The 56,790-nt window shown below is 72.3% G+C and carries 49 protein-coding genes and 1 riboswitch (1 of these 50 only partly in view); of the genes, 20 read left to right on the top strand and 29 right to left on the bottom strand.

Features of this window, described 5'->3' with window-relative positions; translation table 11 throughout:
- From ACFWW8_RS12085 to ACFWW8_RS12120, 8 genes are all read right to left on the bottom strand, one after another.
- Positions 1–187: flavodoxin-dependent (E)-4-hydroxy-3-methylbut-2-enyl-diphosphate synthase (locus tag ACFWW8_RS12085; protein ID WP_386527072.1), on the bottom strand; the 187-nt coding region annotated here is incomplete at its 3' end.
- A 175-nt stretch (positions 188–362) separates the two neighbouring features.
- Positions 363–1,664 carry a M50 family metallopeptidase gene (locus tag ACFWW8_RS12090; RefSeq protein WP_386527074.1) on the bottom strand — a complete coding sequence of 434 codons (1,302 nt, stop codon included), beginning with the start codon at positions 1,662–1,664 and terminating at the stop codon, positions 363–365.
- Positions 1,661–2,914 carry a 1-deoxy-D-xylulose-5-phosphate reductoisomerase gene (gene dxr, locus ACFWW8_RS12095; protein ID WP_386527077.1) on the bottom strand — a complete coding sequence of 418 codons (1,254 nt, stop codon included), beginning with the start codon at positions 2,912–2,914 and terminating at the stop codon, positions 1,661–1,663. The genes ACFWW8_RS12090 and dxr overlap by 4 nt, the downstream gene beginning before the upstream one ends.
- Positions 2,915–2,935: 21 nt before the next feature.
- Positions 2,936–4,249 (bottom strand): hypothetical protein, encoded by a 1,314-nt coding sequence (locus ACFWW8_RS12100; protein WP_386527080.1) that lies wholly within the window; start codon positions 4,247–4,249, stop codon positions 2,936–2,938.
- A gap of 58 nt (positions 4,250–4,307) precedes the next feature.
- Entirely contained in the window at positions 4,308–6,326 is a 2,019-nt protein-coding gene (locus ACFWW8_RS12105; protein WP_386527083.1) for an acyl-CoA dehydrogenase family protein, read from the bottom strand.
- 154 nt (positions 6,327–6,480) lie between these two features.
- The gene (locus tag ACFWW8_RS12110) at positions 6,481–7,926 is read right to left on the bottom strand and encodes an aldehyde dehydrogenase family protein (RefSeq protein WP_386527085.1); all 1,446 of its coding nucleotides are present in this window, start codon (positions 7,924–7,926) and stop codon (positions 6,481–6,483) included.
- 187 nt (positions 7,927–8,113) lie between these two features.
- On the bottom strand, positions 8,114–9,694 hold the full coding sequence (locus tag ACFWW8_RS12115) for a PucR family transcriptional regulator (protein WP_386527087.1): 1,581 nt from the start codon (positions 9,692–9,694) through the stop codon (positions 8,114–8,116).
- A 204-nt stretch (positions 9,695–9,898) separates the two neighbouring features.
- Positions 9,899–11,998, bottom strand: a complete 2,100-nt coding sequence (locus ACFWW8_RS12120) for an ATP-binding protein (protein WP_386527090.1) — start codon at positions 11,996–11,998, stop codon at positions 9,899–9,901.
- A 242-nt stretch (positions 11,999–12,240) separates the two neighbouring features.
- Between ACFWW8_RS12120 and gabT the strand changes: the two genes are divergently transcribed.
- The 3 genes from gabT (at position 12,241) to ACFWW8_RS12135 (ending at position 15,117) form a co-directional block, all read left to right on the top strand.
- Entirely contained in the window at positions 12,241–13,575 is a 1,335-nt protein-coding gene (gene gabT, locus ACFWW8_RS12125; RefSeq protein WP_267717535.1) for a 4-aminobutyrate--2-oxoglutarate transaminase, read from the top strand.
- 133 nt (positions 13,576–13,708) lie between these two features.
- Entirely contained in the window at positions 13,709–14,494 is a 786-nt protein-coding gene (locus tag ACFWW8_RS12130) for a phosphatase PAP2 family protein (RefSeq protein WP_386527094.1), read from the top strand.
- A gap of 71 nt (positions 14,495–14,565) precedes the next feature.
- Positions 14,566–15,117, top strand: a complete 552-nt coding sequence (locus ACFWW8_RS12135) for a hypothetical protein (RefSeq protein ID WP_386527095.1) — start codon at positions 14,566–14,568, stop codon at positions 15,115–15,117.
- Here the strand turns inward: ACFWW8_RS12135 and ACFWW8_RS12140 are convergent.
- The 8 genes from ACFWW8_RS12140 to ACFWW8_RS12175 all read right to left on the bottom strand — a co-directional run bounded on the left by ACFWW8_RS12140 (position 15,114) and on the right by ACFWW8_RS12175 (position 25,163).
- Positions 15,114–16,910 (bottom strand): chitinase, encoded by a 1,797-nt coding sequence (locus ACFWW8_RS12140; protein WP_386527556.1) that lies wholly within the window; start codon positions 16,908–16,910, stop codon positions 15,114–15,116. The two genes, ACFWW8_RS12135 and ACFWW8_RS12140, sit on opposite strands and share 4 nt — an antisense overlap.
- Positions 16,911–17,010: 100 nt before the next feature.
- A complete protein-coding gene (locus ACFWW8_RS12145; RefSeq protein ID WP_386527097.1) occupies positions 17,011–17,661 on the bottom strand; it encodes a hypothetical protein in 651 nt (216 codons plus the stop codon).
- 204 nt (positions 17,662–17,865) lie between these two features.
- The gene (locus ACFWW8_RS12150) at positions 17,866–19,284 is read right to left on the bottom strand and encodes an NAD(P)/FAD-dependent oxidoreductase (protein ID WP_386527100.1); all 1,419 of its coding nucleotides are present in this window, start codon (positions 19,282–19,284) and stop codon (positions 17,866–17,868) included.
- Between the two features lie 24 nt (positions 19,285–19,308).
- The gene (locus ACFWW8_RS12155; RefSeq protein WP_267717541.1) at positions 19,309–20,115 is read right to left on the bottom strand and encodes an ABC transporter permease; all 807 of its coding nucleotides are present in this window, start codon (positions 20,113–20,115) and stop codon (positions 19,309–19,311) included.
- Entirely contained in the window at positions 20,115–21,044 is a 930-nt protein-coding gene (locus ACFWW8_RS12160; protein ID WP_386527103.1) for an ABC transporter permease, read from the bottom strand. The genes ACFWW8_RS12155 and ACFWW8_RS12160 overlap by 1 nt, the downstream gene beginning before the upstream one ends.
- Positions 21,041–22,189, bottom strand: coding sequence for an ABC transporter ATP-binding protein (locus ACFWW8_RS12165; RefSeq protein WP_386527105.1), 1,149 nt, complete (start codon positions 22,187–22,189; stop codon positions 21,041–21,043). Before ACFWW8_RS12165 ends, ACFWW8_RS12160 begins: the two co-directional genes overlap by 4 nt.
- Before the next feature lie 156 nt (positions 22,190–22,345).
- Positions 22,346–23,596 (bottom strand): spermidine/putrescine ABC transporter substrate-binding protein, encoded by a 1,251-nt coding sequence (locus ACFWW8_RS12170; RefSeq protein ID WP_386527107.1) that lies wholly within the window; start codon positions 23,594–23,596, stop codon positions 22,346–22,348.
- Between the two features lie 52 nt (positions 23,597–23,648).
- The gene (locus ACFWW8_RS12175) at positions 23,649–25,163 is read right to left on the bottom strand and encodes a gamma-aminobutyraldehyde dehydrogenase (protein ID WP_386527558.1); all 1,515 of its coding nucleotides are present in this window, start codon (positions 25,161–25,163) and stop codon (positions 23,649–23,651) included.
- 194 nt (positions 25,164–25,357) lie between these two features.
- Between ACFWW8_RS12175 and ACFWW8_RS12180 the strand changes: the two genes are divergently transcribed.
- Together ACFWW8_RS12180 and ACFWW8_RS12185 are read left to right on the top strand one after the other, a co-directional pair.
- The gene (locus tag ACFWW8_RS12180) at positions 25,358–25,912 is read left to right on the top strand and encodes an NADAR family protein (RefSeq protein WP_386527109.1); all 555 of its coding nucleotides are present in this window, start codon (positions 25,358–25,360) and stop codon (positions 25,910–25,912) included.
- A gap of 551 nt (positions 25,913–26,463) precedes the next feature.
- Positions 26,464–28,065: a TROVE domain-containing protein gene (locus ACFWW8_RS12185; protein WP_386527111.1), complete on the top strand. Its 1,602-nt coding sequence runs from the start codon at positions 26,464–26,466 to the stop codon at positions 28,063–28,065.
- A 108-nt stretch (positions 28,066–28,173) separates the two neighbouring features.
- Here ACFWW8_RS12185 and ACFWW8_RS12190 read toward each other — a convergent pair whose 3' ends face one another.
- Positions 28,174–28,887: a DUF4190 domain-containing protein gene (locus tag ACFWW8_RS12190; RefSeq protein ID WP_386527114.1), complete on the bottom strand. Its 714-nt coding sequence runs from the start codon at positions 28,885–28,887 to the stop codon at positions 28,174–28,176.
- Positions 28,888–28,997: 110 nt separating this feature from the next.
- Here ACFWW8_RS12190 and ACFWW8_RS12195 point away from each other — a divergent pair, with 110 nt between their 5' ends.
- The 5 genes from ACFWW8_RS12195 (at position 28,998) to ACFWW8_RS12215 (ending at position 33,977) form a co-directional block, all read left to right on the top strand.
- Complete coding sequence (locus tag ACFWW8_RS12195; RefSeq protein ID WP_386527117.1) at positions 28,998–30,023, top strand: adenosine deaminase; 1,026 nt, start codon at positions 28,998–29,000, stop codon at positions 30,021–30,023.
- A gap of 21 nt (positions 30,024–30,044) precedes the next feature.
- Complete coding sequence (locus tag ACFWW8_RS12200; RefSeq protein WP_386527120.1) at positions 30,045–30,734, top strand: glycerophosphodiester phosphodiesterase; 690 nt, start codon at positions 30,045–30,047, stop codon at positions 30,732–30,734.
- An 86-nt stretch (positions 30,735–30,820) separates the two neighbouring features.
- Entirely contained in the window at positions 30,821–31,900 is a 1,080-nt protein-coding gene (locus ACFWW8_RS12205) for a sensor histidine kinase (protein ID WP_386527561.1), read from the top strand.
- Positions 31,897–32,628 (top strand): response regulator, encoded by a 732-nt coding sequence (locus tag ACFWW8_RS12210; RefSeq protein ID WP_386527122.1) that lies wholly within the window; start codon positions 31,897–31,899, stop codon positions 32,626–32,628. Before ACFWW8_RS12205 ends, ACFWW8_RS12210 begins: the two co-directional genes overlap by 4 nt.
- A gap of 146 nt (positions 32,629–32,774) precedes the next feature.
- Positions 32,775–33,977, top strand: coding sequence for a serine hydrolase domain-containing protein (locus tag ACFWW8_RS12215; protein ID WP_386527124.1), 1,203 nt, complete (start codon positions 32,775–32,777; stop codon positions 33,975–33,977).
- A 22-nt stretch (positions 33,978–33,999) separates the two neighbouring features.
- Here the strand turns inward: ACFWW8_RS12215 and ACFWW8_RS12220 are convergent, their stop codons facing one another.
- From ACFWW8_RS12220 to ACFWW8_RS12230, 3 genes are all read right to left on the bottom strand, one after another.
- Positions 34,000–34,515, bottom strand: coding sequence for a hypothetical protein (locus ACFWW8_RS12220; RefSeq protein ID WP_386527127.1), 516 nt, complete (start codon positions 34,513–34,515; stop codon positions 34,000–34,002).
- 76 nt (positions 34,516–34,591) lie between these two features.
- Positions 34,592–35,770, bottom strand: a complete 1,179-nt coding sequence (locus tag ACFWW8_RS12225; RefSeq protein WP_386527129.1) for a PotD/PotF family extracellular solute-binding protein — start codon at positions 35,768–35,770, stop codon at positions 34,592–34,594.
- Between the two features lie 92 nt (positions 35,771–35,862).
- Complete coding sequence (locus tag ACFWW8_RS12230) at positions 35,863–37,302, bottom strand: gamma-aminobutyraldehyde dehydrogenase (RefSeq protein ID WP_386527131.1); 1,440 nt, start codon at positions 37,300–37,302, stop codon at positions 35,863–35,865.
- 169 nt (positions 37,303–37,471) lie between these two features.
- Here ACFWW8_RS12230 and ACFWW8_RS12235 point away from each other — a divergent pair, with 169 nt between their 5' ends.
- The 10 genes from ACFWW8_RS12235 to ACFWW8_RS12280 all read left to right on the top strand — a co-directional run bounded on the left by ACFWW8_RS12235 (position 37,472) and on the right by ACFWW8_RS12280 (position 47,190).
- Positions 37,472–37,975, top strand: coding sequence for an Lrp/AsnC family transcriptional regulator (locus ACFWW8_RS12235; RefSeq protein ID WP_267717555.1), 504 nt, complete (start codon positions 37,472–37,474; stop codon positions 37,973–37,975).
- On the top strand, positions 37,960–39,339 hold the full coding sequence (locus ACFWW8_RS12240; protein WP_267717557.1) for an aspartate aminotransferase family protein: 1,380 nt from the start codon (positions 37,960–37,962) through the stop codon (positions 39,337–39,339). The genes ACFWW8_RS12235 and ACFWW8_RS12240 overlap by 16 nt, the downstream gene beginning before the upstream one ends.
- 203 nt (positions 39,340–39,542) lie before the next feature.
- Positions 39,543–40,328 (top strand): ABC transporter ATP-binding protein, encoded by a 786-nt coding sequence (locus ACFWW8_RS12245; RefSeq protein ID WP_386527134.1) that lies wholly within the window; start codon positions 39,543–39,545, stop codon positions 40,326–40,328.
- Positions 40,310–41,383 carry a hypothetical protein gene (locus ACFWW8_RS12250; RefSeq protein ID WP_386527136.1) on the top strand — a complete coding sequence of 358 codons (1,074 nt, stop codon included), beginning with the start codon at positions 40,310–40,312 and terminating at the stop codon, positions 41,381–41,383. Before ACFWW8_RS12245 ends, ACFWW8_RS12250 begins: the two co-directional genes overlap by 19 nt.
- A 26-nt stretch (positions 41,384–41,409) precedes the next feature.
- Positions 41,410–42,501: an LOG family protein gene (locus ACFWW8_RS12255; protein ID WP_386527138.1), complete on the top strand. Its 1,092-nt coding sequence runs from the start codon at positions 41,410–41,412 to the stop codon at positions 42,499–42,501.
- A gap of 81 nt (positions 42,502–42,582) precedes the next feature.
- Complete coding sequence (locus tag ACFWW8_RS12260) at positions 42,583–43,488, top strand: hypothetical protein (protein ID WP_386527140.1); 906 nt, start codon at positions 42,583–42,585, stop codon at positions 43,486–43,488.
- A 99-nt stretch (positions 43,489–43,587) separates the two neighbouring features.
- Entirely contained in the window at positions 43,588–44,193 is a 606-nt protein-coding gene (locus tag ACFWW8_RS12265; protein WP_386527143.1) for a hypothetical protein, read from the top strand.
- A gap of 81 nt (positions 44,194–44,274) precedes the next feature.
- Positions 44,275–44,514, top strand: a complete 240-nt coding sequence (locus tag ACFWW8_RS12270) for a ferredoxin (RefSeq protein WP_386527145.1) — start codon at positions 44,275–44,277, stop codon at positions 44,512–44,514.
- The gene (locus ACFWW8_RS12275) at positions 44,511–45,905 is read left to right on the top strand and encodes an NAD(P)/FAD-dependent oxidoreductase (RefSeq protein ID WP_386527147.1); all 1,395 of its coding nucleotides are present in this window, start codon (positions 44,511–44,513) and stop codon (positions 45,903–45,905) included. Before ACFWW8_RS12270 ends, ACFWW8_RS12275 begins: the two co-directional genes overlap by 4 nt.
- A gap of 40 nt (positions 45,906–45,945) precedes the next feature.
- Positions 45,946–47,190, top strand: a complete 1,245-nt coding sequence (locus tag ACFWW8_RS12280; protein ID WP_386527149.1) for a cytochrome P450 — start codon at positions 45,946–45,948, stop codon at positions 47,188–47,190.
- Between the two features lie 22 nt (positions 47,191–47,212).
- Here the strand turns inward: ACFWW8_RS12280 and ACFWW8_RS12285 are convergent, their stop codons facing one another.
- The 9 genes from ACFWW8_RS12285 to rpsB form a co-directional block, all read right to left on the bottom strand.
- A complete protein-coding gene (locus ACFWW8_RS12285) occupies positions 47,213–48,235 on the bottom strand; it encodes an ABC transporter ATP-binding protein (protein WP_386527151.1) in 1,023 nt (340 codons plus the stop codon).
- Positions 48,235–49,851 (bottom strand): ABC transporter permease, encoded by a 1,617-nt coding sequence (locus ACFWW8_RS12290; RefSeq protein WP_386527154.1) that lies wholly within the window; start codon positions 49,849–49,851, stop codon positions 48,235–48,237. Before ACFWW8_RS12290 ends, ACFWW8_RS12285 begins: the two co-directional genes overlap by 1 nt.
- A 95-nt stretch (positions 49,852–49,946) precedes the next feature.
- Complete coding sequence (locus ACFWW8_RS12295) at positions 49,947–51,044, bottom strand: thiamine ABC transporter substrate binding subunit (RefSeq protein ID WP_386527157.1); 1,098 nt, start codon at positions 51,042–51,044, stop codon at positions 49,947–49,949.
- 84 nt (positions 51,045–51,128) lie between these two features.
- Positions 51,129–51,237: riboswitch (TPP riboswitch) on the bottom strand.
- Between the two features lie 57 nt (positions 51,238–51,294).
- Complete coding sequence (gene rlmN / locus ACFWW8_RS12300) at positions 51,295–52,407, bottom strand: 23S rRNA (adenine(2503)-C(2))-methyltransferase RlmN (protein WP_386527160.1); 1,113 nt, start codon at positions 52,405–52,407, stop codon at positions 51,295–51,297.
- A gap of 75 nt (positions 52,408–52,482) precedes the next feature.
- On the bottom strand, positions 52,483–53,553 hold the full coding sequence (locus ACFWW8_RS12305; RefSeq protein ID WP_386527163.1) for a phosphatidate cytidylyltransferase: 1,071 nt from the start codon (positions 53,551–53,553) through the stop codon (positions 52,483–52,485).
- A complete protein-coding gene (gene frr, locus ACFWW8_RS12310; protein WP_383800871.1) occupies positions 53,553–54,110 on the bottom strand; it encodes a ribosome recycling factor in 558 nt (185 codons plus the stop codon). Before frr ends, ACFWW8_RS12305 begins: the two co-directional genes overlap by 1 nt.
- A gap of 80 nt (positions 54,111–54,190) precedes the next feature.
- A complete protein-coding gene (pyrH, locus tag ACFWW8_RS12315; RefSeq protein ID WP_386527166.1) occupies positions 54,191–54,970 on the bottom strand; it encodes a UMP kinase in 780 nt (259 codons plus the stop codon).
- A 162-nt stretch (positions 54,971–55,132) separates the two neighbouring features.
- A complete protein-coding gene (gene tsf, locus ACFWW8_RS12320; RefSeq protein ID WP_383931594.1) occupies positions 55,133–55,969 on the bottom strand; it encodes a translation elongation factor Ts in 837 nt (278 codons plus the stop codon).
- A 135-nt stretch (positions 55,970–56,104) separates the two neighbouring features.
- Positions 56,105–56,790 carry the 3' portion of a 30S ribosomal protein S2 gene (rpsB, locus tag ACFWW8_RS12325; RefSeq protein WP_386527169.1) on the bottom strand. Its footprint extends 229 nt past the window's final position, so only the last 686 of its 915 coding nucleotides appear in the window; the start codon falls outside the window, past its right edge; the stop codon is at positions 56,105–56,107.

Raw genomic sequence — 56,790 nt, forward strand, 5'->3', positions numbered from 1 at the left:
CGGCGGTGAGCTCGGCGATCTGCTGGAGCGTGGCGCCGATGTCGGACGTGCGGGTGGTGGTCATCGACTGCACCGAGATCTGTGCGTCGCCTCCGACGGCCACGGAACCGACCTGGATCTTGCGGCTGACCCTGCGGTCGGCAAGCTTCGTCGGCACGGCCGGCATTCCGAGAGAGATGGCAGTCATCTGCTGTGCAACCCCAAGGTGTGGATCAAGGTCCCGAGATCGGCGGGCTCCAGGCTTCGAGATTACGCCAATCAGCGCGCCGCCCCCGCATCCGAGGGGGTGTGCCACCCGAACGTAGGGAGCCGGGCACGATGTGTGCCCGGCTCCGCACGGCGTGGTGTAGACCGCAGCGCCGTCAGGTGATCTTGATCGGGTTGACCACGTCGGCGACCATCACCAGCAGGGTGAAGCAGATGAAGACGCCGGCGACGACGTACGCGACCGGCATCAGCTTGGCCACGTCGAACGGGCCCGGGTCGGGGCGCTTGAACAGCCGGGCCAGACCGCGCCGCAGCGACTCCCACAGGGCTCCGGCGATGTGCCCGCCGTCGAGCGGGAGCAGCGGCAGCATGTTGAAGAGGAACAGCGACAGGTTGAAGCCGGCCAGCAGGTTGAGGAAGATCACCAGGATGTGCGTGGCGGGCAGGTCGAGGTTGAAGATCTCCCCGCTGACCCGTGCGGCTCCGACGACGCCCATCGGGCTGTCCTGCGCACGGTCGGCGCCGTTGAAGGCCGCGTTCCACAGGTCCGGGACCTTGGCGGGCAGCTGGACCAGCGAGGCGACGCCGGCCTGCATCATCTCGCCCATGCGGTCGGCGGACTGGCCGAGGGTCTGGGGGACGTAGCCGGAGGCGGGGGCGAAGCCGAGGAAGCCCGCGGTGACGTACTCGTCCTTGACGTACTTGCCGCTGCCGTCGGTCTTGGCGACCTTGTTCTCGATCAGGTCCGCCTTCAGGTCGATCCGCTGCCCGGCCCGCACGACGGTGATCGTGGCGGGTCCGACGGTGGCGCGGATGTCCTTCTGGAGGGCGGCCCAGTCGTCGGCCCGGCGGCCGTTGAAGGCGACGATCTTGTCACCGGCCTGGAGTCCGGCGGCCTTGGCGGGGGCGGCCGGGTCGCCGGCGGCGCACTTGTCGCGCTTCTCGCTCTGCTGGATGACGCAGTCGGAGACCGAGGCGACCGAGGTGGTCTGGGTGTTCACCCCGAAGGTCATGAGCGTGGTGAGGAAGATCGCCACGGCCAGGATCAGGTTCATGAACGGGCCGGCGAACATCACGATGACGCGCTTCCACGGCTTGCGCGTGTAGAAGAGCCGCTTCTCGTCGCCGGGCTGGAGCTCCTCGTAGGCCGCCGAGCGGGCGTCCTCGATCATCGACCGGAACGGCGAGGTCGAGCGGGCGGTGACCTTGCCGTCCTCGCCGGGCGGGAACATCCCGATCATGCGGATGTAGCCGCCCATCGGGATGGCCTTGATCCCGTACTCGGTCTCGCCCCGGTGGCGCGACCACACGGTCGGGCCGAAGCCGACCATGTACTGCGGCACCCGGATGCCGAAGATCTTGGCCGTGGACAGGTGCCCCAGCTCGTGCCACGCGATGGAGACCAGCAGCCCGACCGCGAAGATCACGATCCCGAGCACCGTCATCAGAACCGTCATGCGCTCGCCTCCACGGCGGCCCGCGCCGCCATCTCCCGTGCCCGGGCCCTGGCCCAGGTCTCCGCCTCGAGGACGTCCTGGACCGTCAGGGAGGTTCCCGACTCCGGCGTCCCGTGCTCATCGACCACGGCAGAGACGGTATCCATGATTGCTGTGAACGGCAGCCGACCGGCCAGGAACGCCTCGACGCACTCCTCGTTGGCCGCGTTGAACACGGCCGGGGCCGTCCCGCCGAGCGCGCCCACGTGCCGGGCCAGGCCGACCGAGGGGAAGGCCTCGGTGTCCAGGGGGAAGAACTCCCAGGTGGACGCCTTGGTCCAGTCGAAGGCGGGGGCGGCGTCCGGCACGCGCTGGGGCCAGCCGAGGCCGATCGCGATGGGTCCGCGCATGTCCGGCGGGGTGGCCTGGGCGAGCGTGGAGCCGTCCGTGAACTCCACCATCGAGTGGACGTAGGACTGCGGATGGACCACGACCTCGATCCGCTCGAAGGGGATGTCGTAGAGCAGGTGGGCCTCGATGACCTCCAGCCCCTTGTTCACCAGCGTCGCCGAGTTGATGGTGATCACCGGGCCCATGGCCCAGGTCGGGTGGGCGAGGGCGTCCTGGACCGTGACCCCCGCGAGCTCCTCGCGCGTACGGCCGCGGAAGGGCCCGCCGGAGGCGGTGACCACGAGCTTGCGCACGTCGGCCCGGGTGCCGGCGGCGAGCGCCTGGAACAGCGCCGCGTGCTCGGAGTCGACCGGGATGATCTGGCCGGGCTTCGCGAGGGCCTTGACCAGCGGGCCGCCGACGATCAGCGACTCCTTGTTGGCGAGGGCCAGGGTCCGCCCCGCCCGGAGCGCGGCGAGCGTGGGCGCGAGGCCGATGGAACCGGTGATGCCGTTGAGGACGGTGTGGCACGCGGAGGCGGCGAGTCCGGTCGCGGCGTCGGGGCCGGCCAGGATCTCGGGCAGCGGCTCGGACGGGCCGTACTGGGCGCTCAGCGCCTCTTTCAGCGCCGGGACGGCGTCCTCGCGCGCGACGGCCACCGCCTCGACCCGCAGCAGCCGGGCCTGCTCGGCCAGCAGCCCCACCCGTCCGCCGGCGGCGGAGAGGGCGGTGACCCGGAACCGGTCCGGGTTGCGCAGGGCCAGGTCGATGGCCTGGGTGCCGATCGACCCGGTGGAGCCGAGGATGACGATGTCCCGGCGGCCGGCCGCGGGGTCGAAGAGGAGGTGCGGATCGGCGAGGGGGGCTGGACGGTCGCTCATGCCCCCCATTGTTGCCGCAACTCAGGGGCGCGTGGACACGGAGCCCCCGTCCGTGACGCGCAACAGGAGGTGCGGGAGCGTTCCGGCGAACTCGGGGAGCGCCCGGGCCACCGACCACCAGGCGCCGGGGTCCTCGCCGAGGGCGAGGGCGAACAGCCGGTCGGCTTCCGCCCGCGCGGTCAGCACCGGTCCGGGCGGGTCGTGCCGGTCGGGGGTGTCCGTCTCCCCCAGCCAGTGGTCCTCGTCCAGGGCCCAGCAGGCGGGGAGCTTGTGCCGGACGACGTCCGCGCCGTCGAGCAGCCCGCGCGCCAGGCAGTCCCGTACCCAGCGGATGTCCTCCGCGACGGTCTCCATCGGCACGGCGAGGCTCGCCAGGGCCAGTTCGCGCTCCACGCCGCCCCGCGGAACGGGCTCGGCCCTCGGGGCCAGCGAGCGGACCGCCGCTTCGAGCCCGGCGGGCCCCGGGCCGTCCGCCGGTTCGGGCAGCGCTCCGTCGGCCAGGCCCGCGACGAGTTCCGGCAGGGACAGCGGGGCGGTCCGGGCGTGCCGGAGCAGTTCGGCCCAGAGCCGGGGATCGGCGCCGAGGGGGCGCAGGGCCCGGGCGACGGCGGTGCGCAAGCCGGTCCGCTCGGGGAGGTTCCAGCGCAGGCCCCGGAGCCCGGGTCCGGCCGGGTCCGCGAGGAGCAGGGTGCGGTGCGCGGGGGCGACGTGGGCGACGAGCTCCTCGAAGGTCAGCAGCCCCATCCGGACGGCCCGCACGGCCGGGCGGTGCCAGGAGGGCCCGTACGCCTCCTGCGCGCCGGTGCCGATCAGCGCCCCGGCGGTCTGCGGCGGCAGTCCGCCGACCAGCAGCAGGGCCTCGACGGCGCCGGGCGGCAACGGCGTGCGGGCGTGCTCGCGCAGGAGGGTTCCGGGGTCGAGCGGGGCGTGGGGCATCCGCAGCAGGGTCAGCGGCACCCGGGGCCGGCGGCCGTGGCGGCGCAGCAGTCCGAGCAGCTCGTCGGCGCCGAACGGGCCCGGGCCGACCTCCGCCAGCAGCTCGGGCGACGGCCCGGGGCGGGCCGCGTACCGCGCGGGGCCGGGCAGGCCGGGCAGCGGCCTGCCGACGACGCGGGGATTGCGGGCGATGTAGTGCCGGTCCTGGTCGGTGCCGTGGCGCAGCAGCAGCGTCACGGCCGCGGCGGGCAGCCATTCGTCGCGGGTGAGGTACTTGCGGGCCGGCCCGTCGAGCCGGTCCAGGAGACCGGCGGCGACGTGGTCCGGTGCGTGGCGCAGGACGAGCGCCACGCACCGGGCCAGGCGCCGGCCGGCGCGGTCTTCCATGGCCGTCGACATCGCCGCCGCCTCGTGCTCGTACCCGTACGTCCATCCGACTGGCTTCGATGATCGCAGGTCAGCGCAGGGGACGGTGCACGTTCTCCTTCTGCGAGGGGCCGGGGGTGGCGTCGGCGATCCAGGGGCCGTCGCCGGACGGGTCCAGGACGCCCTCCTCCAGCCAGGTGTACGTGCCGGAGAGGACGCCCGCGACGACCTTGCGATCGAGGTCGTCGGTGTTGGCCCAGAGGCGGCCGAAGATCTCCTCGACGCGCAGCCGGGACTGGTGGCAGAAGGCGTCGGCGAGCTGGTAGGCCTCACGGCCGTGTTCTCCGGTGGCGCGCAGGTGCTCGGCGCGGACGCAGGCCGCGCTCATCGCGAAGAGTTCGGCGCCGATGTCGACGATGCGGCCGAGGAACCCCTGCTTGGTCTCCATCCGGCCCTGCCAGCGGGACATGGCGTAGAAGGTGGAGCGGGCGAGTTTGCGCGCGCTGCGCTCGACGTAACGCAGGTGGGTGGCGAGGTCGGGGTGGCCGGCGGGGTGGAAGGCGCGGTAGGTGCCGGGGACCTGGCCGGCGCCGGTCGCGAGCTTCGGCAGCCAGCGGGCGTAGAACCCGGCGGCGCGGGCGCCCGCCTTCGCCTTGTCGCCGAGGTCCTTCTCGGGGTCGATGAGGTCGCCGGCGACCGACAGGTGGGCGTCGACGGCCTCGCGGGCGATCAGCAGGTGCATGATCTCCGTCGAGCCCTCGAAGATCCGGTTGATGCGCAGGTCGCGGAGCATCTGCTCGGCGGGGACGGCGCGTTCGCCGCGCGCGGCGAGGGAGTCGGCGGTCTCGAAGCCGCGGCCGCCGCGGATCTGGACCAGCTCGTCCGCCATCAGGCAGGCCATCTCGGAGCCGTACAGCTTGGCGAGGGCCGCCTCGATGCGGATGTCGTTGCGGTTCTCGTCGGCCATCTGGGAGGCGAGGTCGACGACGGCTTCGAGGGCGAAGGTGGTGGCGGCGATGAAGGAGATCTTGGCGCCGACGGCCTCGTGCCGCGCGACGGGCCGCCCCCACTGCTCGCGGACGCCGGACCACTCCCGGGCGATCTTCAGGCACCACTTCCCGGCGCCGACGCACAGGGCGGGCAAGGAGAGCCGGCCGGTGTTCAGGGTGGTCAGCGCGATCTTCAGGCCGGCGCCCTCGGCGCCGATGCGCTGGTCGGCGGGGACCCGGACCCGGTGGAGGCGGGTGACGCCGTTCTCCAGGCCGCGCAGGCCCATGAAGGCGTTGCGGTGCTCGACGGTGACGCCCGGGGAGTCGGCCTCGACCACGAAGGCGGTGATGCCGCCGCGGTGGCCCTCGGACACCGGGACGCGGGCCATCACGACGAGGAGGTCCGCGACGACGCCGTTGGTGGTCCACAGCTTCACGCCGTCGAGGACGTACGCGTCGTCCCCGTCCGGCACCGCCGTGGTGGCCAGACGCGCCGGGTCGGATCCGACGTCGGGCTCGGTGAGGAGGAAGGCGCTGATGGCGGTGGTGGCGCAGCGCGGCAGATAGCGGTCCTTCTGCTCCTGCGTGCCGAACATCTTCAGCGGCTGGGGCACGCCGATGGACTGGTGCGCGGAGAGCAGGGCCCCGATGGCCGGGCTGACCGAGCCGACGAGCGCGAGCGCCTTGTTGTAGTAGACCTGGGTGAGACCGAGGCCGCCGTACTCGGTGCCGATCTTCATGCCGAGGGCGCCGAGCTCCTTGAGGCCGCGCACGGTCTCGTCGGGGATCTTCGCCTCGCGTTCGATGCGGGCGGCGAGTCCGTCGGCGAGCGCCGTCTCGCAGAACTCCCGCAGCCGCGCCAGGAAGGCCTCGCCGCGCCGGACGTCCTCGTCGGCGGGGAGCGGGTGGGGGTGGATCAGGTCGAGCCGGAAGCGTCCGAGGAAGAGCTCCTTGGCGAAGCTGGGCTTGCGCCAGTGCTGTTCGCGGGCCGCTTCCGCGACCCGCCGTGCCTCGTGCTCGGTGACCTTGGGCCGCCCGCCGGGGGGCGTGCCCGGGGCCGGGCCCGGACCTGCGCCCGGTTCTGCGCCCGGTTGTGTGCTGCTGGGTGGTGTTGCGGACATGAGGGGACTCACCTCGCCGCCGGAGTCGGGGTGGCCGGGTCGTGCCGGCCGGTGCTGTCAGTGAGTCGTACCCCGTGTGGGCGCGGGGGAAAAGGGAGACGGCCGGAGCCCCCGCACAGTGGGCTCCGGCCGTCGGCTCTTTGGCCGTACGGGATCAGATGTCGAGGCCGGTCAGGACCAGGACTCGCTCGTACGTGTAGTCGTCCATCGCGTAGCGCACGCCCTCGCGGCCCACACCGGACTGCTTGACGCCGCCGTACGGCATCTGGTCGGCGCGGTAGGACGGCGCGTCGCCGATGATCACGCCGCCGACCTCCAGCTCGCGGTGGGCGCGGAAGGCGACCTGGACGTCGCGGGTGAAGACGCCGGCCTGCAGGCCGAACTTCGAGTCGTTGACGGCGGCGAAGGCCTCGTCGGTGTTCTCGACCTTCCGCAGGGTCAGGACCGGTCCGAAGACCTCCTCGGTGGCCAGCTTGACGCCGGCCGGGACGTCCGCGAGGACGGTCGGCTCGTACGAGGCGCCGTCGCGCTTGCCGCCGGCGAGCAGCTTCGCCCCGGCGGACACGGCCTCGTCGACCCAGGCCTCGACGCGCTTGGCGGCGTCCTCGGAGACGAGGGGGCCGACGTCGGTGGCCGAGTCGGACGGGTCACCGGTGACCTGCGCCCGGACCGCGGCGACGACCTTGTCGACGAGGCGGTCGTAGACGGAGGCGTCGGCGATCACGCGCTGTACGGAAATGCAGGACTGGCCGGCCTGGTAGTTCGAGAAGGTCGCGATGCGGGTCGCGGCCCAGTCGAGGTCGGCCTCGGAGGCCCAGTCGGCGAGGACCACGGCCGCGGCGTTGCCGCCGAGCTCCAGGGTGCAGTGCTTGTGGGGCACCGACTGCTGGATGGCGTAGCCGACGGTGTCGGAGCCGGTGAAGGAGATGACGGGCAGGCGCTCGTCCTTCACCAGGGCCGGCATCTTGTCGTTGGCGACCGGCAGGACCGACCAGGAACCGGCCGGGAGGTCGGTCTCGGCGAGCAGCTCGCCCAGGATCAGCCCGGAGAGCGGGGTGGCCGGGGCGGGCTTGAGGATGATCGGCGCGCCGACGGCGATGGCCGGGGCCACCTTGTGGGCGCACAGGTTCAGCGGGAAGTTGAACGGCGCGATGCCGAGGACCGGACCCTTGACGAAGCGGCGGGTCAGGGCGAGGCGGCCGACGCCGCCGGCGTCGGTGTCGAGGCGCTGGGCGTCTCCGCCATTGAAACGGCGGGCCTCTTCGGCGGCGAAGCGGAACACGGACACCGCACGGCCGACCTCACCGCGGGCCCACTTGACGGGCTTGCCGTTCTCGGCGGAGATCAGCTGGGCGATCTCCTCGGTCCGCTCGGTGAGCCGCCGGGACACGTGGTCCAGGGCGGCGGCCCGTACGTGGGCGGGCGTCGCGGAGAACTCCGCCGTCACGGCGTACGCCGCGGCCACGGCCTCTTCGACCTGCGCGTCGGTGGGCACGCTGACGGTACCGACGAGGCGGCCGTCCCACGGGGAGTGGACGTCGAAGCTGTCCTCGCCGGAGGCCAGGCGGCCGGCGAGCCAGAAGGCGTGGGTGGAAGTCATGCGAATCCCGGCCCTTCGGAGTGTGCGGTGGGGTCCTGTCCCCACCACCGTAGGACGCCGCCGGGGATTCGGCGTTTAGCCGGGGTGGAGCGCCGTGGCGTCCGGGTACGCCGCTTTGTCACTGTCCGGGCGGCGGCCGGGCCTCTACCGGGGCGGGGAACGGTTCGGCCGGAGGGGCCGGGCCCCGTCAGGCCGGGGCGGACGAGGCCTTGAGGGCCAGCCACAGCTCCATGCGCACGTCCGGGTCGTCGAGCGACCGGCCGAGGATCTCCTCCACCCGCTTCATCCGGTACCGCAGGGTGTGCCGGTGCACGCCGAGGTCGGCGGCGGCCGCGTCCCACTGGCCGTGCCGGGACAGCCAGGCCCGGAGCGAGGCCACCAGGTCGCCGCGACCCGTGGCGTCGTGCTCCCGCAGCGCGCGCAGGGTGCCGTCCGCGAAGGCCCGTACGGCGTCGTCCGCGAGCAGGGGCAGCACCGAACCGGCCGCCATCTCCTCGTGCTCCACCAGTGGCCGGCCGCGCCGCCGGGCCACGGCGAGGGCCTGGTCGGCCTGGGTGAGAGCGGCCGCGACGCCCCCGGGTCCGGCCGGCGCGGACAGGCCCACCACCAGCTCGTCCGGCTCCGGTCCGGTGGCGTCGCGGCCGCGCCGCGCCTCCAGGTTCTCCGCGTGGCCGAGGCACGCCTGTACGGCGGACCCCCCGTCGGCGGCCAGGACCACCAGCCGGCCCGGCTCCGGCACCACCAGCAGCGCCTCTCCCGTACGGGCGGCCGCCGACTCCACCGCGTCGGCCAGCAGCGCGAGCCCCTCCGGCTGGGCGGTGCCGGGCAGCGCCGGTTCGGCCGCGATCAGCCGGAACGGCGCGTCCAGCAGGGCCCCGTACAGGTCCCCGGCCACGGACCGGGCGTGCTCGGCCTCGCCGGCCAGCAGCATCCGCAGGACGGCGGCGCCGAGCCGGGACTCGGCGTCGTGCAGGGAGCGCGACCGCTCGGTGGTGAGGGTGAGCAGCGCGACGGCGGAGTGGACGGCGTACCGCTCGGCGGTGCCGAGCGGGGCCCCGGTGCCGACGGCGAGGGCGCCCCGGGCCCGCCGGCCCGTGCCGAGCGACTGGAGCTCGACCCGGTCCTCGGAGCCGCCGACGACGGCGCTGGCCGGCGCGGGGCGCTCGCGCAGCCGTTCCACGTCGGGGGTGAGCCGGGCGGCGCGGCGGGCCGCCCAGTCGGGTGCGGCGGCGACCACCGCACCCGAGGTGTCGTACAGCGCGGCCCAGCCGTGCACGTGCGCGGCCAGCCGCGCCAGCAGCTCGGCGGGCCCGTCGGCGGAGAGCGCGGCGCGGGTGAGCTCCCGCTGGGCCTCGAAGCCGGCGGTCACCGCCCGGTACTGGTCGGCGGCGAGGGCGGCGGAGACAGCCTTGCTGATGGCGAGGAACGGGGTCCGCCGGGGCACCTCCAGCAGCGGCATGTCCTCGGCCGACGCAGCCTCGACCAGGGCTTCGGGGACGGCGTCGTAGTTGACGCCGACGGCGAAGCCGATGCCGACGACCCCGGCCGCGCAGAGGCGGCGTACGTAGCGGCCCATCTCCTGCGGGTCCTCCGCGTCCAGCTTCATCGCGGTGGTCAGGAGCAGTTCCCCGCCCTCCATGTAGGGGACGGGGTCGGCGAGCTCGCTGACGTGGGCCCAGCGCACCGGGGTGTCGAGGCGGCCCTCCCCCGCCCGGACGCTGAGCTTGAGCGCCGAGTGCTGGACGAGCGAGGCGAGGGTGAGCGGCATCGGTTACCAGGGTCCTTGGCGGAGGGGGGCGGACGGCTGCGGCGGGGACCGGCGGGAGCGGGCGGCCGATGCCGATTTCGCCGAGTCGTACGAACGGCTCCCCTCGATTCTGCCACCTCGTACGGTTCCGGCCGCACGGGCCGCGTCCGGCGCCGCCCGGCATCATCCGGCGCCGCCCAACATCGTCCGGCGCCGCCCGGCGCCTCAGGTCGTGTCCGCCAGCCGGACCAGCAGCGGGGCCGCCCGCTCGCCGCGCACGGAGGTCAGCGACAGCACCGCGTGCCCCGGCGGTACGGCGTGCGCCAGGTCGGAGGCGGACCAGCGCTCCCGCTCCACCTGGCGCACGGTCACGGCGTCCGTGGTGACGGCCTTGCCGGTGACGAGCTTGCGGAAGGCGTGGAGGGCGCGCGTGAGGGGCTGGTCGGCGAAGACCGTGCGGTGGGTGACGTCGCGCGCCTCCACCCATTCGGTGCCCCAGGCCTCGGCGAAGCACTTGCCGTCCCAGGTGGTGACCCCGGAGAAGGCCATCCGGCAGCCGACCGCGCCGAGCAGCGGCGTGCGCAGCCCTTCCGGTACGTCGTCCAGCGTCCGCAGGGTCAGCAGCACCCCGGCGTGGGCCGAGCGCAGCCGCTGTACGCCGCGCACGGTCTCCGGGGTCAGGGTGTGCGAGGCGTCGTCGAAGGCGAGGAACGCGAAGAGGGAGCGGTCGGTACGGGCGGCCACGGCCGCGTTGAACTGGGCGAGCAGCAGCCGGGCCAGCATCCGCGAGGCGTCGGCGTGGGCGCGCTCGGGCAGGTCGACGCGGACCCGGATGGGGTGCTCCAGGGCGCGCAGCGAGAACGGCCGTCCGGCGCCGGTGGTGTCGAAGAAGCCGGCGAAGGCGGGCCGGTCCAGCAGGGCGACCCGGTCGGCGAGCACCGGACCGGGGTCGCCGGGCGCCCCGTGCTGGCGGCGGCGGGCGTCGAGTTCGCGGAGCATCGACGTCCGTCCGGTCTCCTCCAGGCCGCGCCGCAGCACGTCGACGCTCTCCGGCACCTGGTCGAGCAGTTCCCGCAGCTCCGGCACGGCGGGGAAGCGGCCGTGCAGGGCGCGGAACGGCCCGAGGAGCTGGGCCAGCGCGGTGGCGGCGCGGCGGACCTCCAGCCCGGGGACGTCGCCGACGAAGGCTTCGGCCAGCAGGGTGGCCGCCTCGTCGGGGTCGCCGGTGCCGCCGTAGAGGTCGAGGTCGTAGACGGAGGCGGGGTCGCCGACGCGGACGACGACGTCGTACGCCGCGTCGGGCCCGAGCTGCGCCCCGGTCGCGCCGACGGCGACGACGGCGGCCTGGCCGGCGAGCGCCTGGAGCGCGAGGGACTCGACGACGGGCCGCACCAGGCGGCCCGTCTTCCCGCTGCCGGAGGGCCCGACGGCGAGGACGGAGGTGCCGAGGACGTCGGGGTCGAGGGCGAGGGCGGTGCCGCGGCGCGCGTACGGGTTGCGCACGCCGTCCTCGACCGTCCCGAGCAGCACCTGACGGGCGAGCAGGTCGTGCCGGGCGGCCCGTACGGGCAGGTCCCGCGCCCCGGAAGGGTGCACGCAGGCCCCGGCGCCCTTGTCGCGCACGGCGTCGGCGAAGGCCCGCAGCCGGGAGGGGTCGACGCGCACGGAGTCCCAGGCCCGGCGGATGCGCGCGTAGTCCACGTCGTTCATCCGCCCGGCCCCCACCTCCCCCTCCAGCCGATCGGCCACATCCCCGAGCCCGGCCTCCCGCACCCCCGACCACCGAACGGGATCGTCGTCCGCTCCCGCCTCGATGCGGGGCGGCAGCGCCGGTCGGGCGGCCCGCGCGGCGCGGCTCCCGAACACCCGGCGGCCCAGTTCGGGCCAGCGGCCGAGGCGGCCGAAGCCGAAGAGCAGGGCTCCGGCGACGAGGGCGTACCAGACGTACGAGGCGACGACGGAGGCGTTGCCTCCGGCCCAGGAGTCCGGGGTGAACATGTACAGCGGCCACAGCCAGAACCCGCCGAGGTAGCCGTTCCACAGCAGCGACCACAGCAGCAGTCCCGCAAGGAGGGCGATCAGCGCTCCGCTGACCAGCTGCCGGGTCGGGGTCACCTCCGGCTCCTCGGCGGCGCGCGGCACGTGGCCGTACGCCCACACGCCGGGCCCGTCGGAGCTCCGCGGGGTGCGGAGCCAGGTCGTCAGGGTGGGGTCGGCGGCGGGGGACGGGGCGTGGCGGGGTTTCGGGGGGGCCGGGGGTGTGGCGGGTCTGGGGAGGCGGCCCGTGTGGGTGGTGCGTGCGTCGTGCGTGCCGTCGGTGTCCATGAACCCCTGCCCCCTGCCAGTGCCCTGCGCTGCGCTGCGGCGCTCAATCTAGTGCCCCGCCCGCCCCCGGGGCTCGTACCGCGCAATGATCCGGACGGCCCGGCCCCGACCACTCCTATGGCCGTCACGGACAACGACTCGCACCCACCACTCCCGATCGGCGCATGCCTTCACCCCTCCGCCGGGCCTAGCCTGCGGACAAAGACACACGTGCGTCCGAAAACACCCCCAGGAGCCCCCCTATGACCGCTGTCCCGCAGGAGCGCCGCATCGTCACCGCGATCCCCGGCCCCAAGTCGCAGGAGCTGCAGGCCCGCCGTCTGTCGACGGTCGCCGGCGGCGTGGGCTCCGTGCTCCCCGTCTTCACGGCCCGCGCGGGCGGCGGCATCATCGAGGACGTCGACGGCAACCGCCTGATCGACTTCGGCTCCGGCATCGCCGTGACCTCGGTCGGCGCCTCCGCCGAGGCCGTCGTGCGCCGCGCCTCCGCGCAGCTCGCCGACTTCACCCACACCTGCTTCATGGTCACCCCGTACGAGGGCTACGTGGAGGTCTGCGAGGCCCTCGCCGAGCTCACCCCGGGTGACCACGCCAAGAAGTCGGCCCTGTTCAACTCCGGCGCCGAGGCCGTCGAGAACGCCGTCAAGATCGCCCGTTCGTACACCAAGCGCCAGGCCGTCGTCGTCTTCGACCACGGCTACCACGGCCGCACGAACCTCACGATGGCCCTGACGTCGAAGAACATGCCGTACAAGCAGGGCTTCGGCCCGTTCGCCCCCGAGGTCTACCGCGTCCCGGTCGCCTACGGCTACCGCTGGCCCACCGGCGCCGAGAACTGCGGCCCCGAGGCCGCCGCCCAGGCGATCGACCAGATCTCCAAGCAGATCGGCGCCGACAACGTCGCCGCGATCATCATCGAGCCGGTCCTCGGTGAGGGCGGCTTCATCGAGCCGGCCAAGGGCTTCCTGCCGGCGCTGGTGAAGTTCGCCAACGACAACGGCATCGTCTTCGTCGCCGACGAGATCCAGTCCGGCTTCTGCCGCACCGGCCAGTGGTTCGCGTGCGAGGACGAGGGCATCGTCCCCGACCTGATCACCACCGCCAAGGGCATCGCGGGCGGCCTGCCGCTCGCCGCCGTGACCGGCCGCGCCGAGATGATGGACTCCGTCCACGGCGGCGGCCTGGGCGGTACGTACGGCGGCAACCCGGTGGCGTGCGCCGGTGCGCTCGGTTCCATCGAGACCATGAAGGAGCTCGACCTCAACGCCGCGGCGAAGAAGATCGAGTCCCTCATGAAGACCCGCCTGACGGCCATGCAGGAGAAGTACGACATCATCGGCGACATCCGCGGCCGCGGCGCCATGATCGCGATCGAGCTCGTCAAGGACCCGGTCTCCAAGACCCCGTTCCCGGAGGCGGCCGGCGCGCTCGCCAAGGCGTGCCACGCCGAGGGCGTGCTCGTCCTCACCTGCGGCACGTACGGCAACGTGCTCCGCTTCCTGCCGCCGATCGTCATCGGCGAGGACCTGCTGAACGAGGGCCTGGACATCATCGAGGCCGCGTTCGCGGGCATCTGATCGAACGGTCGAACGCTCCGATCGAGCGCTACCGGCGGTAACGGGCGGACGCTGTGAAGAAGGTGTGGGGGGCCGATGGCGGGAGCGCGTTCCTGCTGTCGGGCCCCCTTCCTCTGCCGTACGGTTTCTGCAGATGAGTGAGACACCCCGCTCCCGGGAAACCGGGGGCGAGACCGGTACCGGGCTTCCCCAGCGCCGTACTGGGCCTGCGTTCGCGCACACTCCTCACCGATCGGACAGCCGCTCGCCCCAAACCCCCCGGGGCGTGCGGCAACCCGGTCCGGGCGGCCGTCCCGGAACCATCCCCCCTGTTCCGGGACGGCCGGCCACCCTCCTCCCCGCCGCGCTCTGCGGTCTCCTCTTCGCCCTCGCCACCTGGCAGGTACTGGTCGCGGGCCCGCTGCTGGGGCCGGACCACGCGCTGAGCCGCGCCCTGGTGCGCACGGTCCCGGACTCCGTCACCGAACGCCTCTCGGACCTCGGCAACGTCCCCGTCGCCGTTCCCGTCCTCGCCCTGGCCATGGCGTACGCCGCCTGGCGCGGGCGGCGCCGCGCCGCCCTCACGGCCGGCCTGGCGATGGCCCTCGTACCGGCGCTGGTCGTGCCGCTCAAGCTGTGGACCGCCCGGCCGGGCCCCCTGGAGCCCTGGGCCGCCGGGTACTACCCCTCGGGGCACACCGCGACCGCGTTCGTCGCGTACGCCGGGGCCGCCCTGCTCGTACGCCCGTACACCCGCCGCCCGTGGCCGGCTGCCGCGGCCCTGCTGCTCACGGGCGCGACCGCCGCCGGGCTGGTCCTGCGCGGCTGGCACTGGCCGCTGGACGTCGTGGCGAGCCTCCTGCTGTGCACACCGCTGCTCCTGACGGTCCGCCGGGCCGTCGCGCCCGGACCGGCCCGCGGCCGGGCCCGGGAGGACTAGGGCGTGCGCGGCGCGGATTCCGTGCCGCGAACCCGGAGTTGCGCGGCGCGGGATCTGGTTGCATGGGCCCCGTGAACGCCATACTCACGAGCGTCATCGCGGTCCTCGGCACCCTGCTGGGCTCCACGGTGACGCACGTCTTCCAGCAGCGGTCCGCGCGGCGCACGGAGCGCACCGCCCTCGACGCGCAGCTGCGCCGGGAGCGGCTCGACGCCTACGGCACGTACGCGGGGCTGCTCGTCGACTTCCGCCAGGCTTCGCTGCACCACTGGTTCTGCGTGCACGAGGGCCGCGACGCCGAGGACGAGGCCGCCCTGCGCAAGCGGTCGTTCGAGCTGCGTTCCGGTGCGCAGCACGCCCTGTTCCAGCTCCAGCTGATCGCCGACGAGCCCGAACTGACGACCGCCGCCGTCGAGGCCTTCGCCGCCGTCGGCGCGGTCAACCGGGCGCGGGACCGCGCCGACCTCGACGCCCGCCGGGACGTGACCCGGGAGCTGATCGACGGCTTCGTCGACACGGCCCGCCGCTGCGTCAGGGCGGCTCCCGGTGCGGGCGGGAACGCGGTCGGCCGCGTCCCCGCACGGTCCGTACCGGAGGCACGCCCTGCGGCGGAGACGCCCTAGCCGCCGAAGTACGCGTCGAAGTTCCGGCTGAACTCCCAGCCGCCGAAGCGGTCCCAGTTGATCGACCAGGTCATCAGGCCGCGCAGGGCGGGCCAGGTGCCGTGGGTCTGGTAGCCGCCGCAGTTCACTTTCCGCGTCAGGCAGTCCAGCGCCTTGTTCACCTCGGCGGGCGAGGTGTGGCCGTTGCCCGCGTTCGTCGTCGCGGGGAGGCCGATGGCCACCTGCTCCGGGCGCAGCGCGGGGAAGACGCGGGCGGTGTTGCCCGCGACCGGGAAGCCGGTGAGGAGCATGTCGGTCATGGCGATGTGGAAGTCCGCGCCGCCCATGGAGTGGTACTGGTTGTCGAGGCCCATGATCGAGCCGGAGTTGTAGTCCTGGACGTGGAGCAGGGTCAGGTCGTCGCGCAGGGCGTGGATGACCGGGAGGTAGGCGCCGGCGCGCGGGTCCTGTCCGCCCCAGGGGCCGGAGCCGTAGTACTGGTAGCCGAGCTGGACGAAGAAGGTCTCGGGCGCCATGGTCAGGACGAAGTCCGGGCCGTACCGGGCCTTGAGGGTCTTGACGGCGGAGATCAGGTTGACGATGACGGGGGTGGTCGGGGCGCGGAAGTCGCTGTCCCCCGTCGCCAGGGAGAGGGAGTGGCCCTCGAAGTCGATGTCGAGGCCGTTCAGCCCGTACTCGTCGATGATCTTGCCGACGGAGGTGACGAAGGCGTCGCGGGCGGCGGTGGTGGCGAGCTGGACCTGGCCGTTCTGGCCGCCGATGGAGATCAGGACCTTCTTGCCGGCGGCCTGCTTGGCCTTGATGGCCGCCTTGAACTCGGCCGGCGACTCGACGTTCGGGCATTCGGCGACCGGGCAGAGCTGGAAGCGGATGTCCCCGGAGGTCACGGACGTCGGCTCGCCGAAGGCGAGGTTGATGACGTCCCAGGAGGCGGGGACGTCGGCCATGCGGACGTAGCCGGAGCCGTTGGCGAAGCTGGAGTGCAGATAGCCGACCAGGGCGTGCGCGGGCAGCCCGGGGTTGCCCGGGTTGCCGCCGCCGCCCGTCGTGGTCGCCGAGACGGGGGCGCTCTTCGCGGACTCGCCCGCCGCGTTCACGGCGCCGATCCGGAAGGTGTAGGTGGTGGACGCGGCGAGGCCGGTCACCACGGCCGAGGCGGCGGTGACGGTCAGGGGGGCGGCGCCGTCCCGGTACACCTTGTACGAGGTGGCTCCGGCGGCCGCCGCCCAGGAGAGGGACACGGCGTCGGAGGAGGTCGCGGACGCCGTGAGGCCGGTGGGGGCGGCCGGGGGGCGGGGCTCTTCGGGGCCGGGGCCGCCGGGGTCGGGGCCGACCACCGTGACGTCGTCGGTGAGGTGGGCCGGCTGGCCGTACCAGCCGTGGGTGTAGACCGTCACGGAGGTCGTCGACGGGCCGGTGCGGAAGGTCGTCGCCAGCTGCTTCCACGCCCCCGCGCTCTGGGTCCAGGTGGACACGTCGGTGGTACCGGTCCCGGTCGCGCCGAGGTAGACGTACGCGCCCTGCACCCAGGCGCCGAGCGTGTACGTGGAGTCCGGCTTGACGGTGACGGTCTGGGCGCAGCGGGCGTGGTCCTGGCCCGCCGGAGTGGCCTTGAGGGCGGAACTCCCTCCGTGCACGGGGGTGGTGACGGCGGTTCCGCTGCCGCCGGAGCAGCTCCAGCCGTCGAGGCCGGACTCGAAGCCGCCGTTGCGGACGAGGTCGGCGTCCGCCGCCGCGGCCGGCGGGCCCGCGGCGAGGAAGCCGGCCACCGCCAGGGCGGCGGCCGTAAAGATGGACGTGGTTCTGCGCACAACTGCCTCCGGGGCATGGGGGGATGGAGGGGGTCAGCGGCGCCCAAGATGGTCCAGACCAATGCCCTTGTCAATGCCCCCGTCACCTTTTGGGCCCGGCCTTCTCCTCGGCGGCGGCCCGGGCGACGGCCGAGGCGGCCGCCCGGTCGGGCCTCCCGGACCCGGCGAAGCCTGTCCCGGCGGACCTGACGGGCCCCGCCGCGGCCGGCCCGGCGGCTCCCGCCGCCCCCGCGCCGCCCGCCCCCACCGCGCCCGTTCCGGCGCCGTGCGCGACGGTCGCGGCGGCCTCGTGCATCGCCAGCTCCAGCACGGCCGGGTCGGTGAGGGTCCCCCGCCCGTCCGGGAGCACCAGCCAGTGCACCCGGCCCGCAGCCCGGCCCGGGTACGGGACCACGATCCAGGTCCCGCGGCCGGCGCCCCGTACGCCGGTGCCGATCCAGCGGGACGCGGTACCCGGAGGCACGAAAAAGCCCAGCCGCGGCATCGGCGTACCGCTCCGCCGCGCGGCGCCGAAGTCGGCGAGCACCGGGCCGGGCCGCTCCACCAGGAGTCCGAGTACGTCGAGGGTGGACCGCCCGAGCTCCGCGGGCACGATCAGCACGTCCCAGCGCCGGCCGGCCGGCAGGAGGGCCGCCCCGAGGGGGTCGCGCTCCCACTCCCACCGGCAGGCCTCGGGATCCGGCGCCGCCGATACCAGCCATTCCACTGCCGTCTTGGCTCCCGGGATCGTCATCGCCCGGCCTCCGTTCCGTCCGGTGAAGGGTTCTCACCGGGAGAGAGCGGGGCCGGGCGCGGGTATGACGCGGGTTTCGTCACCCCGTGGTGGTGAAACGGGTCACACGGCGGGCGGCCGTGCGGGGCGGGACGCGCCGGGGCGCGCACGCCGCGATCAGCGGATCAACGGATCGGGTGACCGGCCGGTCGGCGGATCAGCGGATCAGCTGTCGAATCCGAGGCCGACCCGGTCCAGCGCCTTGAGCCACAGGTTCCGGTGGCCGCCGTTGCCGTCGGCGCGGGCCAGGGACCACTTCGTGAGGCTGATGCCGGTCCACGCGAAGGGCTCGGGCGGGAACGGCATCGGCTTGGAACGGACCATTTCCAGCTCCGTGCGCTCGGTCCGCTCCCCCGCCAGCAGGTCGAGCATCACGTCGGCGCCGAAGCGGGTGGCCCCGACGCCGAGCCCGGTGAATCCGGCGGCGTACGCGACCTTCCCCGCGTGCGCGGTGCCGAAGAAGGCGGAGAAGCGCGAGCAGGTGTCGATCGCCCCGCCCCACGCATGGCTGAATGTGACCCCCTCAAGCTGGGGGAAGCAGGTGAAGAAGTGCTCCGCGAGCGTGAGGTAGGTCTCCGGGCGGTGGTCGCGTTCCGCGTCGAGCCGGCCGCCGTAGGGGTAGATCGCGTCGTAGCCGCCCCACAGGATGCGGCGCTCGGGGGTGATCCGGAAGTAGTGGAACTGGTTGGCGCTGTCCCCCAGCCCCTGGCGGTTCTTCCAGCCGACCGAGTCGAGCTGGGCCTCGGTCAGCGGCTCGGTCATCAGGGCGTAGTCGTACACCGGGACGGTGAGCGGCCGGATGCGCTTGACCAGCGAGGGGAAGATGTTGGTGCCCAGCGCGACCCGGCGCGCGAAGACCCGCCCGTACGGGGTGCGCACGGCCATCCCGGCCCCGGACGCAGCCAGGTCCAGGCCGCGGGTGTGCTCGTGGATCCGCACCCCGAGATCGAGGCAGGCCTGCTTGAGGCCCCAGGCCAGCTTCGCCGGGTTCAGCATGGCGACGCCGTCACGGTCCCAGACGCCGCCGAGGAAGGTCGGCGAGTCGACCTCGGCGCGCAGGGCATCACGATCCAGCCACACGGAGTTCCCGGCGAGGCCGAGACGCTCCGCCTCCCCGTGCAGCTCGCGCAGTTCCTCGACCTGGTGCGGCTCGGTGGCCACGTCGATCTCGCCGCTGCGCTCGAAGTCGCAGTCGATGCCGTAACGGGCGACGGCCGCCTCGATCGCGTCGAGGTTGCGGGCGCCCAGCTCCTCCAGCTTCGCCAGCTCGGCGGGCCAGCGGGCCAGGCCGTTGGCCAGTCCGTGGGTGAGGGAGGCGGCGCAGAAGCCGCCGTTGCGGCCCGAGGCGGCCCAGCCCACCTCGTTGCCCTCGATCAGGACGACGTCCCGGGCGGGGTCGCGCTCCTTGGCGAGGAGCGCGGTCCACAGGCCGCTGTAGCCGCCGCCGACGACGAGCAGATCGCAGTGCTCGTCGCCGGTGAGGGCGGGCCGGGGGGCGGGCTTGCCGGGGTCGTCCAGCCAGTACGAGACCGGCCGTGCTTCGGAAAGGGATCGTGCAGCGGTGCGCATGGCGTCTGGGGCCATGTCTTCCAACTCCCTACGGGTGACTTACTTGGGCTGTGCCTTCTTGCGGCGGTTGCCGACCATCTGGCCGGCGAGGACCACCAGCACCGCGATGACGAACATCGCCGTGCCGATGACGTTGATCTGGACAGGCGTACCGCGCTGGGCCGATCCCCACACGAACATGGGGAAGGTGACGGTGTTGCCCGAGTTGAAGTTGGTGATGATGAAGTCGTCGAACGAGAGCGCGAAGGAGAGCAGCGCTCCCGCCGCGATGCCGGGCGCGGCGATCGGCAGGGTGACCCGTACGAAGGTCTGCACCGGCCCCGCGTAGAGGTCGCGGGCGGCTTCCTCCAGCCGGGGGTCCATCGACAGGACGCGTGCCTTGACGGCGGCGACGACGAAGCTGAGGCAGAACATGATGTGGGCGATGAGGATCGTCCAGAAGCCCAGCTGGATGCCCATGTTGAGGAAGAGCGCGAGCAGCGAGGCGGCCATCACGATCTCGGGCATGGCCATGGGCAGGAAGATCAGCGAGTTCACCGCGCCGCGCCCCCGGAACCGGTAGCGGACCATCGCGAAGGCTATGGCGGTGCCGAGCGCGGTGGCGGCCAGGGTGGCCCACAGGGCGATCTGGAGGGACAGCGAGAGCGAGCCGCACAGGTCGGCGACCCCGCAGGGGTCCTTCCAGGCGTCGAGGGAGAACTCCTGCCAGGCGTAGTTGAACCGTCCGGTGGGGTTGTTGAAGGAGAAGACGGTGACGACGACGTTCGGCAGGATCATGTAGGCGAGCGTGGCGAGGCCCGCGATGACGACCAGATTGCGCCGGAGCCACGTGATGGGAGTGCGCATCAGACCAGGTCCTCCGTCCCCGCTCGGCGGATGTAGATGGTGACCATGATCAGCACGATGGCCATGAGGATGAAGGACAGCGCGGCCGCCGTCGGGTAGTCGAGGATCCGCAGGTACTGCGACTGGATGACGTTGCCGATCATCCGGGTGTCCGTGGAGCCGAGGAGCTCGGCGTTGACGTAGTCGCCGCTCGCCGGGATGAAGGTCAGCAGGGTTCCGGAGACCACGCCCGGCATGGAGAGCGGGAAGGTCACCTTCCGGAAGACCGTGGCGGGACGGGCGTACAGGTCGCCGGCCGCCTCGTGGAGCCGGGTGTCGATGCGCTCCAGCGAGGAGTACAGCGGCAGGATCATGAACGGCAGGAAGTTGTACGTCAGACCGCAGACCACCGCGAGCGGCGTGGCCAGCACCCGGTCGCCCTGGGTCATGCCGAGCCAGCTGGTGACGTCGAGGAAGCCGATGTCGTTGAGGACGCCGACCACCGGGCCGCCGTCGGCGAGGATCGTCTTCCAGGCCAGGGTGCGGATCAGGAAGCTGGTGAAGAACGGGGCGATGACCAGCACCAGCAGCAGGTTGCGCCAGCGGCCCGCCTTGAAGGCGATCAGGTAGGCCAGCGGGTACCCGAGCATCAGGCACAGCACGGTGGCGGTGCCCGCGTAGAGCAGGGAGCGCAGGAACTGGGGGTAGTACTCGGTGAAGGCGTCCCAGTAGGTCTGGAAGTGCCAGGTGACCTGGAAGCCCTCTTCGAGGGAGCCGGTCTGCACTGAGGTGGAGGCCTGGTAGACCATCGGCAGCACGAAGAACACGAGCAGCCACAGGATGCCGGGGAGCAGCAGCCAGTACGGGATCAGGCGCTTGCGCAGCGAGGCCCGGTGCACCGGGGGCTCGGCTTCGGCGGGCGCCTGGGGCGGCGCCGCGGTGGCGGTCACGCGCCCTCCTCCACCGTCTCGATGCCCGCGTCGATGGCCTGGGCGGCGTCGAGTCCGAAGGTGTGCTCCGGGTTCCAGTGCAGGATCACCTCGGCGCCCGGGACGAGGCGGGCGTCCCGCTCGACGTTCTGCGCGTACACCTCCAGCCCGGGGCAGACGCGGCTGTCGATGACGTACTGGGTGGAGACGCCGATGAAGGAGGAGGCGGCTATGCGGCCGGGGACCTTGTTGCGGCCGGCCGCGATGGTGTGCTCCTCGTCGGCGTGGACCAGGGTGATCTTCTCCGGCCGCACCCCGACGAGCAGCTTGCCGCCGGCGGAGGGCGTGGTCGAACATCGGGCCGCGGGCAGCCGGAGCGTCGCGCCCGGGGCGCGGACCACGACCTCGGAGCCGGCGGATTCCACCGAGGCCTCGATGAGGTTGGAGGTGCCGAGGAAGTTCGCGACGAAGGTGGTGCCGGGGTTCTCGTACAGCTCGGCGGGGGCGCCCAGCTGCTCGACGCGGCCGCCGTTCATCACGGCGACCGTGTCGGCCATGGTCATGGCCTCCTCCTGGTCGTGCGTGACGTGCACGAAGGTGATGCCCACCTCGGTCTGGATGCGCTTGAGCTCCAGCTGCATCTGGCGGCGCAGCTTGAGGTCGAGGGCGCCCAGCGGCTCGTCGAGGAGGAGCACCTGGGGGTGGTTGATCAGGGCGCGGGCCACGGCGACGCGCTGCTGCTGGCCGCCGGAGAGCTGGTGCGGCTTGCGCTGGGCGAACTGGCCGAGTTGGACCAGCTCCAGCATGTCGTCGACCTGCTTCTTGACCGACTTGATGCCACGGCGGCGCAGCCCGAACGCGACGTTCTCGTAGATGTTCAGGTGCGGGAAGAGGGCGTAGCTCTGGAAGACCGTGTTGACCGGGCGCTTGTACGGCGGCAGGTCGGTGACCTCGCGGTCGCCGAGGTGGACCGTTCCGGTGGAGGGCTCCTCCAGGCCGGCGATCATGCGCAGGGTGGTGGTCTTCCCGCAGCCCGAGGCGCCGAGCAGGGCGAAGAAAGAGCCCTGGGGGATGGTGAGGTCCAGCGGGTGCACGGCGGTGAAGGTGCCGTAGTGCTTGCTGATCCCGGCGAGGCGGACGTCGCCGCCCGCGGTCTTGTCAGTCATGGGTGGATCCCGGGGTTGGGTGCGGAAGATGTCGGGGGCTCGGCGGAGCCGGCCGGGATGCGCCGCCCACCGGGCTCGTCCGGTGGGCGGCGCCCCGGTCCTCCGGGGCTCGCCGTCGGCGCCGGGCGCGGGTGCGCCCGGCGCGGGCGCTGGGCGTCACGCGCCGATGAGCTTGGCGAACTTCTCTTCGTACGCCGTCTCTTCCTCGCTGGTGAGGGAGCGGAAGGCGTGGGACTTGGCGGTCATGGCCTTGTCCGGGACGATCAGGGTGTTCTCCGCGAGCTCGGGGTCGATCTTGGCCAGCTCGTCCCTGACGCCCTCGACCGGACAGACGTAGCTGATGTACGCGGCCAGCTGCGCGGCGACCGGGAGCTCGTAGTAGTAGTCGATGAGCTTCTCCGCGTTGGCCTTGTGGCCGGCCTTCGCGGGAACCAGCAGGTTGTCGCTGGAGGTGATGTAGCCGGCGGCCGGGATCGCGTACTTGATGTCCGGGTTTCCGGCCTGGAGCTGGATGACGTCGCCCGCCCAGGCGAGGCAGGCGGCGAGGTCGCCCTTGTCGAGGTCGGCCGTGTAGTCGTTGCCCGTGAAGCGGCGGATCTGGTTCTTGTCCACGCCCTTCTGGAGCCGGCCGACGGCCCCGTCGAAATCGGCGGTGGTGAAGTTCGACGGGTCCTTGCCCTGGTCGAGCAGGGTCATGCCGACGCTGTCGCGCATCTCGGTGAGGAAGCCGACCCGGCCCTTGAGGGTGGGGTCGTCGAGGAGCTGGGTGACGGAGTCGACCGTCCTGCCGCCGGTGGCCTTGGAGTTGTAGGCGATGACGGTGGAGATGCCGGTCCAGGGGTAGCTGTACGCGCGCCCCGGGTCCCAGTCGGGGCTGCGGAACTGCGGGGAGAGATGGGCGAAGGCGTTCGGGAGGCGGGAGGCGTCCAGCTTCTGCGCCCAGCCGAGGCGGATGATGCGGGCCGCGAGCCAGTCGGTGACGACGATCAGATCGCGGCCGGTGTCCTGGCCGGCCGCGAGCTGCGGGCGGATCTTCCCGAAGAACTCGACGTTGTCGTTGATGTCCTCGGTGTACTTGACCTCGATCCCGGTCCGCTTGGTGAACTCCTCCAGGGTGGGACGGGACTTCTCGTCCTCGCTGGTGTCCATGTACTCGGTCCAGTTGGAGAAGATGATCTCCTTCTCCCGGTCCGAGCGGTCGTCGGAGGCCGCCGCCGCGGCGCCCTCCCGCTTGGCGGGCGGGATGCCGCAGCCCGCGAGGGCGGACAGGCCCCCGAGGGTGAGCGCTCCGACTCCGGACGCGCGCAGCAGCGAGCGGCGGGTGAGGGCCCCGCGGCCGCTGTCAAGGCTGCGCCGCATCGCGGCGAGTTGCGCCGCCGAGAGGCGGTCGGGCTCGAACTGCTCCATGCGCGTTGCCCTTTCGGGATGGGTAGGTCGCCGCTGGTCCGGCGGCTGGCTTCTATCGGTCCCCGAAGATCGTGCGGTGCCAGTCCTTCGCGGCGACCGCGGTGTTGTCGTACATCACGTGCTTGACCTGCGTGTACTCCTCGAAGGAGTAGGCGCTCATGTCCTTTCCGAAGCCGCTCGCCTTGTAGCCGCCGTGGGGCATCTCGCTGATGATCGGAATGTGGTCGTTGACCCAGACGCAGCCCGCCTTGATCTCGCGGGTGGCGCGGTTCGCCCGGTACACGTCGCGGCTCCAGGCGGAGGCGGCGAGCCCGTACGGGGTGTCGTTGGCCAGCGCGATGCCCTCGTCGTCGGTGTCGAAGGGCAGGACGACGAGCACCGGTCCGAAGATCTCGGACTGGACGACCTCGCTGTCCTGGGCCGCGCCGGAGATGAGGGTGGGCCGGTAGTAGGCGCCTTCGGCGAGCTCGCCGCCCGGAACCTCGCCGCCGGTGACGACGGTGGCGTAGGACCGGGCCCGCTCGACGAAGCCGGCGACGCGGTCGCGCTGGGCGTGCGAGACGAGCGGGCCGAGGTCGGTGGTGGCCGCGAAGGGGTCGCCGAGACGGACGCTCTCCATCAGCTCGGCGACACGGGTGACGAAGGCGTCGTGCAGGGGGCGCTGGACGTAGGCGCGGGTGGCGGCCGTGCAGTCCTGGCCGGTGTTGATCAGGGAGGCGGCGACCGCACCGTGCGCGGCGGCCTCCACGTCGGCGTCGTCGAAGACGAGGAAGGGCGCCTTGCCGCCGAGCTCCAGGTGGAGCCGCTTGACGGTGGCGGTGGCGATCTCCGCGACCCGCTTGCCCACGGCGGTGGAACCGGTGAAGGAGGTCATGACCACGTCCGGGTGGCCGACCAGGTGCTCGCCGGCCTCGCGCCCGGCGCCGGTGACGATGTTGACCACTCCGTCGGGCAGGCCCGCGTCCTTGGCGGCCTGCGCGAACATCAGCGAGGTGAGCGGGGTCAGCTCGGCGGGCTTGAGGACGATGGTGTTGCCCGCGGCGATGGCCGGGAGGATCTTCCAGGCGGCCATCTGGAGCGGATAGTTCCAAGGCGCGATGGAGCCGACCACCCCGATGGCCTCGCGGCGTACGTAGGAGGTGTGGTCGCCGGAGTACTCGGCGGCCGCCTGACCCTGGAGGTGGCGCGCGGCCCCCGCGAAGAAGGCGGTGTTGTCGATGGTTCCCGGGACGTCGAACTCGGTCGACAGCTTGATCGGCTTGCCGCACTGCAGGGACTCGGCGTACGCGAAGTCCTCCGCCTGCTCGGCGAGTACGGCGGCCAGCCGGTGCAGCGCGTCCGAGCGCTCACCGGGGGTGGCGCCGGACCAGGCCGGGAAGGCCCTCTTGGCGGCGGCGACGGCCGCGTCGACGTCCGCCGTGCTCGCGAGTTCGTAGGTGAGGACCTCGTGCCCGGTGGCCGGGTCGACCACGGTGTGTGACCTGCCCGAGGTGCCGGGCCTGAGCTGCCCGTCGATGTACTGCGCGCCGTCCGCGAAGCGGTCCTTGACCTGGAAGCGGTTGCCCATCACGCTCTCACGCTCTCCGTAGCTACAGTTCGAGCTACAGCTCGAATTGAGTGCCGATCCTGACAGAGGTGGTGCCCTCGGCCAAGTGATTCCGTTGTTGCCTTTTGATTACGCGACGGAATCGGTCGACCATGTGTCGAGGCACGCCCGAAATCACGTACGAAGTGTCCGTGGCGACTGTCAGACTCGCGTGCATGGAGATGATCGAGGAACTGATCAAGCAGGTCAGCAGTGGTGAACGGGTGAAGTTCCTGCCGTTCTGGGGCCACCGTCCGCGCCCGGACGGGACGCTCGGCCCCAGCTGCCTGAGCCAGTGGTGGCCCTCCGAGTTCACTGTGGGTGACGTCCGGTACGCCACGGCGGAGCACTGGATGATGGCCGGGAAGGCCCGGCTGTTCGAGGACCCGGAGGCCGAGGCCGCAGCCCTCGGTGCGAAGACCCCGGCCGAGGCGAAGAAGGCCGGCCGGCTCGTGCGGGGCTTCGACAACGCGATATGGGAGCGGGAGCGGTTCGCCCTCGTGGTGGAGGGCAGCGTCCACAAGTTCGGCGCCGATCCGGCGCTGCGCTCGTACCTCCTGTCCACCGGGAACCGCGTGCTGGTCGAGGCGAGCCCGATGGACCGGATCTGGGGCATCGGGCTCGCGGCCGACGACGCGCGCGCCCTGGACCCGGCCCGCTGGCGCGGGCTGAACCTGCTGGGGTTCGCGCTGATGGAGGCGCGGGAGCGGCTGCGGCGGAGCCCCGCGTGAGCGGCCGCCACCGGGTCGCCGCTGAGGAGACGAGCGTGCGCGCCGTGTCCGTGCGCTACGCCTACGGGGCGCCCGGCCCCGGTCCCCGGGCCGCGTTAATTGCCTGGCGGACGTCCCGGTCCGGCGCCTACCGTGGTGCTCGTCCAGGTGCGCGGGCGAGACCTCCTTCCACTGTTAATGGGGCGGCCGCGGGTTCGAGTCCCGTCACCGGCTTCGGGCCGGTGTAGCTCAGTCGGTAGAGCACCACGTGGTTTCGCCGCACTCGATCTCTGGACACCTGTCTCACGCACCTCCCGGTGCGCGGGCGACGGCTCCTTCCTTCCAAGAAACCAGGCCGCCGCCGCTTTGATCTCGGGAGGCCGCGCGGGGGATGCCCGGTGCGCAGGCGACGGCTCCTTCGGATCGATCGGTCGCGGGTTCGAGTCCCGCCCGGCTCCGGCCGGTAGCTCAGCCGGCAGAGCAATCGACAACGCCGTCTCCGACTTCGGATCTCGGGCATCCCCGCGTCGCGCCTCCCCCGGTACTTCTCTGCTGGATTCGGGGGGATTCACATGGCTCGTTTCAACCTGCGCCCGTCCAAGGCGGCTTCCGCCGCGGCCGTCGCACCCACCTCGCCCGTCCGCTCGACCGGCCGCCGCGTCCGCACCCACGAGGGAGCCCGCGGCCACGAGCGGGATCCGCGCTCCGAGCTGTTCCTGCTCGCGGTCGCCAACTTCGTCGCGCAGAAGACCTTCTACGAGGGCGGCGAGGAGCGCGACGACCGCTTCGCCGCGCTCGTGCGCCGGCTCGCGGTCGAGGACCCCGAGTGGACGGCGGGCCTGCTGGGCTGGCTCCGCTGTGACGCGAACATGCGGACCGCCTCGCTCGTCGGCGCCGCCGAGTACGTCCGGGCGCGGCTCGACGCGGGCGCCACCGGCGGGCCGTCGAACCGCCGGGTCGTCGACTCCGTCCTGCGGCGCGCGGACGAGCCCGGCGAGCTGCTCGCCTACTGGACGTCGACGTACGGCAGGAACGTGCCCAAGCCCGTCAAGCGCGGCATCGCCGACGCCGTCCGCCGGCTCTATTCGGCCACCTCCCTCCTGAAGTACGACACCGCTTCCCGGGGCTACCGCTTCGGCGACGTCCTGAACGTGGTGCACGCCTCGCCCGACCCGGCCAAGCCGTGGCAGGGCGAGCTGTTCCGGCACGCCCTCGACCGGCGCCACCACCCGGAGACCGCGCGGGTGCCCGACGGCAGCCGCACGCTCGTCGCGCACCGGGAGCTGATGGAGCTGCCGGTAGCGGAGCGGCGCGCCGTGGTCACCGGTCCCGACGGCGCGGAGCGGCTCGCCGCGGCGGGCATCACGTGGGAGGCCCTGGCCGGCTGGCTGCAGGGGCCGATGGACGCGGCCGCCTGGGAGGCGGTCATTCCGTCCATGGGCCCGATGGCCCTGCTGCGCAACCTCCGGAACTTCGACCAGGCCGGAGTCTCGGACGCGGTGGCCGCCGGGGTCGCGGAGCGGGTCTGCGCGCCGGAGGCCGTCGCCCGCTCCCGGCAGTTCCCCTTCCGCTACCTGGCCGCCTACCAGCACGCCCCCTCGCTGCGCTGGGCGTACCCGCTGGAGCGGGCGCTCGGCCACTCGCTGGCCAACGTCCCGGCGCTGCCCGGCCGGACGCTGGTCCTCGTCGACCGCTCGGGGTCGATGTGGTCCCCGCTGTCGGAGCGCTCCCGGCTCAACCGGGCCGACGCGGCGGCCGTGTTCGGGGCGGCGCTGGCGCTGCGGGCCTCGGACGCGGACCTGGTGCAGTTCGGCACGTCCAGCCAGGTCGTCGCGTACGACCGCGGCGAGTCCGTGCTGAAGGTGCTGGAACGGTTCGGCGACCTGGGCGGCACCAACACGGCACAGGCCGTGAAGAAGCACTACCGGGGACACGACCGGGTCCTGATCGTCACCGACGAGCAGGCCGCCTCCTACCGGTACGGCGGCGACCCGTCGGCCGAAGTGCCGGCCGACGTCCCGGTGTACACGTGGAACCTGGCCGGTTACCGGGTGGGCCACGCGCCCTCCGGTTCGGCCCACCGGTACGCCTTCGGCGGTCTCACCGACGCGGCCTTCCGCATGGTGTCCCTGATCGAGGGCGGCCGGGACGCCGACTGGCCCTGGCTCGCCTGAGGCGGCGGCTCGCCTGAGGCGGCGGCTCGCCCGAGGCTCGTCCCACGCCCGCCTCCGGGACGGTCCGACGGCGGAGGGCGGCCCCGCGGGGGCGCCCCGTCCCGCCGGTCAGACCTTCTCGGAGACCGGGAAGTCCGCGTACGGGCCGTCGGGGTCGCCGTCGGGTATCCCGGCGAGGACCCCGAAGAACAGCAGCGAGACCAGGATCGCCACCACGATGCCGACCGCGCCCGTGATGATGCCGGCCAGCGCCATCCCGCCGTTGTCCGCCTCGCCCCGGGTGGCCTTGCCGCGGCCCAGGACGCCGAAGACCACGGCGGCGATGCCGAGCGGCAGGCCCACGAAGGCCAGGAAGCACCCGAACAGCCCGAGGGCGACGGCGGCGATGCCGAGGACCAGCGCGGCGATGCCGAAGCCGTTGCTGTGCCGCTGCCCGTACGGCGGGTATCCGGCCGGCCCGGAGTGGAACGCGGGACCGGGGTACCCCGCGTCCCCCGGGTACCCGTAACCCGGGGCGGCGGGGTAGCCGTACCCGTACGCCCCCTCGCCGGGCCGGGCGGGATACCCCGGCCCGTACGCGGGCTGTCCGGAGGCGGGCCGGCCGGACCCCTCCGGCCCGGATGTCACGGTGTCGGCGGTGGGCGGTGCGTGGCCCGGCATCCCTGCGAGCGTCGGGTGGTCGTGCACGGACGGCGGCGACACTCCCGGCGCGCCCGCGCTACTGGCCGGTCCCGCGGGCGGGCCCTGCGTCGTGCCCGGTTCCACCGCCGGCCGCTCGGGCGGCGCCCACGGGTCCGTCGGCTCCTGGCTGTTCCCGGTCATTCGGCACCCCCCTCTCGTACAGCCATGCTAGGCGCTGCCACCGACAGTCACCGGGCTGCCTACGATGAACGCCGAACTGCCCGCACCCGCGTCCCACCGGAGGCACCCTCATGACCGACCTGCACCCCTTCATCGCGGGGCTGCCCAAGGCGGAACTCCACGTCCACCACGTCGGCTCGGCGTCCCCGCGCATCGTGGCGGAGCTCGCGTCCCGGCACCCCGACTCGAAGGTCCCCACCGACCCCGAGGCCCTCGCCGACTACTTCACGTTCACCGACTTCGGGCACTTCATCGAGGTGTACCTGTCGGTCGTCGACCTGGTCCGCACCCCCGACGACGTCCGGACCCTGACCTTCGAGGTCGCCCGTGACATGGCCCGGCAGAACATCCGCTACGCCGAGCTGACCATCACCCCGTACTCCTCCACGCGACGCGGCATCGACGAGAAGGCCTTCATGGAGGCCATCGAGGACGCCCGCAGGGCGGCCGAGACCGAGCTCGGCGTCATCCTGCGCTGGTGCTTCGACATCCCCGGCGAGGCCGGCCTGGAGGCCGCCGCCGAGACCACCCGGCTCGCCGTCGACCTGCGCCCCGAGGGCCTGGTCTCCTTCGGCCTCGGAGGCCCCGAGATCGGCGTCCCGCGCCCGCAGTTCAAGCCGTACTTCGACCGGGCGCGCGCCGCCGGCCTGCACAGCGTCCCGCACGCCGGCGAGACCACCGGCCCGGAGACCGTCTGGGACGCCATCCGCGAGCTGGGCGCCGAGCGCATCGGCCACGGCACCAGCGCCGCCCAGGACCCCGAGCTCCTCGCCTACCTCGCCGAGCACCGGATCGCACTGGAGGTCTGCCCGACGTCGAACATCGCCACCCGCGCGGTGACCGACCTGGACCTCCACCCGGTCAAGGAGATGGTCGCGGCGGGCGTGCTCGTCACCATCAACAGCGACGACCCGCCGATGTTCGGCTCCGACCTCAACAACGAGTACGCGGTGGCCGCCCGCCTCCTCGACCTCGACGAGCGCGGTCTCGCGCAGCTCGCGAAGAACGCCGTCGAGGCCTCGTTCCTGGACCCGGCCGGCAAGGCGAAGCTCGCCGCGGAGATCGACACGTACACCGACGGCTGGCTCGCGCGCTGAAGTCCCCCTGAGAATGGGGCCATGCGCACCCTGACTGCCGTCGGCCACCGCGGCGATCCCTACCGTGTCCGTGAGAACACCCTTCCGTCGATCCGCTCCGCCTTCGCCCGCGGGGCGGACGCGGTCGAGATCGACGTACGGTTGACCCGCGACGGGGTGCCGGTCCTGCTCCACGACGAGACGCTCCGGCGGCTGTGGGGCCATGACGTGCGGCTCGACGCGGTCACGGCCCCACAGCTCCGGGAGCTCGCCGGGGGCGCGGTCCCCACCCTGCGCGAGGCCCTGATGGCGGCGGGCGCGGGCCGGGTCATGATCGACCTGCCCGGCGCCTCCACCGAGGCGGTACGGACGGTCGTGGACCTGGTCCGCGCGTGCGGGGCGCGGGACCGGACGTACTACTGCGCGGGGCCGGGCAGCATGCTGGCGGTGCGCGCCGCCGACCCGGGCGCGGAGATCGCGCTGACCTGGACCACGCTGTCTCCGCCGCGCCGGGTGCTGACGGACGCGGTGCGTCCGCGCTGGCTCAACTACCGGTTCGGGCTGGTGAGCCGGGAGCTGTGCGACGCGCTGCACCGGGACGGGCTGCTGGTGTCGGCCTGGACGGCGGACACGAAGCGGACGATGCGCTCCCTCGTCGCCGCCGGGGTGGACTCGGTCACCACGAACCGGGTGGACGCGCTGGCGGACGTGCGCGCCGAGTTCGGTCGGTGATACCCCGGCTCGCCGAGCGCCTGCGGCACGCGGGTCCCCGGTGGCGGGACCTCGGCCTCACCCTGCTCGTGCAGCTTGCCTCCACCATGCCCTTCGTCCTGCCCGAGCAGCCCGGCGGGTCTCCGAAGAGCTGGCCCGCGTACGCGGTGACCCTGGCCGGCGCGCTGCCGCTGATCTGGCGGCGGCGCGCCCCGGTGGCGGTGCTGGCGGCCATCGTCGGCGCCGGGTTCTTCTACAGCCTGGCGATGGACGGCCCGGGCCAGCCCCTGCCGTACGGGCCGCTGATCGCCTTCTACACGGTGGCCGTGCTGTGCCCGCCGCGGACCCGGGCGGTGGTCGGCGCGGTGCTCGTGGCCGCCTCGTTCCCGGCGGTGCGCTGGAACACCGGATCGGCGCGGGAACTGCTCTTCACGCTGTTCATCGGCGGCGCGGCGTACGCGCTGGGACGGCTGCAGTACACCCGGCAGGCGTACACGGCGGCGGTGGAGGACCGGGCGGAGCAGCTGGAGCGGACGAACCGGATCGAGGCGGAGCAGGCGGCGGCCCGTGAACGGGTCCGGATCGCACGGGAGATGCACGACATCCTCTCGCACGCGGTCAGCATCATGATCGTGCAGGCGGAGGCCGGGCCGGTGGCGGTGCGCGGAGCGCCGGCGCGGGCCGAGGCGGCCTTCGACGCGATCGCCGAGACGGGGCGCGACGCGATGGCCCAGCTGCGGACGATGCTGGGGGTGCTGCGCACGGACGAGGCGGCGCTCCGCGCGCCACAGCCCGGGATCGCCGCGCTGCCAGCGCTGTTGGAACGGGTGCGGGGCAGCGGGCCGCGGGTCGTGTACGAGCGGACGGGCGCAGTGCGCGGGCTGCCGGCCGCACTGGAGGCGACGGTGCACCGGGTGGTGCAGGAGGCGCTGACGAACGTGGTGAAGCACGCCGCGGCCTCGGAGGTGGAGGTGCGGCTGGAGTACGGGGCGCGGACGCTCACGGTCTCGGTCGCGGACGACGGACGCGGGCCCCGCCCGGGGCCGGGCGGCGGGCACGGCCTGATCGGGATCCGGGAGCGGGCGGCGGCGCACGGCGGGACGGCGGAGGCCGGGCCGGGGCCGGGCGGCCGCGGCTTCGTGGTGCGGGTGGTCCTTGTAACGTCGCTGCCGGAGGTGGGAACTTGACGATCCGTGTGGTGGTGGCCGACGACCAGGAGCTGGTGCGCAGCGGGTTCGCGATGATCCTGGACGCGCAGCCGGACATCGAGGTCGTGGCGGAGGTGGGGGACGGCGCCGCGGCGGTCGCCGCGGTGCGGATGCTGGCCCCGGACGTGGCGCTGCTGGACATCCGGATGCCGGTGCTGGACGGGATCGAGGCGTGCCGGGCGATCGCTGCGGGCGGCGGCTGCCGGACGGTGATGCTGACGACCTTCGATTCGGACGCGTACGTGTACGAGGCGCTGCACGCGGGGGCGAGCGGCTTCCTGCTGAAGGACGTGCGGCGGGACGACCTGGTGCACGCGGTGCGGGTGGTGGCGGCCGGCGACTCCCTGCTGGCGCCGTCGGTCGCGCGGCGGCTGATCGAGGAGTACACGGCGGCGACGGGACGTCCGGCGCCGTCGCCGGACCGGCTGGAGACGCTGGAGGTACTGACGGCGCGGGAGCGCGAGACCCTGCTGCACCTCGGGCGCGGGCTGTCGAACGCGGAGATCGCGGTGGCGCTGGTGGTGAGCGAGCACACGGTGAAGTCGCACGTGGGGAACGTACTGGCGAAGCTGGGGCTGCGGGACCGGATCCAGGCGGTGATCTGCGCGTACGAGACGGGTCTCATCGCGGCGGGGGCCACGCCTGCGGCTGCGGCCGGGGGCCGCTCCGGGGTCTCTCCCTCTGGGGTCTCTCCCTCTGGGGAGTGAGGGGCGGCGTGTCGGCTCCCTCTGGCCGGTGAGTAGTCGTACCGGAGAAGACCCCTCTGCGGGGTGATCCGCGACTACCCCTGTGACCAGGAGCATGGGGGTCGTCGGGGCGAGAGGGCCCCGCGGATCTCACAGGGGAGCCCACCATGAACGCCCGTACGCGCACACTGATCGCCGCCGCTCTGGTCCTGGGCGTCGCGTCCGGCCCGGCCGCGGCCTACGCCGCTCCGGCCCCGGCGGGGACTGCCGCGGCGTCCTCCGCCGGCCCCGGGCGGACGATCGCGACGCCGCCCGACGCGGCGGCGCTGGTGCGGGCGATCGCCGGCCTGGGCCCGGAGCACGGGGACGCCACCGCCGCCCTGGTCCGTGTGGGCGGTACGAGCGGGAGCTGGCGGGGCAGTTCGGGGGTCGCGGACGTCCGCACCGGGCGCAAGGCCCTGGAACACGGCCGGTTCCGTGCCGGGTCGGTGACCAAGACCTTCACCGCGGCGGTCGTGCTCCAACTGGCCGCCGAGGGACGGGTGGATCTGGACCGCCCGGTGCAGGAGTACCTGCCGGGAATGCTGTCGTCGGCCTTCAAGCCGGTCACCGTACGGCAGTTGCTGAACTACACGAGCGGCATCCGCCCGGCCGACGGCCCGGGTGACACCTTCGCCGATGCCTACGCGCACCGGTTCGACCTCGACGACCCTCGCGCCCTGATCGCCGACGCGGTCGCCAAGGGGCCCGAGTTCGACCCGGGGACGCGCCAGCACTACCTCAACATCGACTACACGGTTCTGGGGGTGCTGATCGAGAAGGTGACGGGGACCTCGTACGAGCGGGCCGTGACCAGCCGGATTCTCGAGCCGCTCGGCCTGCGCGACACCTCGCTGCCCGCCCGTACGCAGATCCGCGTACCGGGCCCGCACAACCGCGGCTACCAGGAGGTGCCGACAGCGGGCGGGGGCACCCGTCTGGTCGACGTGACCGAGTGGGGCTCCTCCCGGGAGTGGGCCGCCGGGGACCTCATATCGACCACGGCGGACCTGGAGCGCTTCACCCTGGCGCTGTTCGGCGGCCGGGTCGTACCCGCCGCCCAGCTGGAGGAGATGTTCACGGTGCCCGGGGTGACGGACTTCGTCACCGGCGCCGCGGCCGACCAGACGGCCGGTTTGAAGCGGTTCGCGCTGCCCGGCGGCACGGTGGCCTGGGGCAAGACGGGTGGTCGCTACGGCTACAACACCGTGATCGGCGGGACCCGGGACCTGTCCCGGACCGTGGTGTACTCGGTGAACTCCACCGATGCCAAGGGGCGGGATATGAACCCGGTGGCCCTCGGCATCGTGATGGCGGCCTTCGCCGGATAGCCCCCCGCGCGGACGGCGCCGGTCAGGCGGCCGCCGCCCGCGTCATGGCCGCCCCTTCGGGCGCCGCCGGATCAGGTGCCGGCGCGGCCTCCAACCGCTTGATCGCGCGGCGCAGGATCAGCAGGGGGATCACCCCGAAGACGCCGAAGGAGATGTCGATGAGCGACCACCAGAAGGGGATGCCGCGGATCGGGCCGCAGATCAGGGCCAGCGGGACGACGCCGGCGCAGGCGATCATGCCGGCCTCGACGATCCAGATGTTGCGGACGGGGTCGCGGTAGACCCCGTAGAAGAAGACGGCGATGACGAGGTGGGCGAAGGCGAGCCAGTCGGTGCCGTAGAGGAGGAAGGGGTACTCGGCGTCGGCCCGCTCCAGTCCGTCACCCACCCGTCGCAGCCACACATTGTCCACCAGGGAGTTCCCGAGGCGGAGCTCACTGACGAGGGGGAAGGCGGTGAGTCCGCTGAGGACGAGACACACGAGGAACAGCAACAGCCAGGCACGGATACGCCGCTGAAGGGCGCTTCTCTCGCTCATGGAAGGAAGCCTACCCACGTTTCTGAACGCGTTCAGCAAAATTAATGAACATGTTCAGCTCGGCACCGCCGACCGCTCAGAGCCCGACGATCGCGTTCCAGCGCTTGGCGAGGGAGCGTCGCTCGGCGGAGGAGATGTCCCGGGCCACGACGAGGCGCTCACGCATCTCGTCGTCGGGGAAGATCAGCGGGTTCTCGGCCAGTGCGGCGGTCTCCTCGTCCTCCGAGGCGGCCAGGACCTCGCGGGCGGCCGGGACGGGGCAGACGTAGTTCACCGAGGCGGCCAGCTTCGCGGCCACCTCCGGGGAGTAGTAGTGGTCGATCAGCGCCTCGGCGTTGGCCTTGTGCCGGGCCAGGTTGGGGACGAGCAGGCTCTCCGCCCACAGCTCGGCCCCCTCCTCGGGGACCACGAACTCGATGTCGGGGTTGTCGGCCTGGAGCTGGATGGCGTCGCCGGAATAGGCCTGACAGGCGAGCACGTCGCCCTTGCTGAGGTCGGACGTGTAGTCGTTGCCGGTGAAGCGGCGGATGTGCCTCTTCTTCACCATGGCCTCGACCTGGTCGCACATCCGGTGGAAGTCGGTCTCGGTCCAGGCGGTGACGTCCACGCCGTTGCCCTGCATCAGCAGGGCGAAGGACTCGTCGAGGCCGGAGAAGAGGGTGACCTTCCCCGCCAGGTCGGGCTGCCACAGGTCCTGGACGGACTTGATCTCCCGGCCCAGGGCCTTGCGGTTGTAGGCGATACCGGTGATCCCCGACTGCCAGGGGACCGTGTGCAGCCGGCCGTCGTCGAAGGCGGGGGAACGCAACTGCGGGTCGAGGTGCCGGGCCACGTTGGGCTGGGCCGAGCGGTCCATCTTCTGGGCCCATCCCAGGTGGACGAAGCGGGCGGCCATCCAGTCGCTGACCACGACCAGGTCGTGACCGGTCTCCTGGCGGTTCATGAGGGCCGGACTGATCTTGCCGAAGAACTCGTCGTTGTCGTTGATCTCCTCGGTGTACCGCACCTCGATTCCCGACTGCTCCGAGAACGCCTCCAGGGTCGGACGGCGCGTCTCGTCCTCCTCGTCGGTGTCGATGTAGAGGGGCCAGTTGGAGAAGGTCACGCTCTGGTCCCGCTCGGACCGGTCGGGACCCTCCCGCCGGCCCTGGGGGACGTAGGCGGCGGGCACGCCGCAGCCGGCGAGGGCGGCCAGCAGACCCGTGGCACCGAGGCCGCGCAGCGCCGCGCGGCGGGAGAAGGCGAGTTCAGGCATGGGCACAGCCTCGGGGAACGCGAGGGGGCGGACAATAGACATGGTGTCTACTGCCCGCCCCGTCAACGCTGTGCTGTGACCGATGCGGCCGATCAGCCGTCGAGCGAGGTCATCACGTGCTTGATGCGCGTGTAGTCCTCGAAGCCGTACGCGGAGAGGTCCTTGCCGTAGCCGGACTTCTTGAAGCCGCCGTGCGGCATCTCGGCGACGAGCGGGATGTGGGTGTTGATCCACACGCAGCCGAAGTCGAGGTTCTTGGACATCCGCATCGCGCGGCCGTGGTCCTTGGTCCACACGGAGGAGGCGAGCGCGAACTCGACGCCGTTCGCGTACTCCACGGCCTGCGCCTCGTCGGTGAAGGACTGGACGGTGATGACGGGGCCGAAGACCTCGTGCTGGATGATCTCGTCGTCCTGCTTGAGGCCGGAGACCACGGTCGGGGCGTAGAAGTAGCCCTTCTCGCCGACCTGGTGGCCGCCCGCCTCGACCTTGGCGTGGGCGGGGAGGCGCTCGATGAAGCCCGCGACCTGCTTCAGCTGGTTCGGGTTGTTCAGCGCGCCGTACAGCACGTCCTCGTCGTCCGGCTGGCCGGTCTTGGTGTCGGCGGCGGCCTTGGCCAGCGCGGTCACGAACTCGTCGTGGATCGACTCGTGCACGAGCACGCGACAGGCGGCGGTACAGTCCTGGCCCGCGTTGAAGTAGCCCGCGACCGCGATGTCCTCCACGGCCTTGGCGATGTCGGCGTCCGCGAAGACCACGGCGGGGGCCTTGCCGCCCAGCTCCAGGTGGACGCGCTTGACGTCCTTCGAGGCGCTCTCGGCGACCTGCATGCCCGCGCGCACGGAACCGGTGATGGAGGCCATCGCCGGGGTGCGGTGCTCGACCATGGCCCGGCCGGTCTCGCGGTCGCCGCAGACGACGTTGAACACGCCCTTGGGCAGCACCGAGTCGATGATCTCCGCCATCAGGACGGTGGAGGCCGGGGTGGTGTCCGAGGGCTTGAGGACCACGGTGTTGCCCGCGGCGATGGCCGGAGCGAACTTCCACACGGCCATCATCATCGGGTAGTTCCACGGCGCGACCTGGGCGCAGACGCCGACCGGCTCGCGGCGGATGATCGAGGTCATCCCCTCCATGTACTCGCCGGCCGAGCGGCCTTCGAGCAGGCGGGCGGCGCCGGCGAAGAAGCGGATCTGGTCCACCATCGGCGGCAGCTCCTCGCTGGCCGTGAGGCCCAGCGGCTTGCCGGTGTTCTCCGACTCGGCGGCGACGAGCTCGTCCGCGCGCGCCTCGAAGGCGTCCGCGATCTTCAGCAGCGCCTTCTGCCGCTCCGAGGGGGTGGTGTCGCGCCAGCCCGGGAAGGCGGCCGCGGCGGCGGCCATGGCCGCGTCGACGTCGGCCTGGCCCGAGAGCGGGGCGGTGGCGTACGCCTCGCCGGTGGCGGGGTTGACCACCTCGGTGGTCCGCCCGTCGGCGGCGTCCTTGAACTCCCCGCCGATGTAGTTGCGCAGACGACGCAGTTCGGTGGTCACTACAGCCACACTCCTGATCACATGTCCAACGATTGAGACGAATCCCCAGCCTAACGCCTGGGCGGATGCTTTCGACAGGCCCGCAGGCCACGAACTACGAAATCAGTGAGATGCGCACTCTCAAACAACGGATTTCATCGGTTCCGTCTTGCGGAACAGACGACTCCTCGTGCACAGTGAGGTCGTGGTCAGTCGAAGCGCAGATTCCAGGAACAGACAACCGTCCCCTTCGGTCGATGCTGTGTCCCTGGCGATCATCGAGCAACTGCAGGAGGACGGTCGCCGTCCCTACGCAGCGATCGGCAAGGCCGTCGGCCTGTCGGAGGCGGCTGTGCGCCAGCGCGTGCAGAAGCTGCTCGACCAGGGCGTCATGCAGATCGTCGCCGTCACCGACCCGCTCACCGTGGGGCTCCGGCGCCAGGCGATGGTCGGGATCAACGTCGAGGGAGACCTCGACCCCGTGGCCGACGCCCTGGCGGCGATGGCCGAGTGCGAATACGTGGTGATGACCGCGGGATCGTTCGACCTGATGGTGGAGATCGTCTGCGAGGACGACGACCACCTGCTCGAGACGATCAACAAGAAGATCCGCGCGCTCCCCGGCGTGCGATCAACCGAAAGCTTCGTATACCTGAAGCTGAAGAAGCAGACCTACATGTGGGGAACCCGATAACCGTGAGCCAGGACCTCTCCAAGACCGCGTACGACCACCTGTGGATGCACTTCACCCGCATGTCGTCCTACGAGAACGCACCCGTCCCCACCATCGTCCGCGGTGAGGGCACGTACATCTGGGACGACAAGGGCAAGCGCTACCTCGACGGTCTCGCCGGACTGTTCGTGGTCAACGCCGGTCACGGCCGCAAGGAACTGGCCGAGGTCGCCTACAAGCAGGCCCAGGAACTCGCGTTCTTCCCCATCTGGTCGTACGCGCACCCCAAGGCCGTGGAGCTCGCCGAGCGCCTCGCGCACTACGCCCCGGGCGACCTGAACAAGGTCTTCTTCACCACCGGTGGCGGCGAGGCCGTGGAGACCGCGTGGAAGCTCGCGAAGCAGTACTTCAAGCTGCAGGGCAAGCACACCAAGTACAAGGTCATCTCGCGTGCGGTCGCCTACCACGGCACCCCGCAGGGCGCCCTGTCCATCACGGGCCTGCCGGCCCTGAAGGCCCCCTTCGAGCCGCTGGTCCCCGGCGCGCACAAGGTGGTCAACACCAACATCTACCGCGCCCCGATCTACGGCGACGACCCCGAGGCCTACGGCCGCTGGTGCGCCGACCAGATCGAGCAGGAGATCCTCTTCGAGGGCGCCGACACCGTCGCCGCCGTCTTCCTGGAGCCGGTGCAGAACGCCGGCGGCTGCTTCCCGCCGCCGCCCGGGTACTTCCAGCGGGTCCGTGAGATCTGCGACGAGTACGACGTGCTGCTCGTCTCCGACGAGACGATCTGCGCCTTCGGCCGCCTCGGCACCATGTTCGCCTGCGACAAGTTCGACTACGTCCCGGACATGATCACCTGTGCCAAGGGCATGACCTCCGGCTACTCCCCGATCGGCGCCTGCATCATCTCGGACCGCCTCGCGGAGCCGTTCTACAAGGGCGACAACACCTTCCTGCACGGCTACACCTTCGGCGGCCACCCGGTCTCCTCGGCGGTCGCGCTGGCCAACCTCGACATCTTCGACAAGGAAGGCCTCAACCAGCACGTGCTGGACAACGAGGACGCCTTCTTCTCGACGCTGAAGAAGCTGCACGACCTGCCGATCGTCGGCGACGTCCGCGGCAACGGCTACTTCTACGGCATCGAGCTCGTCAAGGACAAGAGCACCAAGGAGTCCTTCACGGACGAGGAGACGGAGCGCGTGCTCTACGGCTTCCTCTCCAAGGCGCTCTTCGAGAACGGCCTGTACTGCCGGGCCGACGACCGCGGCGACCCGGTCATCCAGCTGGCCCCGCCGCTGATCGCGGACCAGGGCACCTTCGACGAGATCGAGGGCATCCTGCGCTCGGTGCTCACCGAGGCCTGGACCAAGCTCTAAAACGTCCGGCCACACGGCCCGGATCCCTCCGTTCGGGTGAGAACGAAGGGGTCCGGGCCGTGTGCTGTCCGCCGACAAGACGTTCATCTCTTTACATCTCTTTACGGCGCCAGTGACCGATCGGCCTCCGACTTCGTTCCCCCGTCCGGGGGAGCCGGGCTGGTCCAGTCCCGATCCGCAGTCGAACCGAAGAGGTGTACGCCATGGTGGCCCCACCGGACAACGACGTGCTCTGGGCACGCTCCCTGCACTACTCCCACAGCGGCTCCCCCGGCCTCATCGGCGTCTCCGTCGGAGTCGGCCAGGGCGAGATCCTGGCCGTGACCGGCCCCCGCGGCAGCGGGAAGACCACACTGCTGCGCTGCCTCTCCGGGCAGCTGCCGCCCGAGCAGGGCGAGGTCTGGTTCAACAGCGTCCCCGTGCACACCCTGGGCGACGCGGCCCGCGAGCGGCTGCGCCGCGACCGGTTCGGCTGGATCGGGCCGGAGCCCGGGCTGCTGCCCGAACTGAAGGTCTGGGAGAACGCGGCCCTGCCGCTGCTGCTCGCCGGAGCCTCCCACCGCACCGCCAAGCACGCCGCCTGCGCCTGGCTGGAGCGCCTCGACATCGGGGCCTTCGCCCGCAAGCGGCCCTCCGCCCTCACCCGGGCCGAGTGCCAGCGCGTCGCCCTGGCCCGGGCCCTGGTCAACCAGCCCGCGGTGCTGTTCGCCGACGAGCCGACGGCCCCGCTGCACCGTGCCGAGCGGACCCTTCTGCTCCGTACGCTGACCACCGCCGCCCGGTCCCACGAGATCACCGTGCTGCTGGCCACCCACGACGAGGAGACCGCGGCCGCCGCCGACCGGCGCCTGGCCCTCCTCGACGGCCGGTCCGCCGCGGCCGCCGAGGCGGCCGACGCCGCCCGGGGCACCTCAGCCGCTCCCGGCTCCCCCGGCTCCCCCGCCGCCGACACCACGGAGGACCAGGCCGCGTGCTCGCTCTCCGCCTAGCCCGTGGGTCGCGGCCGCTCGTCCAGCTGCGACGGCTGCTCGTCGCCGCCGCCGCGGCCTGCACCGGGTTCCTGCTGCTGTACGTGCTCGCCGAGGCCCTGGTCCGGCCCGCCGGATCGTTCCCCCGGCTGCTGTGGGCCCTGATCCCGCTGGCCGCCACCGTCCAGTTCGCCGTCGCCGTGGCCCGTACCGACCCGGCGACCCGGCCCCGCGAGGGACTGGACGCCGCCGGGCTGGGGCCCGTACGGCTCACCCTGGTCGCGACGATCTCCACCGCCGTCTCGTGCACCCTGGGCAGCGCCGTCGCCCTGGCCGCCTTCCTCCACCTGCGCGGGGACCTGGCCGGGCTGCCCTTCGACGGCGCCGGGGCCCGGCTGCTCCACGCGGACCAGCCACTGCCCGTCGCCGCCGCCCTGACCCTGCTGGCCCTGGTGCCGCTGGCCGCCTCGGCCGCGACCGCCGTCCTGCTGCGCCCACACACCCCGCTGGCCCCGCAGACCGGGCTGCCCTGGGGCATCACCCTCACCGCGTGCGGGCTCGCCACCCAGGCCTACGCGGGCCGCGGCGGCCCCGGGATGCTGGCCGGCTGGTCGCTGACCGCGGTCGGGCTCGCCCTCGCGGGGCCCGGCCTGGCCTACGCCTGCGGAACGCTGGTCCAGGCCGTGCGCCCGGGCGCGCTGCGGCTGCTGGCCGGACGTTCGCTCCAGCAGCAGGCCCCCCGGCTCGGGCCGCCGCTGGGCGTGCTGTGCGCGGTCGCGGCGGGCGCGCTGACGGCGCTGGCCCTGCGCGACCGCGGCGGGCTGCTGGCCCCGCTCGGCCCGCTGACCGGACCGGCCGCCGCCCTGGTCGCCCTGTGCGCCACCGCGACCCTTCTCACATCGGCGGTGGAGGCTCGCCAGTCCCGCGGCCCCGGCCGCGAGGCCCTGCTCGGCCTGGGCGCTCCCGCCAAGGTCCTGCGGACGGCGGCGAGTTTGCGGGCCACGGCGCTGGTGGCCGTCTGCCTCCCGCTCAGCTGGGGTGTGGCGCAGCTGACGTCGATGGCATTGACCCGCTGACGCGGGCAGCCCTTAGTGTGGGCCGAATGGTCAACGCAGACATCGAGATCGAGACGCTCGACGAATTCGACCGGGTCGCCGCCCGGGGCTCGCTGAGCGGCTACCGGATCCAGTCCGTCAACCTGCTGGAGCGGACGTTCGCCCTGCTGGCCGCCGACACCTCGGCGGCCGTGTTCCTGGGCTGCGCGATGGAGCCCGACGCGTCGGCGAAGGTCCGCGCGGACGGCGCCCTGGTCTACCCGCCCGTCCCGGATCTGCCGTTCAACCCCTACCGGGGGCTGCTGTACACGCCGGACGAGCTGTTCGCCGGTCTGCCCTCCGGCTACGAGGCCACCCCGGACGCCCTGGCGTACGACTGGTTCCAGGAGACCAAGGCGGACGGCGACGTCTTCTCCTCGATGCTGCGCTCGATCCACGACGACGCGGTCTCCGACGCCCTCGACGAGCACCTCGCGGGTGCCCGGGTCGTGGGCGTCATGGGCGGCCACGCCATGTCCCGCGGCGGTGGGGACTACCGGGGCGCCGCGGAGCTCGGCCGGACGCTGGCCCGCTCCGGCCTCACGGTGGCCACCGGCGGCGGCCCCGGCGCGATGGAGGCCGCGAACCTGGGCGCGTACCTGGCCCCGGCGCCGGACGAGGCGCTCCCGGAGGCCCTGGAGATGCTGTCGAAGGCCCCGTCCTTCAACCCGTCGGTGTCCGACTGGGCCGGGGCGGCCTTCGCCGTACGGGAACGCTGGCCCGGAGGCGGCGACTCGGTGGGCATCCCCACCTGGTTCTACGGGCACGAGCCGCCGAACCCGTTCGCCGGGCACATCGCGAAGTACTTCGCGAACGCCACCCGCGAGGACGGGCTGCTGGCCCGGTCCACCGCGGGCGTGGTCTTCCTGCCGGGCGCCGCGGGCACCGTCCAGGAGGTCTTCGACAACGCGACGCCCAACTACTACACGTCGCGGGGCGAGCCGACCCCGATGGTCCTGGTCGACCGTACGCACTGGACGGAGCACCTGCCGGTGTGGCCGCTGCTCCGGGCACTGGCGCGCGGCCGTTCGATGGAGTCCCGGATCGCGCTGGTCGACTCGGTCGACGAGGTCCCGGCGGCGCTCGCGTCAATGCGCTGAGACTCGGAAGCAACTTCCCGGCCCGTTCTCACGTCTGGCAGTGGTACCGCAAAACCTGCCAGACGTGAACGGAGCCTTCGGGTGCTCATAGGCCTGCTGACCGCTGTCGCGGCGTCCATCTGCTACGGCACGGGATCCGTCCTGCAAGCCGTCGGGTCGCGCCGTGCCGCCCGGATGTCCCCGGCCTCGGCCGGGGTGACCGCGCACGGCGGACCGAATCTTTCGTCCACCGCGAAAGCCGCGATGACCTGGGAGTTCATCGTCGGCACCATCCTGGACTTCGTGGGCTTCGGGCTGGGCGCGCTGGCGGCCCGGATGCTGCCGCTGTTCCTCTCCCAGACGGTGATCAGTGCCAACCTGGTCGTGACCGCCGTGCTGAGCGTGAAGATGCTCGGCATCCGGCTGACCCGCAAGGAGTGGACCTCGATCGGCGTCGTCTGCGCGGCGCTGGTGCTGCTGGCGACGGCGGCCGGCCACGAGGGCGGCCACCACGCGCCGATGTCCACCCACTGGTGGCTGCTGGGGATCACGCTGTTCCTGATGGTGGGCGGCACCGTCGCCGTACGGCTCCTCGGCGGCGGGGCCGCGATCCTGGCCGGTCTGCTGTCGGGCCTCGGCTTCGGCGCGCTCGGCGTCGGCGTCCGCATCCTGGACGGGATCGACCCCTTCGACCTGGGCACCCTGCTCTCCGACCCGGCCCTCTACGCCATCCTGGCGGCGGGCTTCGGCGGCATGTACCTGCACACGGTCGCCCTGCAGATCGGCTCGGTGAACGGCGCGACCGCCGCCCTGGTCGTCGGCGAGACCGTCCTGCCGGGTGCCATCGGGGTGCTCTGGCTCGGCGACGCATCCCGGCCCGGTCTGGGCTGGCTGGCCGTCCTCGGATTCGTCCTGGCGGTGACGGGCGCGGTGGCGGTCGCCTGGTACGGCAAGCACGAGGGTGCCGAGGAGGAGGCCGAGCCCCCGGTCCCGGCGGCGGTCGCGTAGTCCGTCGGCCGTCCACCGTTCCCTCACCCGTGCGGCCTCCCCTGGTGGCGGCCGCACGGCCGCTGCCGCTTGCTGGACGGGGGAGAGAGTGAGGGGCCCGTGGAGACCACCAGCGCGCGGCTGCGTACGCCCGGGGCCGCCGGTGCCGCCGGCATCGCCTTCGCGGTGTTGCTCGGAGCGGCGATCGTCCTGATGCGGATCGCGATCCCGTCGTCCGACGGCGCCGACGCGGCCGTCGCCCCCGGCGACCGCTGGGCGGTGCGGACCGCCCTGGAGATCGTTCCGTTCGCCGGGATCTTCTTCCTGTGGTTCATGGGCGCTCTGCGCGCGCACGCCGGCGAGGCCGAGGACCGCTTCGTCTCCACCGTCTTCCTCGGCAGCGGCATCGTCTTCGTCGCGGCGCTGTTCGTCGCCGCGGCCGCTGCGGGCACCGTGCTCCAGGACGGCACCGACACCGAGTTCGGCCGCCACTACGCGTACACGGTCCTGACGACGTACGCGATGCGGATGGCGGCCGTGTTCGTCTTCGCGACCTCGACGATCGGCCGCCGCCTCGGGATCTTCCCGCGCCCGCTGGCGCTGCTGGGCTACGTCACGGGCCTGGTGCTGCTCGTCGTGGGCTCCGGAGTCCCCTGGTCCGAGCTGATCCTTCCGGCGTGGGCCCTGGTCGTGGGCCTGTACATCGTGCGGGTCGGCATCCGGTAGCGCGCTCCGTCACCCTCGCGCATGCTGAGGAGACGGATCGGGATCACTCGGGGAATCGGGCCACGGAAGGGCTGAAGACTCATGAGGCTCGTCGTCGACCTCAACCGCTGCCAGGGTTACGCCCAGTGCGCGTTCCTCGCTCCCGACGTGTTCGCCATGCACGGCGACGAGTCGCTGCTGTACGAGCCCGAGGCGCGGGAGGAGCACCGCGAGGACGTCGCGCGCGCCGTCGCCGCCTGCCCGGTGGGGGCGATCCTCGTCGAAGCGGCGCCCTCGGACGCCCCCGCCGCCCGCGTGCCGGTCTCCGGAGGCGCGCGGTGAGCGGTGACGGAACCCTGCAGTACCTCAGGCGCGAAGGCCGCATCGTGGTCGTCGGCGCCTCCCTCGCCGGCCTGCGGGCCGCCGAGACCATGCGGGAGAAGGGCTTCACCGGCTCGCTGACCATGATCGGCGACGAGCCGTACGAGCCGTACGACCGGCCCCCGCTGTCGAAGCAGGTCCTCCTGGGCAAGGCGGCCGCGGAGCACACCGCGCTCCCCCGCCGCCGGGAGATCGACGCCGAGTGGCGGCTCGGGGTCCCGGCCACCGGCCTGGACATGGCCGCGCGCCGGGTCAGGCTCGGAAACGGCGACGAGGTGGAGTACGACCGGCTGCTGATCGCCACCGGTGTGCGCGCGCGGCCCTGGCCGAACGAGGAGGAGGGCGCGCTCGACGGCGTCTTCGTCCTGCGCACCCGTGACGACGGAGCCGGACTGGAACGCGCCCTGTCGGCCGGCCCCCGCCGGGTCCTGGTCATCGGGGCCGGCTTCACCGGATCCGAGATCGCGTCCGCCTGCCGGGAGCGCGGCCTGCCCGTCACCGTCGCCGAACGGGGCGCCGCACCCCTGGTCGGCGCGCTCGGCGGGGTCATCGGTGAGGTCGCGGCCGGGATGCACCGCGAGAACGGCGTCGACCTGCGCACCGGGGTCATGGTGACCGGTCTGGAGGGCGACCCCGCCGGACGGGTCCGCGCCGCCCACCTCTCGGACGGCGAGACGATCGAGGCCGACGTGGTGGTGGTCTCGCTCGGCGCCCAGCGCAACACCGAATGGCTGTCCGGGTCGGGGCTGGGCGCCGGTCCCCGGGGCATCGCCTGCGACGCGGGCTGCCGCGCCTTCGACATCCGGGGCATCGTCACCGACGACATCTTCGTCGCGGGTGACGTGGCACGCTCCCCGCACGCGCTCTTCGGGTACCAGTTCCTGTCCCTGGAGCACTGGGGCAACGCCGTCGCGCAGGCCGAGACGGCCGCGCACAACATGCTCAGCGAGAGCGCCGACCGCCTCCCGCACCTGTGGGTGCCGGGGTTCTGGTCCTCGCAGTTCGGCGTGAACATCAAGTCCGTCGGGGTCCCGCCGATGGGTACCGAGATCATGATCACGCAGGGTTCCCGTGAGGAGCGCCGGTTCGCCGCCGTGTACGGCTACCAGGGCCGCGTGATCGCCGCGGTGACCTTCGACAACTGCCGCTGGCTGCCCTTCTACCAGCAGCAGATCGAGACGGGGGCGCCGTTCCCGGTGCCGTTCCAGACCGTGGACCGCAGGCCGGAGGGGCACAAGCCGGTGTCCGCGGACTTCCCGGACCCCTCGGTGCCCACCCACGGGCCGACCATCACCCTCAGCGGCTACTCGCCGGCCGACCGCAAGATGACGTTCATCCCCGCGCACCACTGACCCCGGCGCGCCCTCCTCCGAGGACACACGAGGACCTGTCATGAGCCAAGCCATCCTGCGGGAGATCATCGATTACGCGCACCGCGCCGATCCGTATCCGCTGTACGAGGAGCTCCGCAGGACGCCGGTGTCCCACGAGGGGGACGGCCCGTACGTGATCAGTACGTACTACGAGATCCAGAGCCTCCTGCACGACCCGCGCGTCAGCTCCGACTCCCGCAACCTGAAGCAGACGGGCGACGACCCGCTGGGGCAGGGGTCGCCGGAGGAGACGGCGCTGCCCCCGTCCTTCCTCAAGCTCGACCCGCCGGACCACGACCGGCTGCGGCGCATGACGAACCGGCCGTTCGGCCCGCCGCACTCCCCGCGCACGGTCCACGACATGCGCGGGGAGCTCCACGGGATCGTCGGCGGCCTGATCGACCGCATCGCCGCCACCGGCTCGTTCGGCCGGGTGGACCTGGTCGACCAGTTCGCCTACCCGTTCCCGGTGTCCGTCATCTGCCGGCTGCTGGGGGTGCCGCCCGCGGACGAGCCGCGGTTCCACGTCTGGGCGGAGGCCATCGCGGCCAGCCTGGACCCCGACCCGGACGCGGACCCGTCCGAGCGCGGCAAGAGCTCGACGGACGCCCGGATGGAACTCGGCATGTACCTGGCCGGGCTGATCGAGGAGCGCCGCAAGAACCCGGGCGAGGACATGCTGTCCCAGCTGGCGACCGCGGACGGCCCGGACGGGTCCATGACCACGATGGAGGCGCTCAGCACCGCGGCGCTCCTGCTGATCGCCGGCCACGAGACCACGGTCAACCTGATCACCAACGGCATGCTGACCCTGCTGCGCCACCCGGAGGTGCTGGCCCGGCTGCGCGAGGACCCGGCCCTGTCCGTCCCCGTCGTGGAGGAGCTGCTGCGCTTCGAGCCCCCGGTGCAGCTGATCCCGCACCGCACCACACTGGCGGACATCGAGGTGGCCGGCGTCCCCATCCCCAAGGGCGCGTCCCTGTGGCTGATCCTGGCCTCCGGCAACCGGGACCCGAAGCGGTTCCCGGACCCGGACCGCTTCGACCCGGACCGCGAGGACATCCAGCACCTCGGCCTCGGCAGCGGCATCCACAGCTGCTTCGGGGCCCCGCTGGCCCGGCAGGAGGCCCAGCTGGCCCTCAGTGAGCTGGCCCGCCGGCTGGAGAACCCCCGCCTGCTGCAGGACCCGCCCCCGTACCGGCAGAACGCGGTCCTGCGCGGACCCCGGCACCTGCCGATCGCCTGTGACGGCATCCGCCCCTGAGGCCCACTCGGGCGGCGCCCGGTCAGGCCGCCGGCAGGACGACCACCTCGTCCGGGGCGAAGGCCACCGTGACGCGGTCGCCGACCGCGGGAGCCCCGGCCAGGCCGCACTCCGCCTCCAGCGCCGGACCCGCCTCCGGGCGCAGCAGCAGCGCGACGTGCGTGCCCCGGAAGGTACGGGACTCCACCGCACACCGCAGGCCGTCGTCCGTCAGCAGGACACCGGCCGGGCGGATCAGGACCTGCCGCTCCCCCTCCGCCGTGCCCTCCGGGACGGGCACCTTGCCCCAGGGGGTGGCGGCGACGCCCGCGGAGACCGTCGCCGGCACCACGTTCTCGAACCCGAGGAAGCGTGCCACGAACTCCGAGGCCGGCCGCTGCCACACCTCCAGCGGGGTCCCCGCCTGCGCGATCCGCCCGTCCCGCATCACCACGACGCGGTCGGCCAGCGCGAACGCCTCCCCCTGGTCGTGCGTGACGGCGAGCACCGTCGTCCCCAGCCGGGAGAACAGTCCCTGGAGCTCCACCACGAGCCGCTCCCGCAGCCCGCGGTCGAGCTGCCCCAGCGGCTCGTCCAGCATCAGCAGCCTGGGCGACGGCGCCAGCGCCCGGGCCAGCGCGACCCGTTGCTGCTCCCCGCCGGACAGGGAGGCGACCGCGCGGCCCTGCGCCCCGGGCAGGCCGACGAGCTCCAGCAGCTCCGTGACCCGGCTCGTGCACTCGCCGCGCCCGGAGCCCCGCATCCGCAGGCCGAAGGCGACGTTCCCGCCGACGTCCCGGTGCGGGAAGAGCTGGTGGTCCTGGAACATCAGGCCCACCCCGCGCCGGTGTACGGGTACGCCCGCCTGGTCGGCGCCGTCCAGCAGCACCCGGCCGTCCGAGACCCGCTGGAGTCCCGCGACGACCCGCAGCAGGGTGGACTTCCCGCTCCCGCTCGGTCCCAGCACGCACACGATCTCGTGCTCGGCGACCGCGAGGTCCACGCGGTCCACGACCGCGCGCTCGCCGAAGCGGACCGACACCCCGTCCAGCTGAAGCAGTGTCATCAGAACTCTCCGGAGGTCTTGTCGGGCCGCAGTCGCTCCAGCGCCAGCAGGGACACCGCACACACCAGCATCAGGATCGTGCTCAGGGCCATCGCCTGCCCGTAGTTCAGCTCGCCGGCCCGCCCCAGGAGCCGCGCCACGGCCACCGGAAGCGTCGGCTGGTCCGGCCGCGCGATGAACACGGTCGCCCCGAACTCCCCCAGCGACACCGCGAAGGCGAAGCCCGCCGCGATCAGCAGCGCCCTCCGCACCAGCGGCAGGTCCACCTCCCGCCAGGCCCGCAGCGGGGACGCCCCGAGCACGGCGGCGGCCTCTCGCAGCCGGGCGTCCACGGCCCGCAGCACCGGCAGCATGGTCCGTACGACGAACGGCACACCGACCAGCGCCTGTGCCAGCGGCACCAGGATCCACGAGGTCCGCAGGTCCAGCGGTGGCTCGTCCAGGGTGATCAGGAAGCCGAAGCCCACCGTCACCGCGGACACCCCGAGCGGCAGCATCAGCAGCGCGTCGAAGCCCCGCACGAAGCGGCCCGCGCGGCGGGTCAGCGCCGCGGCCGCCAGCCCCCCGACGACCAGGGCGATGGCGGTGGCGGCCAGCGCGTACTCCAGGGAGTTCCCGATCGCCTCCAGCGGCGGCACCAGGAAGGTCCCGCCCCCGGACCCCTCGTCCTGGAGCGCCCGGTAGAAGGCGAGGCCGTACCCGCCGGGGGTGTCGAAGGACCGCTCGACCAGCACCCCGAGCGGGAGGACGATCAGCAGGACCACCGTCAGCAGCACCCCGCCCAGCAGGGAGCGCTGCGCCCAGCCGCGCGGCGGGTGCGCGGTCCGCCCTGGATCGACGAGCCGCAGGGCGGTCTCCCGCTTGCGCACGGTCCGGGCGTGGACGGCGAGGATCAGGCCGACCGCCGCGAACTGCACCATCGTCAGCACGGCGGCGGTGGGCAGGTCCAGCAGCTGCGCGGTCTGCCGGTAGACCTCCACCTCCAGGGTGGAGTACGCGGGCCCGCCCAGGATCTGCACGACCCCGAAGGAGGTGAAGGTGAACAGGAACACCATCAGCGACGCGGCGGCCACCGACGGGGCCAGCGCGGGCAGCGTCACCCGCCGCCAGGCGGCGAACCGCCCGGCGCCCAGCACCCGGGCGGCCTCCTCCTGGCGGGGATCGAGCTGCGCCCAGAGCCCGCCCACGGTCCGTACGACCACGGCGTAGTTGAAGAAGACGTGGGCCAGCAGGATGGCCCACACGGTGGTGTCGAGCCGGACGCCCCACAGCTCGTCCAGCAGCCCGCCCCGGCCGACCAGCGCCAGGAAGGCGGTCCCGACGACCACGGTCGGCAGGACGAACGGCACGGTGACCACGGCCCGCAGCAGCTGCTTGCCGGGGAAGTCGAAGCGCGCGAAGGCGTACGCGCCGGGGAGCGCGATCAGCAGCGTGAGCGCCGTGGAGGCGAGCGCCTGCCAGGTGGTGAACCACAGCACTTCGGCGATGTCGGGCCGGGCCAGCACCTCGCCGATCCGGCCGAACCGCCAGCCCGCGTCCGTGGTGAGCCCGCGCCCGACGATCGCGCCGACGGGGTAGGCGAAGAACAGCCCGAAGAAGGCGAGGGGCACGGCCATCAGGCCGAGCCGTACGGCCGTGGCCCGGCCGCCCTCGCGGGGAGCGGGACCCGGCGCGGCGCCCCCCGACGCCGCCCCCGGGCCCGCCGGCGTTCCTACCTCACGACGAGCGAGGACCATGCCTTGACCCACTGCTCACGGTTCTCGGCGATGGTCTCCGGAGCCACGACCTCGGGCTTCTCGACCACCACACCGTGCTTCGTGAACAGCTCCGGCAGGACCGCGTCCTTCGTCACCGGGTTCACGAACATCTGGAGCGGCATGTCCTCCTGGAACTTCTTGCTGATCAGGAAGTCCAGGAGCGCCTTGCCGCCCGCCTCGTTCTTCGCGCCCTTGAGCAGGCCCGCGAACTCGATCTGGCGGAAGCACGTGCCGGTGGCGACGCCCGTGGGGGCCTCGGCCGGCTGCGGCTCCCCGTACAGCACCTCGACCGGCGGGCTGGAGGCGTAGGAGACGACCAGCGGGCGGTCGCCCTTGGCCTTCTTGCCGCCCGCCGAGCCGGAGAAGCGCTCGTTGTAGGCCTGCTCCCAGCCGTCGACGACCTCGACGCCGTTGGCCTTGAGCTTGCTCCAGTAGTCCTTCCAGCCCTCTTCGCCGTACTTGCCGACGGAGGCGAGGAGGAAGCCGAGGCCGGGTGAGGAGGTCGCGGCGTTCTCGGTGACCAGCAGGTCCTTGTACTCCGGCTTGATCAGGTCGTCCAGCGTCTGCGGCGGGGCGATCTTCTTGTCGGCGAAGTACTGCTTGTCGTAGTTGACGCAGACGTCACCGGAGTCGACCGGCGTGACCCGGTGCTCCTTGTCGAGCCGGTACTCCGGCTTCACGTCGCCCAGGCCCTTGGCCTCGTACGGGGTGAAGATGCCGTTGTCGAGGGCGCGCGAGAGCAGGGTGTTGTCGACGCCGAAGAAGACGTCGCCGCGCGGGGAGCCCTTGGTGAGGATCTCCTGGTTGAGCGCCGCGCCCGCGTCTCCGGACTTCAGCTTCTTGACGGTGTAGCCGCTCTCCTGCTCGAACTCCCTCAGGACCGCGTCGGTCACGTTGAAGGAGTCGTGCGAGACGAGGGTGACGGTCTTGGCCGCGGGGACGTCGCCGGCGCCCGCGGACGTGTCCTTGGCTTCGCCGCCGCAGGCGCTGAGCGTGGTCACGCCCAGCGCGGCCGCGAGCGCGGCGCCCGCGATCTTCTTGGTGGTGCTCACTGGTCAATTCCTCCTGGGATGTCCAGGAGAAGACGCGGCCCTGCCCGGCGCTCTGCGGAGCGGACGCCGGGCAGGGCGCAACAGCTTGAGTGGTGACCGAACTTCCTACCCCGAATGACCGGGGCGAGGTTCAGAGGGTCTGCGGTGACGGTTACCGCACTCTCAGCGCTGTGGCGCTCCCCTGTCGGAATATTAAGTTGGTTCGGCCACAGGGTACCCCGTGGCCGAATACGATCGAACAGAAGAGGGGCTAGCGCTCCGAGGCGGCCAGCTGGCCGCACGCGCCGTCGATCTCCTGGCCGCGGGTGTCCCGTACGGTCACGGGGACGCCGTGCCGGGCGATCGCCTCCACGAAGGCCTTCTCGTCCTCGGGCCGCGAGGCGGTCCACTTCGAGCCCGGCGTCGGGTTCAGCGGGATCAGGTTGACGTGGACGCGCTTGCCCTTGAGCAGCTTGCCCAGCAGGTCGCCGCGCCAGGCCTGGTCGTTGATGTCGCGGATCAGTGCGTACTCGATGGAGATCCGGCGGCCGGACTTCTCCGCGTACTCCCAGGCCGCGCCGAGCACCTCGCGGACGTTCCAGCGGGTGTTCACGGGCACCAGGGTGTCGCGCAGCTCGTCGTCCGGCGCGTGCAGGGAGACCGCGAGCCGGCACTTGAAGCCCTCGTCGGCGAAGCGCAGCATGGCCGGAACCAGTCCCACGGTGGAGACGGTGATGCCGCGCTGAGACAGGCCCAGGCCGTCGGGCTCCGGGTCGGTGAGCCGGCGGATGGCGCCGACGACGCGGTTGTAGTTGGCCAGCGGCTCGCCCATCCCCATGAAGACGATGTTGGAGAGCCGGGCCGGTCCGCCCGGGACCTCGCCGTCGCGCAGGGCGCGCATGCCGTCGACGATCTGGTGCACGATCTCGGCGGTGGACAGGTTGCGGTCCAGCCCGGCCTGGCCGGTCGCGCAGAACGGGCAGTTCATGCCGCAGCCGGCCTGCGAGGAGATGCACATGGTGACCCGGTCGGGGTAGCGCATCAGCACGGACTCGACGAGCGTGCCGTCGTGCAGCTTCCACAGGGTCTTGCGGGTGGTGTCGTCGTCGCACGAGATGTGTCGCAGGACGTTCATCAGGTCCGGCAGCAGCTGGTCGCGGAGCTTCTCCCGGGATGCCGCGGGGATGTCCGTCCACTCGGCCGGGTCGTGCGCGTAGCGCGCGAAGTAGTGCTGGGAGAGCTGCTTGGCCCGGAACGGCTTCTCACCGATCGCGGCGACCGCCTCGCGGCGCTCGGCCGGGGTCATGTCGGCAAGGTGCCGGGGCGGCTTCTTGGCGCCCCGAGGGGTGACGAAGGTGAGCTCTCCCGGAACAGGGCGGGCCATGGCAGGTACTCCTCGTAAGACGAAAGGCGCGCCGCAGAAGCAGCGCGCCTTTCAAGGGTAACCGCCCGGGCGGTATCAGCCCGTGCCGACGAAGGCCGCCAGCAGCAGCCAGACCACCGGGGCGGTCGGCAGCAGGGAGTCCAGCCGGTCCATGATGCCGCCGTGACCCGGCAGCAGCGTGCCCATGTCCTTGATGCCCAGGTCCCGCTTGATCATCGACTCGCCCAGGTCGCCGAGGGTGGCGCTGACGGCCACGGCCAGACCCATCAGCAGGCCCTGCCACCAGGCGCCGCCGTCGATGAGGAACTCCATGCACAGCGCGCCGGCGGCCATCGCGAAGGCCACCGCGCCGAGCAGCCCCTCGCGGGTCTTCCCGGGGCTGATGCGCGGGGCGAGCTTGGTCTTGCCGAAGCGCCAGCCGACCGCGTACGCCCCGGTGTCGCTGACCACGGTCAGCAGCAGGAAGGTGATCACCCGCTGCGGTCCGTCGTCGGCGGTGAGCAGCATCGTGACGAACGTCGCCAGGAAGGGCACGTAGAACGCGGCGAAGACGCCCGCCGTGACGTCCTTGAGGTAGCCCTCGGGCGGTTCGGTCATCCGCCAGACCAGGATCGACAGCGCGGTCAGGGCCATGGCGACCCAGGCGCCCTCGGCCCCCCGGACGTACCCGGCGATGATCATGGCTGCGCCGCCGACCGCGAGCGGTACGAGGGGCGCCTTGATGCCCTTCTTCTCCTGGAGCCGGGAGGTGAGCTCCCACAGGCCCACGACGACCGCGACGACGACGACGCCGACGAACACGGCCTTGACGATCAGCAGCGAGGCGAAGATGACCGCGCCGAGGCCGACACCGACCCCTATGGCGGCACGCAGATCCCGCCCCGCGCGCTTCTTCGGCGGCGGGGACGAGGCGGCCTGCGGGGCCTGCGGGGGCGGGGGGCTGGGCATGGGCTCCTGCGGCGGCGTCTCGGCGCGGATCGGGGGGCCGCCGAAAGCGGCGGCCCCCCGATCGCGTGCTTCCCGGTCGTCGAAGTCACGGCCGGCGGCATCGGGCACGATGGGCATGGGCCGAGTGTGCGGGCCCACCAGCGCATCGTATGCGGGACCCGCCGGAACCGGCTCCGTGGCCCAGGGAGAGTCGTTCATCAGACCTCGAGGAGCTCGGCTTCCTTGTGCTTGAGCAGCTCGTCCACCTGCGCGACGTACTTCGCGGTGGTGTCGTCGAGCTCCTTCTCGGCGCGGCGCACCTCGTCCTCGCCGGCTTCCTTGTCCTTGACCAGCTTGTCAAGGGCGTCCTTCGCCTTGCGGCGGACGGCACGCAGGGAGATCTTGGAGTCCTCGGCCTTGGTCCGCGCGACCTTGATGTACTCCTTGCGGCGGTCCTGCGTCAGCTCGGGGAAGGTGACCCGGATGATGCTGCCGTCGTTGCTCGGGTTGACACCGAGGTCGGAGTCGCGGATGGCCTGCTCGATGTTGCGCAGGGCGCTCTTGTCGAACGGCGTCACGATCGCCATGCGCGGCTCGGGCACCGAGAACGACGCGAGCTGGTTGATGGGCGTGATGGCGCCGTAGTAGTCGGCCACGATCTTGTTGAACATCGCCGGGTGCGCACGACCGGTGCGAATCGCGGCGAAGTCCTCCTTGGCGACGACGACGGCCTTTTCCATCTTCTCCTCGGCCTCGAGGAGGATCTCTTCGGTCACCACGTGCTCCTGCATGTCAGATATGGATGGTTCAGGCGGGCGGGGCGGACGGGGCGGGGTCGTGGGCGGCGGCGGACCGCTCAGGCCCGGGTTCCCTGGTCACTGACGAGCGTGCCGATCTTCTCACCCCGGACGGCGCGGGCGATGTTGCCCTCGGCGAGCAGTTCGAAGACCAGGATCGGCAGCTTGTTGTCGCGGCACAGCGTGATGGCGGTGGCGTCGGCGACCTTGAGGTCGCGCGAAAGCACCTCGCTGTACTCGAGCGCGTCGAACTTCACCGCGTCCGGGTTCTTCTTCGGGTCCGAGTCGTAGACGCCGTCGACGCCGTTCTTGCCCATGAGCAGGGCTTCGGCGTCGATCTCCAGCGCACGCTGGGCGGCCGTGGTGTCGGTGGAGAAGTAGGGCATGCCCATGCCGGCGCCGAAGATGACCACGCGGCCCTTCTCCAGGTGGCGCACGGCGCGCAGCGGGATGTACGGCTCGGCGACCTGGCCCATGGTGATGGCGGTCTGCACGCGGGAGTCGATGCCCTCCTTCTCCAGGAAGTCCTGGAGGGCGAGGCAGTTCATGACCGTGCCCAGCATGCCCATGTAGTCGGACCGCGCCCGGTCCATGCCGCGCTGCTGGAGCTCGGCACCGCGGAAGAAGTTGCCACCGCCGATCACGATGGCGATCTCCGCGCCGTCGCGGACGACCGCGGCGATCTCGCGCGCGATGGCGTGGACCACGTCGGGATCGACGCCCAGTCCTCCGCCACCGGAGAAGGCCTCGCCCGACAGCTTCAGCATGAAGCGGCGGCCCTTCTTGTGCTGGTCGCTCTTGTCGTCGGATGCGGTGTGGTGGTCCACGCCCTGATTCATGGAGATCTCCTCGTGCACATACGAAGAAGGCCATTGCCGGTGGGTCCTCGCGGTTCCCTCTACGGCAATGGCCTCCTCGTCAGATCTGCGGTCGCCCAGCGCGAACGCGGACGACTGCTTCAGACCCTACCGGGGTCCGGTGTCCGTCGCGTACGGACGGACTCAGATGCCGACCTTGATGCGGCTGAAGCGCTTCAGGGTGACACCGGCCTCGTCCAGGACCTTCTGGACGGACTTCTTGTTGTCCAGCGCGTACGGCTGGCCGAGCAGCGTGGCGTCCTTGAAGAAGCCGTTGATGCGACCCTCGACGATCTTCGGCAGGGCGGCCTCGGGCTTGCCCTCCGCGCGGGTGACCTCTTCGGCGATGCGACGCTCGGACTCGACCTTCTCGGCCGGAACGTCTTCCTTGGAGAGCCACTGCGGGGCGAACGCGGCGATGTGCTGCGCGATGCCGCGGGCGACCTCGGCGTTCTCCTTGTCGAGCTCGACCAGGACGCCGATCTGGAACGGCAGGTCGGGCATCGTGCGGTGCATGTACGACGCGACGTAACCGCCCGTGAACTGCGCGAAGCGGTCCAGGACGATCTTCTCGCCGAGGTTGGCGTTGGCCTCGTCCACGAACGCCTGGACGGTCTTGCCGGCCTCGATCTCGGACGCGAGCAGCGCCTCGATGTCGGCGGGGGAGGTCGCGGCGACGTGGGCGGCCAGCTGGTTGGCGACGGCCAGGAACTTCTCGCCCTTGGCGACGAAGTCCGTCTCGCACTTCAGCTCGACGAGAACACCGGAGGTGTTGTCGTCGGCGATGAGGGAGACGACGGCACCGTTCTCGGCAGAGCGGCCCTCGCGCTTGGCGACGCCCTTCTGACCCTTGATCCGGAGCGCTTCCATGGCCTTGTCGACGTCACCGTCGGAGTCCACGAGCGCGTTCTTGCAGTCCATCATGCCGGCGCCGGTGAGCTCGCGGAGCTTCTTGACGTCAGCGGCGGTGTAGTTCGCCATGAGTCTGTGATTCTCTCTCGAAGTCGTAGATCTACGGGTGAACGGCGGAGGCGCCGCGCTCGTGGCGCGGCTCCCCCGCCGTCATCGTCCGTACCGGGAGTGCCCGGCGGGTGAACGCCGGGCCCCCTCAGTGGGTCAGGCCTGCTCGGTGTCGGCGGCCGGAGCCTCGACAACCTCGGCGTCGGCGGCCGGAGCCTCGACGACCTCGGCCTCGGCGGCGGGGGCCTCGGCAGCGGCCTCGGCCGGAGCGGCCTCGGCGTCGTCAGCCTTCTTGTCGCCCTCGAGCAGGTCGCGCTCCCACTCGGCGAGCGGCTCGGCGGCGGCCTTCTCGCCCGGCTTCGAGTCGCCGGTCGCGGCGCCGGAGCGGGCGATGAGGCCCTCGGCGACGGCGTCGGCGATCACGCGGGTGAGCAGGGTGACGGAGCGGATCGCGTCGTCGTTGCCCGGGATCTTGTAGTCGACCTCGTCGGGGTCGCAGTTGGTGTCGAGGATCGCGACGACCGGGATGTGGAGCTTGCGCGCCTCACCGACGGCGATGTGCTCCTTCTTGGTGTCGACGATCCAGACCGCGCTGGGGACCTTCGACATCTCGCGGATACCACCGAGGGTCTTCTCCAGCTTGATCTTCTCGCGGGAGAGGACCAGGAGCTCCTTCTTGGTGAGACCCGAGGCGGCGACGTCCTCGAAGTCGATCGCCTCAAGCTCCTTCAGACGCTGGAGGCGCTTGTAGACGGTGGAGAAGTTGGTGAGCATGCCACCCAGCCACCGCTGGTTGACGTACGGCATGCCAACGCGCGTCGCCTGCTCGGCGATGGCCTCCT

Origin of the sequence: Streptomyces sp. NPDC058701 (assembly GCF_042715295.1) — a bacterium.
Taxonomy (GTDB): Bacteria; Actinomycetota; Actinomycetes; order Streptomycetales; family Streptomycetaceae; genus Streptomyces.

Excerpts from the sequence above, each read along its gene's own strand:
- ACFWW8_RS12090 (WP_386527074.1), bottom strand. The coding sequence starts at position 1,664 with ATGACGGTTCTGATGACGGTGCTCGGGATCGTGATCTTCGCGGTCGGG.
- dxr (WP_386527077.1), bottom strand. The coding sequence starts at position 2,914 with ATGAGCGACCGTCCAGCCCCCCTCGCCGATCCGCACCTCCTCTTCGAC.
- ACFWW8_RS12100 (WP_386527080.1), bottom strand. The coding sequence starts at position 4,249 with ATGTCGACGGCCATGGAAGACCGCGCCGGCCGGCGCCTGGCCCGGTGC.
- ACFWW8_RS12105 (WP_386527083.1), bottom strand. The coding sequence starts at position 6,326 with ATGTCCGCAACACCACCCAGCAGCACACAACCGGGCGCAGAACCGGGC.
- ACFWW8_RS12110 (WP_386527085.1), bottom strand. The coding sequence starts at position 7,926 with ATGACTTCCACCCACGCCTTCTGGCTCGCCGGCCGCCTGGCCTCCGGC.
- ACFWW8_RS12115 (WP_386527087.1), bottom strand. The coding sequence starts at position 9,694 with ATGCCGCTCACCCTCGCCTCGCTCGTCCAGCACTCGGCGCTCAAGCTC.
- ACFWW8_RS12120 (WP_386527090.1), bottom strand. The coding sequence starts at position 11,998 with ATGGACACCGACGGCACGCACGACGCACGCACCACCCACACGGGCCGC.
- gabT (WP_267717535.1), top strand. The coding sequence starts at position 12,241 with ATGACCGCTGTCCCGCAGGAGCGCCGCATCGTCACCGCGATCCCCGGC.
- ACFWW8_RS12130 (WP_386527094.1), top strand. The coding sequence starts at position 13,709 with ATGAGTGAGACACCCCGCTCCCGGGAAACCGGGGGCGAGACCGGTACC.
- ACFWW8_RS12145 (WP_386527097.1), bottom strand. The coding sequence starts at position 17,661 with ATGACGATCCCGGGAGCCAAGACGGCAGTGGAATGGCTGGTATCGGCG.
- ACFWW8_RS12150 (WP_386527100.1), bottom strand. The coding sequence starts at position 19,284 with ATGGCCCCAGACGCCATGCGCACCGCTGCACGATCCCTTTCCGAAGCA.
- ACFWW8_RS12155 (WP_267717541.1), bottom strand. The coding sequence starts at position 20,115 with ATGCGCACTCCCATCACGTGGCTCCGGCGCAATCTGGTCGTCATCGCG.
- ACFWW8_RS12165 (WP_386527105.1), bottom strand. The coding sequence starts at position 22,189 with ATGACTGACAAGACCGCGGGCGGCGACGTCCGCCTCGCCGGGATCAGC.
- ACFWW8_RS12170 (WP_386527107.1), bottom strand. The coding sequence starts at position 23,596 with ATGGAGCAGTTCGAGCCCGACCGCCTCTCGGCGGCGCAACTCGCCGCG.
- ACFWW8_RS12175 (WP_386527558.1), bottom strand. The coding sequence starts at position 25,163 with ATGGGCAACCGCTTCCAGGTCAAGGACCGCTTCGCGGACGGCGCGCAG.
- ACFWW8_RS12180 (WP_386527109.1), top strand. The coding sequence starts at position 25,358 with ATGGAGATGATCGAGGAACTGATCAAGCAGGTCAGCAGTGGTGAACGG.
- ACFWW8_RS12185 (WP_386527111.1), top strand. The coding sequence starts at position 26,464 with ATGGCTCGTTTCAACCTGCGCCCGTCCAAGGCGGCTTCCGCCGCGGCC.
- ACFWW8_RS12190 (WP_386527114.1), bottom strand. The coding sequence starts at position 28,887 with ATGACCGGGAACAGCCAGGAGCCGACGGACCCGTGGGCGCCGCCCGAG.
- ACFWW8_RS12195 (WP_386527117.1), top strand. The coding sequence starts at position 28,998 with ATGACCGACCTGCACCCCTTCATCGCGGGGCTGCCCAAGGCGGAACTC.
- ACFWW8_RS12200 (WP_386527120.1), top strand. The coding sequence starts at position 30,045 with ATGCGCACCCTGACTGCCGTCGGCCACCGCGGCGATCCCTACCGTGTC.
- ACFWW8_RS12205 (WP_386527561.1), top strand. The coding sequence starts at position 30,821 with ATGCCCTTCGTCCTGCCCGAGCAGCCCGGCGGGTCTCCGAAGAGCTGG.
- ACFWW8_RS12215 (WP_386527124.1), top strand. The coding sequence starts at position 32,775 with ATGAACGCCCGTACGCGCACACTGATCGCCGCCGCTCTGGTCCTGGGC.
- ACFWW8_RS12220 (WP_386527127.1), bottom strand. The coding sequence starts at position 34,515 with ATGAGCGAGAGAAGCGCCCTTCAGCGGCGTATCCGTGCCTGGCTGTTG.
- ACFWW8_RS12225 (WP_386527129.1), bottom strand. The coding sequence starts at position 35,770 with ATGCCTGAACTCGCCTTCTCCCGCCGCGCGGCGCTGCGCGGCCTCGGT.
- ACFWW8_RS12245 (WP_386527134.1), top strand. The coding sequence starts at position 39,543 with ATGGTGGCCCCACCGGACAACGACGTGCTCTGGGCACGCTCCCTGCAC.
- ACFWW8_RS12255 (WP_386527138.1), top strand. The coding sequence starts at position 41,410 with ATGGTCAACGCAGACATCGAGATCGAGACGCTCGACGAATTCGACCGG.
- ACFWW8_RS12270 (WP_386527145.1), top strand. The coding sequence starts at position 44,275 with ATGAGGCTCGTCGTCGACCTCAACCGCTGCCAGGGTTACGCCCAGTGC.
- ACFWW8_RS12280 (WP_386527149.1), top strand. The coding sequence starts at position 45,946 with ATGAGCCAAGCCATCCTGCGGGAGATCATCGATTACGCGCACCGCGCC.
- ACFWW8_RS12285 (WP_386527151.1), bottom strand. The coding sequence starts at position 48,235 with ATGACACTGCTTCAGCTGGACGGGGTGTCGGTCCGCTTCGGCGAGCGC.
- ACFWW8_RS12290 (WP_386527154.1), bottom strand. The coding sequence starts at position 49,851 with ATGGCCGTGCCCCTCGCCTTCTTCGGGCTGTTCTTCGCCTACCCCGTC.
- rlmN (WP_386527160.1), bottom strand. The coding sequence starts at position 52,407 with ATGGCCCGCCCTGTTCCGGGAGAGCTCACCTTCGTCACCCCTCGGGGC.
- ACFWW8_RS12305 (WP_386527163.1), bottom strand. The coding sequence starts at position 53,553 with ATGAACGACTCTCCCTGGGCCACGGAGCCGGTTCCGGCGGGTCCCGCA.
- pyrH (WP_386527166.1), bottom strand. The coding sequence starts at position 54,970 with ATGAATCAGGGCGTGGACCACCACACCGCATCCGACGACAAGAGCGAC.
- tsf (WP_383931594.1), bottom strand. The coding sequence starts at position 55,969 with ATGGCGAACTACACCGCCGCTGACGTCAAGAAGCTCCGCGAGCTCACC.